The sequence below is a fragment of the Sphingosinicella sp. SM1-17 genome, from assembly GCF_056821765.1.
In genome coordinates, this window is the sequence record NZ_JBPDIO010000001.1 from 1 (window position 1) to 55,245 (window position 55,245).

57 protein-coding genes and 2 riboswitches (1 of these 59 only partly in view) are annotated in these 55,245 nt (G+C 64.0%); of the genes, 26 read left to right on the forward strand and 31 right to left on the reverse strand.

From position 1 onward, the window contains the following. A partial coding sequence (locus ACRYLT_RS00005; protein ID WP_482662060.1) for a methyl-accepting chemotaxis protein occupies nucleotides 1-733 on the forward strand: 733 nt, incomplete at its 5' end. A gap of 69 nt (nucleotides 734-802) precedes the next feature. Here the strand turns inward: ACRYLT_RS00005 and ACRYLT_RS00010 are convergent. Beyond that, nucleotides 803-2,437, reverse strand: a complete 1,635-nt coding sequence (locus tag ACRYLT_RS00010; protein ID WP_482662061.1) for an alkaline phosphatase D family protein — start codon at nucleotides 2,435-2,437, stop codon at nucleotides 803-805. A gap of 13 nt (nucleotides 2,438-2,450) precedes the next feature. Continuing rightward, on the reverse strand, nucleotides 2,451-4,967 hold the full coding sequence (locus tag ACRYLT_RS00015) for a TonB-dependent receptor (protein ID WP_482662062.1): 2,517 nt from the start codon (nucleotides 4,965-4,967) through the stop codon (nucleotides 2,451-2,453). A gap of 279 nt (nucleotides 4,968-5,246) precedes the next feature. On the opposite strand from ACRYLT_RS00015, the gene rplK reads away from it, so the two are divergent. The 3 genes from rplK (at nucleotide 5,247) to ACRYLT_RS00030 (ending at nucleotide 7,365) form a co-directional block, all read left to right on the forward strand. Continuing rightward, nucleotides 5,247-5,678: a 50S ribosomal protein L11 gene (rplK, locus tag ACRYLT_RS00020; RefSeq protein ID WP_482662063.1), complete on the forward strand. Its 432-nt coding sequence runs from the start codon at nucleotides 5,247-5,249 to the stop codon at nucleotides 5,676-5,678. A 3-nt stretch (nucleotides 5,679-5,681) separates the two neighbouring features. Next, nucleotides 5,682-6,380 carry a 50S ribosomal protein L1 gene (rplA, locus tag ACRYLT_RS00025; protein ID WP_482662064.1) on the forward strand — a complete coding sequence of 233 codons (699 nt, stop codon included), beginning with the start codon at nucleotides 5,682-5,684 and terminating at the stop codon, nucleotides 6,378-6,380. 271 nt (nucleotides 6,381-6,651) lie between these two features. Beyond that, nucleotides 6,652-7,365: a PspA/IM30 family protein gene (locus ACRYLT_RS00030; protein WP_482662065.1), complete on the forward strand. Its 714-nt coding sequence runs from the start codon at nucleotides 6,652-6,654 to the stop codon at nucleotides 7,363-7,365. Nucleotides 7,366-7,528: 163 nt separating this feature from the next. Here the strand turns inward: ACRYLT_RS00030 and queA are convergent, their stop codons facing one another. The 7 genes from queA to ACRYLT_RS00065 all read right to left on the reverse strand — a co-directional run bounded on the left by queA (nucleotide 7,529) and on the right by ACRYLT_RS00065 (nucleotide 12,848). Then, complete coding sequence (gene queA, locus ACRYLT_RS00035) at nucleotides 7,529-8,560, reverse strand: tRNA preQ1(34) S-adenosylmethionine ribosyltransferase-isomerase QueA (RefSeq protein WP_482662066.1); 1,032 nt, start codon at nucleotides 8,558-8,560, stop codon at nucleotides 7,529-7,531. 1 nt (nucleotide 8,561) lies between these two features. After that, nucleotides 8,562-9,269 (reverse strand): peptidylprolyl isomerase, encoded by a 708-nt coding sequence (locus tag ACRYLT_RS00040; RefSeq protein WP_482665361.1) that lies wholly within the window; start codon nucleotides 9,267-9,269, stop codon nucleotides 8,562-8,564. A gap of 109 nt (nucleotides 9,270-9,378) precedes the next feature. Next, nucleotides 9,379-9,879: a pantetheine-phosphate adenylyltransferase gene (gene coaD, locus ACRYLT_RS00045; protein WP_482662067.1), complete on the reverse strand. Its 501-nt coding sequence runs from the start codon at nucleotides 9,877-9,879 to the stop codon at nucleotides 9,379-9,381. Nucleotides 9,880-9,892: 13 nt separating this feature from the next. Continuing rightward, nucleotides 9,893-10,738 carry a polyprenyl synthetase family protein gene (locus ACRYLT_RS00050; RefSeq protein WP_482665362.1) on the reverse strand — a complete coding sequence of 282 codons (846 nt, stop codon included), beginning with the start codon at nucleotides 10,736-10,738 and terminating at the stop codon, nucleotides 9,893-9,895. A 61-nt stretch (nucleotides 10,739-10,799) separates the two neighbouring features. Continuing rightward, nucleotides 10,800-11,048 carry an exodeoxyribonuclease VII small subunit gene (locus tag ACRYLT_RS00055; protein ID WP_482662068.1) on the reverse strand — a complete coding sequence of 83 codons (249 nt, stop codon included), beginning with the start codon at nucleotides 11,046-11,048 and terminating at the stop codon, nucleotides 10,800-10,802. A gap of 32 nt (nucleotides 11,049-11,080) precedes the next feature. Continuing rightward, nucleotides 11,081-12,028, reverse strand: a complete 948-nt coding sequence (locus ACRYLT_RS00060) for an MBL fold metallo-hydrolase (RefSeq protein ID WP_482662069.1) — start codon at nucleotides 12,026-12,028, stop codon at nucleotides 11,081-11,083. A 127-nt stretch (nucleotides 12,029-12,155) separates the two neighbouring features. Next, nucleotides 12,156-12,848: a DUF1013 domain-containing protein gene (locus ACRYLT_RS00065; RefSeq protein WP_482662070.1), complete on the reverse strand. Its 693-nt coding sequence runs from the start codon at nucleotides 12,846-12,848 to the stop codon at nucleotides 12,156-12,158. Nucleotides 12,849-12,992: 144 nt separating this feature from the next. On the opposite strand from ACRYLT_RS00065, the gene ACRYLT_RS00070 reads away from it, so the two are divergent. The 6 genes from ACRYLT_RS00070 (at nucleotide 12,993) to ACRYLT_RS00095 (ending at nucleotide 20,327) form a co-directional block, all read left to right on the forward strand. Next, nucleotides 12,993-13,472, forward strand: coding sequence for a hypothetical protein (locus tag ACRYLT_RS00070; RefSeq protein WP_482662071.1), 480 nt, complete (start codon nucleotides 12,993-12,995; stop codon nucleotides 13,470-13,472). After that, complete coding sequence (cysD, locus tag ACRYLT_RS00075; RefSeq protein WP_482662072.1) at nucleotides 13,472-14,365, forward strand: sulfate adenylyltransferase subunit CysD; 894 nt, start codon at nucleotides 13,472-13,474, stop codon at nucleotides 14,363-14,365. Before ACRYLT_RS00070 ends, cysD begins: the two co-directional genes overlap by 1 nt. Continuing rightward, on the forward strand, nucleotides 14,365-16,167 hold the full coding sequence (cysC, locus tag ACRYLT_RS00080) for an adenylyl-sulfate kinase (RefSeq protein ID WP_482662073.1): 1,803 nt from the start codon (nucleotides 14,365-14,367) through the stop codon (nucleotides 16,165-16,167). Before cysD ends, cysC begins: the two co-directional genes overlap by 1 nt. 195 nt (nucleotides 16,168-16,362) lie before the next feature. Beyond that, nucleotides 16,363-16,818 carry a hypothetical protein gene (locus ACRYLT_RS00085; RefSeq protein WP_482662074.1) on the forward strand — a complete coding sequence of 152 codons (456 nt, stop codon included), beginning with the start codon at nucleotides 16,363-16,365 and terminating at the stop codon, nucleotides 16,816-16,818. Nucleotides 16,819-16,849: 31 nt separating this feature from the next. Beyond that, a complete protein-coding gene (locus ACRYLT_RS00090; protein WP_482662075.1) occupies nucleotides 16,850-18,922 on the forward strand; it encodes a M10 family metallopeptidase C-terminal domain-containing protein in 2,073 nt (690 codons plus the stop codon). A 169-nt stretch (nucleotides 18,923-19,091) separates the two neighbouring features. Then, nucleotides 19,092-20,327, forward strand: coding sequence for a LysR family transcriptional regulator (locus tag ACRYLT_RS00095; protein ID WP_482662076.1), 1,236 nt, complete (start codon nucleotides 19,092-19,094; stop codon nucleotides 20,325-20,327). Nucleotides 20,328-20,396: 69 nt separating this feature from the next. Here ACRYLT_RS00095 and ACRYLT_RS00100 read toward each other — a convergent pair whose 3' ends face one another. Continuing rightward, the gene (locus ACRYLT_RS00100) at nucleotides 20,397-20,591 is read right to left on the reverse strand and encodes a hypothetical protein (protein WP_482662077.1); all 195 of its coding nucleotides are present in this window, start codon (nucleotides 20,589-20,591) and stop codon (nucleotides 20,397-20,399) included. A 142-nt stretch (nucleotides 20,592-20,733) separates the two neighbouring features. On the opposite strand from ACRYLT_RS00100, the gene ACRYLT_RS00105 reads away from it, so the two are divergent. From ACRYLT_RS00105 to ACRYLT_RS00115, 3 genes are all read left to right on the forward strand, one after another. Further along, on the forward strand, nucleotides 20,734-22,194 hold the full coding sequence (locus ACRYLT_RS00105; RefSeq protein WP_482662078.1) for an AMP nucleosidase: 1,461 nt from the start codon (nucleotides 20,734-20,736) through the stop codon (nucleotides 22,192-22,194). A 212-nt stretch (nucleotides 22,195-22,406) separates the two neighbouring features. After that, nucleotides 22,407-25,658, forward strand: a complete 3,252-nt coding sequence (locus ACRYLT_RS00110) for a TonB-dependent receptor (RefSeq protein ID WP_482662079.1) — start codon at nucleotides 22,407-22,409, stop codon at nucleotides 25,656-25,658. Nucleotides 25,659-25,740: 82 nt separating this feature from the next. Continuing rightward, nucleotides 25,741-26,184: a cytidine deaminase gene (locus ACRYLT_RS00115; RefSeq protein ID WP_482662080.1), complete on the forward strand. Its 444-nt coding sequence runs from the start codon at nucleotides 25,741-25,743 to the stop codon at nucleotides 26,182-26,184. Between the two features lie 11 nt (nucleotides 26,185-26,195). Here the strand turns inward: ACRYLT_RS00115 and ACRYLT_RS00120 are convergent, their stop codons facing one another. Genes ACRYLT_RS00120 through ACRYLT_RS00140 form a run of 5 tightly spaced genes read right to left on the reverse strand, consistent with a single transcriptional unit; the run spans nucleotide 26,196 to nucleotide 30,293 of the window. Beyond that, the gene (locus ACRYLT_RS00120) at nucleotides 26,196-26,402 is read right to left on the reverse strand and encodes a hypothetical protein (protein WP_482662081.1); all 207 of its coding nucleotides are present in this window, start codon (nucleotides 26,400-26,402) and stop codon (nucleotides 26,196-26,198) included. 59 nt (nucleotides 26,403-26,461) lie between these two features. Further along, a complete protein-coding gene (locus tag ACRYLT_RS00125) occupies nucleotides 26,462-27,409 on the reverse strand; it encodes an isopenicillin N synthase family dioxygenase (protein ID WP_482662082.1) in 948 nt (315 codons plus the stop codon). 32 nt (nucleotides 27,410-27,441) lie between these two features. Further along, nucleotides 27,442-28,710: a NupC/NupG family nucleoside CNT transporter gene (locus ACRYLT_RS00130; protein WP_482662083.1), complete on the reverse strand. Its 1,269-nt coding sequence runs from the start codon at nucleotides 28,708-28,710 to the stop codon at nucleotides 27,442-27,444. A gap of 21 nt (nucleotides 28,711-28,731) precedes the next feature. Next, the gene (locus ACRYLT_RS00135; RefSeq protein WP_482662084.1) at nucleotides 28,732-29,301 is read right to left on the reverse strand and encodes an LOG family protein; all 570 of its coding nucleotides are present in this window, start codon (nucleotides 29,299-29,301) and stop codon (nucleotides 28,732-28,734) included. Next, complete coding sequence (locus ACRYLT_RS00140; protein WP_482662085.1) at nucleotides 29,298-30,293, reverse strand: adenosine kinase; 996 nt, start codon at nucleotides 30,291-30,293, stop codon at nucleotides 29,298-29,300. The genes ACRYLT_RS00135 and ACRYLT_RS00140 overlap by 4 nt, the downstream gene beginning before the upstream one ends. A 76-nt stretch (nucleotides 30,294-30,369) precedes the next feature. On the opposite strand from ACRYLT_RS00140, the gene ACRYLT_RS00145 reads away from it, so the two are divergent. Continuing rightward, nucleotides 30,370-31,014 carry a queuosine precursor transporter gene (locus ACRYLT_RS00145; RefSeq protein ID WP_482662086.1) on the forward strand — a complete coding sequence of 215 codons (645 nt, stop codon included), beginning with the start codon at nucleotides 30,370-30,372 and terminating at the stop codon, nucleotides 31,012-31,014. A 26-nt stretch (nucleotides 31,015-31,040) separates the two neighbouring features. Here ACRYLT_RS00145 and ACRYLT_RS00150 read toward each other — a convergent pair whose 3' ends face one another. The 7 genes from ACRYLT_RS00150 to ACRYLT_RS00180 are packed head-to-tail and all read right to left on the reverse strand — an operon-like array spanning nucleotide 31,041 to nucleotide 36,229. Beyond that, nucleotides 31,041-31,850, reverse strand: a complete 810-nt coding sequence (locus tag ACRYLT_RS00150; protein WP_482662087.1) for a universal stress protein — start codon at nucleotides 31,848-31,850, stop codon at nucleotides 31,041-31,043. 23 nt (nucleotides 31,851-31,873) lie between these two features. Next, nucleotides 31,874-32,851 (reverse strand): type II secretion system minor pseudopilin GspK, encoded by a 978-nt coding sequence (gspK, locus tag ACRYLT_RS00155; protein ID WP_482662088.1) that lies wholly within the window; start codon nucleotides 32,849-32,851, stop codon nucleotides 31,874-31,876. Beyond that, the gene (gspJ, locus tag ACRYLT_RS00160; RefSeq protein ID WP_482662089.1) at nucleotides 32,848-33,441 is read right to left on the reverse strand and encodes a type II secretion system minor pseudopilin GspJ; all 594 of its coding nucleotides are present in this window, start codon (nucleotides 33,439-33,441) and stop codon (nucleotides 32,848-32,850) included. The genes gspK and gspJ overlap by 4 nt, the downstream gene beginning before the upstream one ends. Then, a complete protein-coding gene (gene gspI / locus ACRYLT_RS00165) occupies nucleotides 33,438-33,830 on the reverse strand; it encodes a type II secretion system minor pseudopilin GspI (RefSeq protein ID WP_482662090.1) in 393 nt (130 codons plus the stop codon). Before gspI ends, gspJ begins: the two co-directional genes overlap by 4 nt. Then, nucleotides 33,802-34,212: a GspH/FimT family pseudopilin gene (locus ACRYLT_RS00170; RefSeq protein WP_482662091.1), complete on the reverse strand. Its 411-nt coding sequence runs from the start codon at nucleotides 34,210-34,212 to the stop codon at nucleotides 33,802-33,804. Before ACRYLT_RS00170 ends, gspI begins: the two co-directional genes overlap by 29 nt. Before the next feature lie 2 nt (nucleotides 34,213-34,214). Then, nucleotides 34,215-35,717, reverse strand: a complete 1,503-nt coding sequence (locus ACRYLT_RS00175) for a PH domain-containing protein (protein WP_482662092.1) — start codon at nucleotides 35,715-35,717, stop codon at nucleotides 34,215-34,217. After that, entirely contained in the window at nucleotides 35,714-36,229 is a 516-nt protein-coding gene (locus ACRYLT_RS00180; protein ID WP_482662093.1) for a PH domain-containing protein, read from the reverse strand. The genes ACRYLT_RS00175 and ACRYLT_RS00180 overlap by 4 nt, the downstream gene beginning before the upstream one ends. Nucleotides 36,230-36,318: 89 nt before the next feature. On the opposite strand from ACRYLT_RS00180, the gene ACRYLT_RS00185 reads away from it, so the two are divergent. From ACRYLT_RS00185 to ACRYLT_RS00195, 3 genes are read left to right on the forward strand one after another with little or no spacing between them, the layout of a single operon-like run. Further along, entirely contained in the window at nucleotides 36,319-37,179 is an 861-nt protein-coding gene (locus ACRYLT_RS00185; protein ID WP_482662094.1) for an SAM-dependent methyltransferase, read from the forward strand. Then, nucleotides 37,179-37,856, forward strand: coding sequence for a phosphatase PAP2 family protein (locus ACRYLT_RS00190; protein WP_482662095.1), 678 nt, complete (start codon nucleotides 37,179-37,181; stop codon nucleotides 37,854-37,856). Before ACRYLT_RS00185 ends, ACRYLT_RS00190 begins: the two co-directional genes overlap by 1 nt. Further along, on the forward strand, nucleotides 37,807-38,040 hold the full coding sequence (locus ACRYLT_RS00195; protein WP_482662096.1) for a hypothetical protein: 234 nt from the start codon (nucleotides 37,807-37,809) through the stop codon (nucleotides 38,038-38,040). Before ACRYLT_RS00190 ends, ACRYLT_RS00195 begins: the two co-directional genes overlap by 50 nt. 3 nt (nucleotides 38,041-38,043) lie before the next feature. Here ACRYLT_RS00195 and ACRYLT_RS00200 read toward each other — a convergent pair whose 3' ends face one another. The 6 genes from ACRYLT_RS00200 to gcvT form a co-directional block, all read right to left on the reverse strand. Then, nucleotides 38,044-38,676, reverse strand: a complete 633-nt coding sequence (locus ACRYLT_RS00200) for a DUF938 domain-containing protein (protein WP_482662097.1) — start codon at nucleotides 38,674-38,676, stop codon at nucleotides 38,044-38,046. Between the two features lie 120 nt (nucleotides 38,677-38,796). Next, complete coding sequence (gene gcvPB, locus ACRYLT_RS00205; protein WP_482662098.1) at nucleotides 38,797-40,362, reverse strand: aminomethyl-transferring glycine dehydrogenase subunit GcvPB; 1,566 nt, start codon at nucleotides 40,360-40,362, stop codon at nucleotides 38,797-38,799. After that, a complete protein-coding gene (gene gcvPA, locus ACRYLT_RS00210) occupies nucleotides 40,359-41,717 on the reverse strand; it encodes an aminomethyl-transferring glycine dehydrogenase subunit GcvPA (protein ID WP_482662099.1) in 1,359 nt (452 codons plus the stop codon). The genes gcvPB and gcvPA overlap by 4 nt, the downstream gene beginning before the upstream one ends. Before the next feature lie 26 nt (nucleotides 41,718-41,743). After that, on the reverse strand, nucleotides 41,744-42,526 hold the full coding sequence (locus tag ACRYLT_RS00215) for a class I SAM-dependent methyltransferase (RefSeq protein WP_482662100.1): 783 nt from the start codon (nucleotides 42,524-42,526) through the stop codon (nucleotides 41,744-41,746). Between the two features lie 102 nt (nucleotides 42,527-42,628). Further along, on the reverse strand, nucleotides 42,629-43,000 hold the full coding sequence (gene gcvH / locus ACRYLT_RS00220; protein WP_482662101.1) for a glycine cleavage system protein GcvH: 372 nt from the start codon (nucleotides 42,998-43,000) through the stop codon (nucleotides 42,629-42,631). Next, nucleotides 42,997-44,109, reverse strand: a complete 1,113-nt coding sequence (gcvT, locus tag ACRYLT_RS00225; RefSeq protein WP_482662102.1) for a glycine cleavage system aminomethyltransferase GcvT — start codon at nucleotides 44,107-44,109, stop codon at nucleotides 42,997-42,999. Before gcvT ends, gcvH begins: the two co-directional genes overlap by 4 nt. Before the next feature lie 58 nt (nucleotides 44,110-44,167). Further along, nucleotides 44,168-44,287, reverse strand: a riboswitch (glycine riboswitch). Nucleotide 44,288: 1 nt separating this feature from the next. Continuing rightward, nucleotides 44,289-44,384: riboswitch (glycine riboswitch) on the reverse strand. Nucleotides 44,385-44,616: 232 nt separating this feature from the next. Between gcvT and ACRYLT_RS00230 the strand changes: the two genes are divergently transcribed. Beyond that, on the forward strand, nucleotides 44,617-45,066 hold the full coding sequence (locus ACRYLT_RS00230; protein WP_482662103.1) for a DMT family transporter: 450 nt from the start codon (nucleotides 44,617-44,619) through the stop codon (nucleotides 45,064-45,066). A gap of 9 nt (nucleotides 45,067-45,075) precedes the next feature. Here the strand turns inward: ACRYLT_RS00230 and ACRYLT_RS00235 are convergent, their stop codons facing one another. Continuing rightward, on the reverse strand, nucleotides 45,076-45,714 hold the full coding sequence (locus tag ACRYLT_RS00235; protein WP_482662104.1) for a hypothetical protein: 639 nt from the start codon (nucleotides 45,712-45,714) through the stop codon (nucleotides 45,076-45,078). Nucleotides 45,715-45,861: 147 nt separating this feature from the next. Here ACRYLT_RS00235 and ispH point away from each other — a divergent pair, with 147 nt between their 5' ends. After that, nucleotides 45,862-46,809, forward strand: a complete 948-nt coding sequence (gene ispH, locus ACRYLT_RS00240; RefSeq protein ID WP_482662105.1) for a 4-hydroxy-3-methylbut-2-enyl diphosphate reductase — start codon at nucleotides 45,862-45,864, stop codon at nucleotides 46,807-46,809. Then, nucleotides 46,806-47,264, forward strand: coding sequence for a ribonuclease HI (rnhA, locus tag ACRYLT_RS00245; RefSeq protein ID WP_482665363.1), 459 nt, complete (start codon nucleotides 46,806-46,808; stop codon nucleotides 47,262-47,264). Before ispH ends, rnhA begins: the two co-directional genes overlap by 4 nt. On the opposite strand, the gene ACRYLT_RS00250 is transcribed toward rnhA, so the two are convergent. Next, complete coding sequence (locus ACRYLT_RS00250) at nucleotides 47,237-48,346, reverse strand: NAD(P)/FAD-dependent oxidoreductase (protein ID WP_482662106.1); 1,110 nt, start codon at nucleotides 48,344-48,346, stop codon at nucleotides 47,237-47,239. The genes rnhA and ACRYLT_RS00250 overlap by 28 nt on opposite strands. After that, on the reverse strand, nucleotides 48,343-49,188 hold the full coding sequence (locus ACRYLT_RS00255; protein WP_482662107.1) for an alpha/beta hydrolase: 846 nt from the start codon (nucleotides 49,186-49,188) through the stop codon (nucleotides 48,343-48,345). Before ACRYLT_RS00255 ends, ACRYLT_RS00250 begins: the two co-directional genes overlap by 4 nt. Nucleotides 49,189-49,328: 140 nt before the next feature. Between ACRYLT_RS00255 and ACRYLT_RS00260 the strand changes: the two genes are divergently transcribed. The 6 genes in view from ACRYLT_RS00260 to ACRYLT_RS00285 are tightly spaced (at most 53 nt apart) and all read left to right on the forward strand, a layout consistent with a single transcriptional unit that may run on beyond the window. Beyond that, complete coding sequence (locus ACRYLT_RS00260) at nucleotides 49,329-49,799, forward strand: A24 family peptidase (RefSeq protein ID WP_482662108.1); 471 nt, start codon at nucleotides 49,329-49,331, stop codon at nucleotides 49,797-49,799. Between the two features lie 53 nt (nucleotides 49,800-49,852). Beyond that, nucleotides 49,853-50,869: a Flp pilus assembly protein CpaB gene (gene cpaB / locus ACRYLT_RS00265; protein ID WP_482662109.1), complete on the forward strand. Its 1,017-nt coding sequence runs from the start codon at nucleotides 49,853-49,855 to the stop codon at nucleotides 50,867-50,869. Nucleotide 50,870: 1 nt separating this feature from the next. After that, nucleotides 50,871-52,415 (forward strand): type II and III secretion system protein family protein, encoded by a 1,545-nt coding sequence (locus ACRYLT_RS00270; protein WP_482662110.1) that lies wholly within the window; start codon nucleotides 50,871-50,873, stop codon nucleotides 52,413-52,415. A gap of 29 nt (nucleotides 52,416-52,444) precedes the next feature. Further along, nucleotides 52,445-53,101, forward strand: coding sequence for a CpaD family pilus assembly protein (locus ACRYLT_RS00275; RefSeq protein ID WP_482662111.1), 657 nt, complete (start codon nucleotides 52,445-52,447; stop codon nucleotides 53,099-53,101). Beyond that, nucleotides 53,101-54,390, forward strand: coding sequence for a pilus assembly protein CpaE (locus ACRYLT_RS00280; protein ID WP_482662112.1), 1,290 nt, complete (start codon nucleotides 53,101-53,103; stop codon nucleotides 54,388-54,390). The genes ACRYLT_RS00275 and ACRYLT_RS00280 overlap by 1 nt, the downstream gene beginning before the upstream one ends. Before the next feature lie 36 nt (nucleotides 54,391-54,426). Continuing rightward, nucleotides 54,427-55,245, forward strand: the 5' portion of a protein-coding gene (locus ACRYLT_RS00285; RefSeq protein WP_482662113.1) for a type II secretion system F family protein. It continues 159 nt past the right edge of the window; 819 of the gene's 978 nt are visible here — the first part of the coding sequence; it begins with the start codon at nucleotides 54,427-54,429; the stop codon falls past the right edge of the window.

Below are 55,245 nucleotides of genomic sequence, written 5' to 3' on the forward strand. Positions count from 1 at the left end.
CACCGTCAATGGCGGCCGCTCGATGGCGGACGAGGCGGTCCAGGCGATGGGCCGGGTGAGCGAAAGTGCCAAGGGCATCGACAGCGTCATCGAAGGCGTCGACAAGATCGCCTTCCAGACCCGGGTACTGGCCATGAACGCGGCGGTCGAGGCCGGCCGCGCCGGCGATGCCGGCCGTGGCTTTGCGGTGGTCGCCGACCTCGTCTCCGCGCTGGCCATGCGCGCCGAGGAAGAGGCCAAGCGCGCTCGCGACCAGCTCACCGTCACCCAAACCGACATCGTCACGGCGGTCCAGGCCGTGCAGAAGGTGGACGGCGCCCTGGCCGACATCTCCGAAGGCGTGGGCGAGGTTCACCAGCTGCTCGGAACCATGGCGTCGGACAACCAGGCCCAGGCCTCGGCCATCACCCAGATCAGCGCCGCCGTCACCAGCATGGACCAGTCGACCCAGCAGAATGCGGCCATGGTCGAGCAGACATCGGCGGCCGCGCGCAACCTGTCGAGCGAGGTCGAGGCGCTGGCCGAGCAGGCCGGGCAGTTCCAGATCGGCGACGATGGGCACAGCCGCGCCGCTCCGGCCAAGGCGAGGAAGTCGGGACCCGTCTCCTTCTCGCCCCAAACCCCGCGAAGCGAGGCCTATGTCTCCCCGGTCAAGGCCCTGGTCACCACCAAGACCAACGGCAACGGCGTCCTCCACCACGTCGCCCCAGCCGACGACTGGAAGGACTTCTGACCTCGTCCCTGACCAACGCCTCGCCCGCGTTTCGGACGAGGATCTGCAAGAGCCGGGGAGAAGCGGCGATCAGCCCATTGCGAGACGGTTCGTGCCCCGAACGACATCGAGTCTGTGGCGTCCGCTCAAGGCAAGCGACCGCTGCCGGATCGAGCTCATGAAAACATATTCACCGGTCGCTCGCTGCGGGGTCAGATCGACCGTGACATAGCCGCGGCGGCTGGTGTCGGCCCACTTCAGTTCGGGGTTGGCGTCGACGAGCATGTTGGACACGATCTGCGGTGAAATTGCCTCGAGATAGGATTCGAGGCCCGGCGAGGTGACGCTGGGACCCGCAAACTCCACGGCCGCCGGTCGTCCGTCATGGGCAATATCGAACGCCCAGGCATTATGGCTGTCGCCGGACAGCACGATCATGTCGGCGCTGGCGGCCTGAGCCGCGGCGAGAAGGCGTGCGCGGGCGGCGGGATAGCCGTCCCACATGTCCATGCTCATCGGCAGCCCGGCCGCGGCTGCAGCCGCGCCGACCTCGATTCGCCGCCGTAACTCCGGCGGCAGCCTCTCAGCGGCCGCCCCGATCTGCCGGGGCTGCTTGCGATTGCCCATGATGACCTGCTGGGCGAGCACCTGCCACTTCTTGCCTTGAGAGGCAGAGCGGGCAATGCCTTCATAGAGCCAGGCTTCCTGCTCGGTTCCCATCAACGTCCTGGCCGGGTCCTGCCAGGGGCCGTCACGGAAGGCGACGAGCCTCCCGGGCAGGTCAGCGCTCGTCGCCCCCGCCAGCGCAGCTTCCAGGTCCAATTGGCGACTGCGGCCGACCAGTCGGGTTTCCGGCCGGAAGATCGTTGCCAATGCACCAATTTCGTAACTGGTCCAGTCCGCTTCGGACACGGGGAGCCACTCGCGACAAGCCTGGATTGCGGCGCGCTTGCGTGCTCCCCAATCCCCTTCGCCCTCCTGGTGGTTCTCGGCGCCGCCAGCCCAGGCGTCGTTGGCGCTTTCATGATCGTCCCACATCATCACCATCGGAAAGCGGCGGTGAAGCTCCTGGAGGTCCGGGTCCGAGCGATAGGCGGCGTAGCGAAGCCGATAATCCGCGAGTTGAAGGATTTCCCCCGCCGGTTCGATCACTCGGCCCGCCAGGGCCTGCGCGTCCGTGGGGTAATATCCGCGCTGATATTCGTACAGATAATCGCCAAGGTGGAGGATGAGATCCAGATCGTCGCGACCCGCGGCGTGACCGTAGGCATTGAAATAGCCGAACGGCAGGTTGGAGCAGGAGAAAACGGCCATTCTGAATCGGTCGACGTCCCCGTCCGGCAAGGTGCGTGTGCGCCCCACCGGCGAGAGCTCGCCTCCGGGACCTTCGAAGCGATAATATAGCCACCGGTCCTCGGGCAGGCCCGTCACCGTCGGCTTCACCGTGAAATCTCGTCCCGCCTCTGCCGTGACTTGGCCCTCGCCCAGGATCTGCCGGAACTCGGCGTCGGCCGCGACTCGATAGGTGAGCGCCGCATTGTCGCGGCCGCTAGGAACGTAGCGGGTCCACAGCATCACTCGGTCGGGGCCCGGCTCGCCGCTCGCCACATTGTGGGTAAAGCCCCGCGCCACCAGCAGCGGCTGGGCCGCGCCGGGCACGGCGATGGCGCCGAGTCCGAGCGTGGCGACCTTGAGGAGCGAGCGACGGTCGATCGCGTAAGTCATGTCCGGACCCTCCCTAGAAGCGGACCTGGAGCTCGACTCCGAACATCTGCGGCTCACCCGGGATGAAGGTCGGAAGTCCGAGCGTGTCGCCGGTATTGCCGGCGTCCTTGTAATATTCTTCGTCGAACAGGTTGGTCGCGAACGCCTCGATCCGGAACCGCTGGTTGAAGCTGTAGCCCAGTCGGGCATTGACCAGCGCGTAACCGCCCTGACGCTCGTCCTGGATCAGATCCGGGATGATCCCGCGCGAAAGCGCCGGTAGGTCGTTATCGTCATCGAAGAAGACGCTCGACTGATAGGTGACGTTCGGCGTGAAATCGATCGTGCCGGCACCGACCGGCACTTCGAAACGGGCCCCCAGTGAGAATGTGTGGTCGGGCGAGAGGCGGAAGCGATTACCCTCGCGGATCCCTGCCTTGAAGCGATTGTGATTGTAGGCGTAGGTGCCGAACAACTGAATCCAGTCCAGCGGTCTCCAGCGAGCTTGGAACTCGGCGCCATAGCCTTCGGCCTCGCCGGCATTGGTGGTGATGAACTGCGTACCCTCCTGAACCACCGTCTGGAAGTTGTCGTAGCGCTGGTAGAAGAAGGCGGCATCCAGAAAGAGCGTGCGGCCCATCTGGTGTCTTGCACCCAGCTCGAAACTGTCGACCGTTTCCGCATCGACGATGTTGAAGACAGGGGCAGCGCCTGGAGCACCGGGTGCTCCGGCTGTCAGGACTTCGGGGCGGCGTCCGCGCGCATAGGTCGCGTAGACGCTCGTCCCAGGCGCGGGGGCCCAGCGCGCGAAGGCTCGGAAGGTGATTCCGTCATCGTCCAGTTCCTGGCTGATCCTGTCGCCATTGTTGGCGGTAGGCTGAACGCCGAGGCCGAATTGCGGCACCGGAAAGGCCGGCGAGGACGGGATCGTCGCCGCACCGGGAACCGCAAGGGCGCCGAGAAGAGCCGTGCGCTGAGCCGATGGAAGCCCCAGCGCGGCGATGAAGCCACCCAGGACCGACCGTCCGTTCGCGACCGTTGCGCTGACCGAACTGTCCTTGGAATCGCGCGTATAGCGAATGCCGCCTCCGACCTCGACAGTCGGAGAAACCCGGAACGTGACATCGGCAAAGATGTCGATCGCCTCGGTGCTGGCGAAGTTGGTGTAGCTTTCGCGATAGTCGCCGCGAAGGTTGGCGGCGATGGCCTGCGCCTGCGCTGCCGGAAGCGCCACGCCCCGAGCGGCGGCGACTCCCTGCAGCAGCGCTCCGGTGAACGCCGTGTTTCCGAACAGCGCGATCGGCGCCGGATCAGTGGCTGGCCGGCCGGGAATTGGCCCCTGCAATTGCCCGGCAATCCGAGCCAGCAGCGCGCGTTCATCAAACTGGGTCGGCACACGCTGGAAGCCGTCCTCCTTGAAATATGACGCCCCGACGAACGCCGTTACCGGTCCGCCATTGTCGAAGGTCAGGCGCAGCTCCTGGCTGAACTGCTCCCCCTCGGCATTTTCGCCCGCAGTCAGGATCGGCAGGGAGATGCCGTCGGCGTCGAATATCTCGGTCGAGTCGAACTCACGCCAGGCGCTGATCGAATTCAGAGCAAGGCTGTCGCTCAGCTCGGCGCGGAGGATAGCGGTGATTCCGTAGACCTTTCGGTCCAGTCCCAGCGGAGCGCCGCCTTCGAAGCCCTGCCCCGGGGCGAGAGCGGCCCCATTGAAGGGGTCGATCGGCCCCAGAACGGCGCCGCTGACCGGATCCGTCGGCCGGTAGGCGATGGAAGTGAAGGCGGTTCCGGCCGGGTGGTCTTCCTGATAATTTCCGAACAGGTCCAGGCTGATTCCTGCACTCGGCTCGGCCCGGAACGCCACTCGACCCGCCCGGGTGTCTGCCGACTGGAAATCCTCCCCGCCGAGCAGGTTTTCGACGAAGCCGTCGCGCTGGCGAACCCGTCCGGAGAAGCGGATGGCGGCCTGGTCGCTGATCGGCAGGTTGAGCATGCCCTCGTAGAGCTGGAAATCATCGGTGCCGTAGCCGCCGCGGAGAAGAGCGTCCAAGCCGCTGGGGTCCGCGCGGTTCTGGACGATGTTGACGGCGCCGATCAGCGCTCCTCGGCCATATAGGGTCGACTGCGGCCCGCGGACGATTTCCACTCGGGCAAGATCGAACAGTTCCAGATAGGCGCCGCGCGATCGCGAGATCGAGACTCCGTCCTGGTAAACGGAAACCCGCGCCTCCTGAAACGCCTCGCCCGAATCGGAGGTGATTCCGCGCATCACGAAGCCGGGATTGTTCGGCGACTGGTTCTGAACCTCGAAGCCAGGGACGAAGCGCGCAACGTCCTCGAACTCCCGAAGACCGAGATCGTCGAGGAACTGGCCATCATAGGCCGTGACCGCGGCCGGAACTTCGATCAGGCTCTGCTCGCGCCGTTGGGCGGTGACGGTGATCACCTCTTCCTGCTCGGCTACAGCCTCGTTCGTCTGGGCCGCCGCCGGGACGGCAGCGAACAAGGCAAAAAGGCTGCTCGCGGCAAGCAAAGTCGGATGTCTCATGTCGAAATGTTCCCCCAGGAAGATTGATCGGGAGGCGCCTTCTCGCAGCTCTATTACCGGCTGATGACGTGCGGCCCGGGCACCGGGCGTCCCGTGTCCTCTGCGAAGCGGCTTCCGAATGGCGGACGTTGCGGCGGGCCCCCGCTTGCTGTATGGGGCGCGCCTTCCAACACTTCGTTGTCGGAAACCGTGCGGGAGGCGGGCCTGAGGCCGGCCGCTTGAACCGCTAAACTTGAACTTGGGCGAGGATTAGCCTCGGCCGAACTAAAGAGTGAGAAAATGGCGAAAAAGATTACGGGCTATATCAAGCTCCAGGTGCCTGCGGGCGCCGCCAATCCGTCGCCGCCGATCGGCCCTGCCCTGGGTCAACGCGGCGTCAACATCATGGAGTTCTGCAAGGCGTTCAACGCCGCCACGCAGGAGCTCGAAAAGGGGATGCCGATCCCCACCATCATCACGGTCTATGCCGACCGCAGCTTCTCCTTCGAGACGAAGACTCCGCCGGCCACCTTCCTTCTGAAGAAGGCCGCGAAGATCCAGTCCGGTTCGAAGGAGCCGGGCAAGTCGACGATCGGCCGCGTTACTCGCGCCCAGCTGCGCGAAATCGCCGAGGTCAAGATGAAGGATCTCAATGCGAACGATATCGACGCTGCGGCGAAGATCATCGAAGGCTCGGCCCGTGCCATGGGCCTCGAAGTGGTGGAGGGCTGAACCATGGCGAAGCTGACCAAGAAGCAGAAGAAGCTGGTCGAGAGCGTCGACACCCAGAAGCTCTACGCGGTCGACGAAGCCATCGCGACGTTGAAGGCCAATTCCACGGCCAAGTTCGACGAGACGATTGAAGTCGCGCTGAACCTTGGAGTCGATCCTCGCCACGCGGACCAGATGGTTCGCGGCGTCGTTACCTTGCCGGCAGGGACGGGCAAGACGGTGCGGGTTGCCGTCTTCGCACGAGGCGCCAAGGCCGACGAGGCCCGTGAAGCCGGTGCCGACGTCATTGGCGCCGAAGATCTGATGGAGACGATCCAGGGCGGCCAGATCGACTTCGACCGAGTGATCGCCACGCCCGACATGATGGGTGTCGTCGGTCGGCTCGGAAAGGTGCTGGGTCCCAAGGGGCTGATGCCGAACCCGAAGCTCGGCACGGTGACGATGGACGTGGCCAAGGCGGTCAAGGACGCCAAGGGCGGTCAGGTCGAATTCCGGGTCGAAAAGGCCGGGATCATCCATTCCGGGATCGGCAAGGCGAGCTTCTCGAACGAGGATCTCCGTCGCAATTTCGACGCCTTCGTCGATGCCATCGTTCGCGCCAAGCCGTCCGGTGCCAAGGGGAAATATGTGAAGAGGGTGGCGCTCAGCTCGACCATGGGCCCGGGCCTCAAGGTCGATGTGGCGGAAGTCGCCTCTGTCTGAAGACCATCTAGCCTGGTTTGATAGTCGAAGGGCCGGCAGCGCGAGCTTCCGGCCCTTTTTCTTTTCTAGATGATCCCTGAGCAGCCCGACGCGGCGGCTCTCCTCCCCAGTAGACTGTTTCCGAGGCACATAGAGATCCCGCAGGGCCAGATTCGCCCAAGACAAATGACTGGTCCGCAGGTCGAGGAGATCAGCTTTACCCGAGTTAAACCCAACCTCTTACGATCTGTCCCGCCTCGTCCTGCGCGAAGGCCTCCACGGGGGTTGCGAAATGGCAGAATCGATATTCATTCGAGTGCAGCGCGTTCTTTCGGCTGGTGCGGACAGCGCCGTCTCCGCGGCGGAACGGGCGAGCGGCAGCGGCCTGATGCGCGAGGCGGTCCGGCAGGTAGAGCGCGCCGAAGACGATATCCGTATCGAGAGGGAGGCCGCCCTCGCTCGGCGGCTCCAGGCACAAAGCCAAAGGGATTTGCTGCGCGATCGGCTTGCAACGCTCGATGAGCAGGCTCGCTTCGCACTGAGCAAGGCTCGCGAGGACTTGGCCGAGGCAGCTATCGCTCGGCAAATCGAGCATGAGGCCGAACTCGAGCGGTTGAAGAAAGTTGAAGCTCAAGCCGCCGACGAGATCGTTCGCCTCGACCAATGTCTGCGCGACCTCAAGCTGCGCAAGTCGCAGATGGAAAAGGAACTCGCCGCCTTTGAGGATAGGCGCGGCGGCACTACCCGGGCAGCTGCGGCCGATCCCGCCGAGCGCGCTCGACGCAAGATTCAGCAAGCCGAGGTGAGATTTGAGCGCGCCATGTCTGCTGCCGGTGGCGTTTCGATCGGCCTTGGGGATGGCGAAGAGGCTGCCAGACTCGCCGAGGTCGAGGCGCTGCAGAAGCAAGCCGCCGTTGCCGAGCGCCTCGCGGCCATGCGGACGAACCCGACAGGCGCGGTTATCCCGGGGAAGAAGCGCAGCCGCGCAAACGCCAAACTCCGCTAATCAGCGCCCTATCGGAACGCAAACGTATCGAGGCGGGTTGATGGTCTGTCAGAACACGGAGACCATCCTCATGAATCGTACCTTCACCTTCAGCCTAGGCGGCCTGATCCTTCTGATCATCGTGGTCGCCATCATATTCTGACCCGCACCTGTGCGCCCCCCACTAGGGGTTGGGAAGCAACAGGCTCGCATCGCCGTAGGAATAGAAGCGATAGCCCTGAGCGATGGCGTGGGCATAAGCTCGGTGCATCGTCTCCAGACCCATGAGCGCCGACACCAGCATGAACAGGGTGGACCGGGGCAGGTGGAAGTTGGTCAACAGGCCGTCAATGGCGCGAAAGCGGTAGCCGGGCGTGATGAAGATGTCCGTATCGCCCTCGTAGGGGAGCACTTTTCCGGATTCATTGGTCGCGCTCTCCAGCAGCCGAAGCGAGGTCGTTCCGACGGCAAGGATCCGTCCTCCTGCGGCCCGAGCTGAGTTGAGACGCTCGGCGGTGGCCTCTGGGATCCGCCCCCACTCGCTATGCATGACGTGATCGTCCGTATCCTCGGCCTTGACCGGAAGGAAGGTGCCCGCGCCGACATGAAGGGTCAGCGTCTCATGCGCCACGCCCGCATCGGCGAGCTGTTTCATCAGTCTCGGAGTGAAATGAAGCGCTGCGGTCGGGGCCGCCACCGCGCCTTCTTCTCGAGCGAAGATCGTCTGATAATCTTCCCGGTCCCTGGCGTCCGGCTCGCGGCGTCCCGCAATATAAGGCGGAAGAGGCACTCGCCCCGCCCGCTCGAGCAGCAACTCGACCGGCTCCTCGCCCTCGAAGCTCAGTAGCGCCGATCCGTCCGGTCGCTTTTCCACGACAATGGCGGTGACACCGGAGCCAAAATCCACTCGGTCGGCCTCGCGGACTCTTTTGGCGTTGCGCAGGAATGCGTACCAGTCGCGCGGTCCCTCGCGCTTGTGCAAGGTGGCACCGATCCGGGCCTCGCCCCGCCGCCCTTCCAGCTGAGCAGGGATCACTCGTGTGTCGTTGAAGACGAGGACGTCACCGGCGCGCAACAGCGACGGCAGCTCGCTGACGAGGTGATCGGACAAGCCATCGCGCTCGACCTTCAGCAATCGAGCGCTGTCACGCGGACTAGCAGGTCTCAGCGCAATCCGGTCGGCCGGAAGCTCGAAATCGAAAAGCTCGACGCGCACCTTAGCGCGGAGGCGTCCGACCGGGAGCGCGCACCGGCTCCAGCGCCCGCGGGGCAGCGGGTGGCGGCGGCACGGGCGGGCCGGCGGCGCTGCTCTCGACTCGAATCGCGCCAGCGGGTGCTGGGCCAGCCAGCTGCGCGGCGGCCGCGCGAAGCTCCTCGGCAGTCATCGGCGGGACATTGTCGGATCCGAGCGAAGCGCGGACGATCCGGCCGGCGGCCATCGGCGGCTCGCCCCGCTCGAGCGCGTCGACGAAGTTCATCCCGGACACGACCCGGCCGACCACGGTATATTCGCGATCCATGGTCAATCGCGGCGTGAACATGATGTAGAACTGGCTGTTGGCGCTGTTGAGATCCTGGGTTCGCGCCATTCCAACGGCGCCGCGAAGGTGCGGCAAGCCGTTGATCTCGGCGGCGAGGTCGGGGAGCTCGGACTCGCCCGTTCCGGTGCCGGTCGGGTCCCCGCCCTGGGCCATGAAGCCTTCGATCACCCTGTGAAAGGTGAGACCGTTATAGAATCCCTGGCGGGTCAGCGTCTTGATCCGCTCGACATGAGCTGGCGCAACGTCGGGCCGAAGCTGGATAACGACTCGGCCGCCGGTCGACAGATCAAGGTTCCACGCATTCTCGGCTTCGAGCGGCGGCGGTGATGCCGGCGGCGTAGCGGGTTCGGCGGGAGGCGTCTGCGCGGCGAGCGCGCCCGCCATGAACAGGCCGGCAAGGCCGGCGACAAGATAGGACAGACGCATTTTCCAATAACCCCAATTTCCCGATGAGCGCTGATTCTAGAGGCACATCGAGCCAGCCTCAAGTGGATCAGCTCCCCTTGCGCCCGATCTTCTCCACCCGCGCAGCCACTTCGCTCGCCACTGTCGGAGTGACGAATTTGCCGATGTCGCCGCCATAAAGCGCGATTTCCTTCACCAGGCGCGACGCGATCGGCTGCAGCGAAACGTCCGCCATAAGGAAGACCGTCTCGATCTCGGAATTGAGCTGCTGGTTCATGCCGGCCATCTGATACTCATATTCGAAATCCGCTACGGCTCGCAGACCTCTGATGATGAGTAACGCCTTCTCCCGGACGGCGAAATCCATCAGCAGCGAATCGAAGGCCACGATCCGGATATTGCCTCCGAGATGGCTGGTCTCGCGTTCGACCATGGCAAGACGCTCTTCCAGCGTGAACATGGGCGACTTGGACGGATTCGTCGTGACTCCGATCACGAGCCGGTCCACCAGGTGCGAAGCTCGGCGGATGATATCCATATGGCCGAGCGTAATCGGATCGAAGGTTCCCGGATAAACGCCTGTCCTCACCCTTCCCTCCCCCTCAATGATCTCGCTCGATCGCGAATCGGGCCAGCGAGCGAAGCAGGTCGGCTTCCCCCCCAAAGCTCCGAAGATGGTCGATCGCCTGGGAGACGAGCGCCTGCGCCTGATGGCGCGCCCGCTCTGGCCCGAGGAGCGAAACGAAGGTTTCCTTGCCCGCGGCCTGGTCCTTGCCCACCCGTTTTCCCGCTTTCTCCTCGCTTCCTTCATGGTCGAGCAGATCGTCGGCGATCTGGAACGCCAGGCCCAGGTCCCGAGCATAGCCGCGAAGACCGATTCGCCCCTCCGGCGGCACTCGGCCCATGATCGCGGCTGCCTCAAGGCACCAGCCGATGAGGGCACCCGTCTTCAGCTGCTGAAGCCGGGTGACACCGGCCAGGTCGAGCGTCATTCCGGCGGCGGTAAGGTCCATCATCTGCCCGCCCGCCATGCCTGCAGGGCCCGAAGCACGGGCGAGTTCCGCAACCAGCTCGACGCGGACGAACGGATCCTCGTGAGTGGCCTCGTCCGCCAGCAACTCGAACGCCAGAGCATGCAGCGAATCGCCGGCGAGAATGGCGGTGCACTCGTCGAAGGCGCGGTGGAGCGTCGGCTTGCCCCGCCTCAGATCGTCATCGTCCATGCAGGGCAGATCGTCGTGAATCAGCGAATAGACATGGATGCACTCAACCGCGAGGCCGACACGAAAGGCCCGCTGACGCTCGACCTTGAACAGGTCGCAGCCGGCGACCACGAGCAACGGCCGAAGCCTCTTGCCTCCGCCGATCGCCGCATAGCGCATCGCCTCGTAGAGGGGCCGGCGACCGTCAGCCGGAACCGGCAGAAGCGCTTCGAAGGCGCGATCCATCTCGGCGCCGACCTGTGCGAGCGCGGTCTTCAGGTTGGCCGAAGGCCCGCTCACCTGCCCGTCATTCGCCGCCGAACGGCGCGGTACCGGACGGCTGCCCGTCGCGCCCGAACTGGATCTGTTCGATCCTCGACTGCGCCGCCTGCAGCCGCGCCTCACACTGCTGCTTCAGGCGATCGCCTTCGCTGTAGAGCTCGATGGCCTCGTCAAGCGACGCTTCCCCGCTCTCCAGCTTGCGCACGATCTCCTCGAGCCGCTTCAGTGCAGCCTCGAACGAGAGTTCGGATATTTCAGTCCCCGCTTCCGCCATGAAGTCAGCATTGGCCCCGCTCCGGCGGAGGGTCAAGCCGTGCGCACGTACCAGTGAACGCCGTCGCGGACTTCGCGAACGGCTCGCCCCTCGATCTCCAGGCGGCGCAGGTGCGCCATCGCCTCTCCGGTGGCGAGCCCATAGGATCCGTCGCCGATCGCCCGGGCGAACAGGACTCCGAAGCAGTCCACTGCCCGCCGCGGCTCGCCGAGGTGCCGATGCAGCGCATCGAGCCGGCCGAGGTGACCCTCGGCCAAAGCGTCGAGGCGAGCGTGGAGGCCGGTGAAAGGCTCACCGTGCGACGGCAGCACCAGCAGGTCATCCGGCAGCTCGCGCAACTTAGCAATCGAGTCGAGCCAATCTCCCAGCGGATCGCCCTCGGGCTCGCTCAAGCTCAGCGACACATTCGAGGTGATCCGAGGCAGCACCTGATCGCCCGCAATCATCAGCTTGCCGGTTTCGTCGACCAGACAGGCATGTTCGGGCGAGTGGCCGCTGCCGACGACGATCCGCCAGCGCCGAGCGCCGATCTCGATCGACTCGCCTGCCTGAAGCCGGACAAGGCTCACCGGAACGGAGCTGACGAGCGATGCGAACCGGCCCCATCCCTTTTCGGCTTCGGTGGCGATCCTGTCTTCGTCCCAGCCGGCGGCACGCCAGTAGGCGAGCGCCTCGCGCGGCGGAGAGTCGCGAACATCGGCGGTGAGCATCCGAGCGAACAACCACTCGTCTCGAGTCATCCAGAGCTTCGCGGCGAAGCGCTCGACCAGCCAGCCGGCTAGGCCGATATGGTCCGGATGGAAATGGGTGACGATGATCCGGGTGATTTCGCGGCCGGCGAGCGGCCCTGACAGCAAGCGTTCCCACTCCTCCCGGGTGGGAGGAATGTCGAGCCCGGTATCGACGACGGTGATCCCGCCCTCGTCCTCGAGTAGCCAGACGTTGATGTGGTTGAGCGATCCCGGAACGGGGAACCTCACCCAACCGACCCCTTGGGCAAGCTCGATCAGGGTTCCAGACGCTGGAACCCGATGGCCCAACGGGTAGGTCAGGCCCCGATGCGCGTATGCAACTTCCGCCAGTGACGCGTCAGGCGCTGGCGAAGGCTCAGCTGCGGAAGAGACTGTCAACGCTTGGCTCGGCCGAGGCATCGCCTTCCCGAGCTTCTGCTGCATGAGCGGCGTCCGCCTCACGAGAGGCGGCTTCGCGTTCCGCACGCAACTCCTCGATCAAGGCCTCGCGATCGCGTTCGATCCGTCCGTCGGAAGGCGAAGCCTCGGTTCCGGCGGCCTTGGCCGCCTTGGCCACGGCGGCGTCAAGCTCGCGCTGAGTCGTAAGCCCCAGAGTGACGGGATCCTTGGGCTGAATGTTCGCGATGTTCCAGTGCGAGCGTTCGCGGATCGCCTGGATCGTCGATCGCGTGGTGCCGATCAGCTTGCCGATCTGCGCGTCGGAAAGCTCCGGGTGATTGCGAATCAGCCAGGCAACCCCGTCCGGCTTGTCCTGCCGCTTGGACACGGGCGTGTAGCGCGGTCCTTTCGTGCGGATGGCCTTGTCAGGCTCGCGATGCATCTTGAGCCGGTATTCCGGATCATTCTGCCCGCGTTCGATCTCCTCCATGGTGAGTTCGCCCGAGCGCAGCGGATCGCGGCCCGTCAGTTTCGTCGCGGCCGTATCGTCGGCGATCGCCTGCACCTCCAGGATATGCAAACCGCAGAATTCGGCGATCTGCTGAAAGGTGAGCGACGTATTGTCGACGAGCCAACTCGCCGTCGCATGAGGCATGAGCGGCTGGGCCACTTCGCGTTCCTCCACAAATGATAAGGGCCGCCCCATCACGGAGCGGCCAGTTCCGCGGGGATGTAGGCCTGCCGGCCTGCCTGTGCAAGCCAGATTGGTTGCCACCGCGGGGCCGGCGACCTATTCGCCGTGGAGGAGAGTTCCATGATCTTCCTTGCCGCTTTCGCCTTTGCCGCCATCGACCTGCCACCTCAGCCAATGACGCTCGAGTTCAAGCGCGACCCCATCTCCGACGAAATCAGCGTCAAGGCGGTGCTTCGCGACGGACCGAACCGGATCGAGCTGGCGTGCGCACCAGCGGAATATGATGGCATCAGGGTGGATCTCCATACGGCCCGCTGGCTTGCACGAGGCAATCTGTTCACCGGGAAACGGCCGCTCACTTACCGATTCGACGATTCACCGCCCCGTCGAACGATGTGGGACATCAGCGATCGTCGGGCGCGGCTGGAGGGGCGGCAGCGCGTTCTCGGCTTTGCGCGCGCCCTTGCCCACGCCCAGCGACTGGTCTTTCGCACTCGTGACGTCGAAGGTCGCCGCTACGATCTCGCGTTCCGAGTGACGGAATCGACGCCTGTCGTTGAGCGCGCGCTCGAAGCTTGCGGCGAGACCTTGGAGCGCTGATGCTCGACCTCCTCGGGCGCCTGGAAGCCGAGGCGATCCACATCTTCCGGGAAGCCGTTGCGGAACGGGAGCGGCCTGTCCTGCTCTTTTCGGCCGGCAAGGACAGCTGTGTCCTGCTCCACCTTGCCCGAAAGGCCTTTTGGCCGGCCTCGCCTCCTTTCCCACTGCTCCACGTCGATACCGGCTGGAAGTTCAGGGAGATGTACCGGTTGCGCGACGAGCTCGCTGCCGAGGCCGGAATGGAGCTGATCGTCCACCGCAATCCCGAAGCCGAAAAGCTCGAGATCAATCCTTTCGACCATGGACCACTTCACACCGAACTGTGGAAGACCGAGGGCCTCAAGCAAGCGCTCGAACGCCATCGCTTCGATGTCGCCTTCGGGGGAGCGCGCCGCGACGAAGAAGCCAGTCGTGCCAAGGAGCGCATATTTTCGCCAAGGTCCGCCGGACACGGCTGGGAACCGAGGCGACAAAGACCGGAGCTTTGGCGGCTCTACAATGCCAGCCTCTCACCGGGTGAAAGCCTCCGGGTCTTCCCTTTGTCGAACTGGACCGAGCCTGACGTGTGGGAATATATCGAGCGCGAGCGGCTGAAGGTCGCATCCCTCTATTTCGCGTTCGAGCGGCCCACCATCGAGCGCGACGGTACGATCCTGATCGTCGACGATGAACGGTTCAGGTTGCGTGATGGGGAGGTGCCGGTCCGGCGCAACGTCCGCTGCCGAACGCTCGGCTGCTATCCGCTGACCGGTGCGATCGAGAGCCGGGCGACCAGCGTCGCTGAAATACTGGTCGAGAATGGAACGCGCAGACGGTCCGAACGCGAAGGACGGCTGATCGATCATGATCAGCCGTCCTCGATGGAGCGAAAGAAGCGGCAAGGCTATTTCTGATGAGCTCATTGCTGCGCCTGATTACCTGCGGATCCGTGGACGATGGCAAATCGACGCTGATCGGGCGACTGCTCGTCGAGACGGGCTCGATTTCTCAGGATCGGCTCGGCTCCGGCGAGGACCTGGCCCTGATCGCGGATGGACTCGAAGCGGAGCGGGAGCAGGGGATCACGATCGACGTCGCCCACCTCTCATTCTCGACCGCTCGGCGCCGATACCAGCTCGCCGATGCCCCGGGGCACGAGCAGTATACGCGCAACATGGCGAGCGCAGCTTCAAACGCCGACGCGGCAATCATTCTGGTCGACGCCGCCAAGGGCCTGCTCGATCAAACCCGACGGCATGCCCATATCGCTCGACTTCTCGGCGTCCGGCACTTCATCCTAGCCGTCAACAAGATGGACCTGGTCGGCTTCGACGAGAGTCGCTTCACAACAATCTGCGATGATTTCCGCCGCTACGCCGATCGCATCGGCATCGAGTCGTGCCGGCCGATACCGACCAGCGCGCTTCATGGTGACAATATCTGCACTCATTCACCCCGAACGCCCTGGTACGAGGGCTCCTCTCTGCTCGAGCATCTCGACGAACTCGACTCCATTGGCGACCATGGAAGCGAGCCGTTTCGGATGCCTGTCCAGCAGGTGATCCGAGTCGATGGCGCACGCTTCTATGCCGGCCTGGTCGTCGGTGGATCCGTCCGGATCGGGGAAACGGTGCTGATATCCCCTGGCGGAGCCATGACCCGGATTGGCCGGATCACGGCGATGGACGGAGATCTGACCTCTGCTCAGGAGGGGCAGTCGGTGGCGCTCGCCTTTACCGATCAGGTCGATTGCTCGCGCGGGGCTGTGATCTGTTCGGCGCACAAGCCGCTCGATGTGGCGGACCAGTTCGAGGCCACCCTGATCTGGATGGACGAGACGCCCCTGCTGCCCGGAAGGCAGTACTGGCTCAAAACGGGCTCGCGTACCGTCCGGGCTACGGTTCATCCGCCAAAATACCGGATCGCTACTCATTCCCTGGAGCATCTCGCCGCTCAAACCTTGGCAATGAACGATATCGGCGTTGTGCAGCTCTGGACTTCCAGTCCGATAGCGTTCGAACCTTATGAAAGCAGCCGCGATCTGGGCGGCTTCATCCTGATCGACCGCATCACCGGAATGACGGCGGCAGCAGGGCTGATCCGGTTCGCTCTTCGTCGCTCCGAAAACCTTCACGCGCAATCGATCACGGTCACGACGGAGCGTCGCGCGGCACTTATGGGCCAGAAGCCGAAGCTGCTCTGGTTCACCGGCCTGAGCGGTGCCGGCAAGTCGACGATCGCCAATCTCGTCGAGCAAAAGCTGCACGCGCTGGGGCGCCACACCTACCTGCTCGACGGTGACAATCTCCGCCTGGGCCTCAATCGGGATCTCGGCTTCACCCCGGCTGATCGCGTGGAGAATATCCGTCGGGCAGGCGAATCGGCGAAGCTGATGATGGATGCCGGATTGATCGTGCTGGCAGCGTTCATCAGCCCGTTCCGGGCCGAACGCCAGATGGTGCGAGAGTTGGTGCCGGACGGCAGCTTCATCGAGATCTTCATTGACACGCCTCTCGATGAGGCCGAGCGGCGAGACCCGAAAGGCCTCTACCGCAAGGCGCGGGCGGGCCAACTCGCGAACTTCACTGGGATTGATTCGCCCTATGAGGCACCGGACTGCCCGGAGATCAGGATCGATACCTTGGAAACCAGCGCGGAATCAGCCGCCGACTTGATCGTTCGATACCTTGAAGGTGACGACCATCAAAGGTTGTAGAAAAGATCGACTTGGTTGTTTTGATGCATTGACGTCCTGATAATAGCCAGATAGCCAAACAACTTACGCGGTGGCGCGTGCTCTGGCGAGTCACCGAATTGTTCCCTGACAAGGTGAGTCATGGGTGTTCATAATGGCGCTGTCCGAGTCTTCGCTACCGTTGTCTTACTTGCCGCCTGCAGCGGCGAGCCGCGGATGAATCGGGCAGCCGAAGCCGCCACCCCGACTTTGATCTGGCAGAGCGTTCAGAACGTCAGGGTACTTTGCCTCGCAACTTCTGAGTCCGGAGTCGATCGTGATCTTCAGGATCGACTCTGCAACCGCGTGAGGGAACTCGCTTCGACGGGAGCGCCGGTTCCGGTCAGCACAATCGAGCAGGGAGACCCAGCGCTGCTCGATCCGCAGAGCCTGACTCTGCTGGTTCACGCGTCGGCGGCTCCGGCGCCCGGTGGCCGGATGGTTGCGATTGCCATTCGACCCTTCCGCAACTCGACCGATCAGGCACAGATGCTGTTCGCGGCTGCGCCACGCGCTGTCGTCATGCGCGGAGCGAATGACGATCACCTGATCGACGAGGCGCTGAATGGCGCCCTCGCCGAAATCTTGCCCTGGCTCGCCTCTCCGGCGCGGCCGAGGAGGATCCAGCCTTAAACCATAACGTCCAGCAGACAGGGGGATGCCAATGCCAAGCGAAGTTGCCCATACAGCAGAAGCAGGCTGCCAGTGCAGCGCATGTTCCGCGAACTACAATCCGGACCTCTACACCACCGTGATGGATGCATCGGTCGACCATCTCGGCGGCACAACCGCTCCCAATGGCAAGCCGATCTGGACCCCGGAGCAGATCGCCACGTATCTCAATCGCACCGGAGCCGGATTTGCAGGCGGGCCGGGACAAGCGCCGCAGAGCGATGCTGATAATTCAGTGATCACTTTCGGTTTCCACACCAGCCAACAAAGCCTGTGGGACAATGGCTACGTCTATGAGTTGAACGGTGGTCTTTTCGGATTCTCGGAATATTTCAACTTCGCTCCCTTCACAGAAGCGCAGCGCGCGGCAGCCCGCGAGGCGATGCAGAACTGGGACGATCTGATCAGCGTCACGATCGCGGAAACCGACATCAACTCCGCCGACATCGCTTTCGGGAACCTTGCCAGCGCGCCCACGACCCAAGCCTACGCCTATCTGCCGCGGAGTCCGCTGACCTCGAACCCGATCGTCGCTCCGCAGATCCAGGATCTGGCCGGTGATATTTGGATTTCGCTCAGCCAGGCGAGCAACCTCCAGTTGGATGAAGGTCTTTACGGCATCCATACCCTGGTTCACGAGATCGGCCACGCGCTTGGCCTGTCCCATCCGGGTGCCTATAATGCCGCGCCGGGCGTATCGATCACCTATGGAGCGAACGCCGAATATTATCAGGACACGCGGGTTTATTCCGTCATGTCCTATTTCAACGCGAGCTCGATCGGCGCTCGCCATTTCGACTTCCATCTTTCGACGACCGTCTACGCCGCAACCCCGCTGATCCACGACATTCTCGCGATCCAGCGCATCTATGGCGCCGACATGACCACTCGGACCGGCGATACGGTCTACGGGTTCAACAGCAATGCCGGCCGCGATTCCTTTGACTTCACCCTCACTCCCGCGCCGATCATGGCGATCTGGGATGCCGGCGGGATCGATACGCTCGACGCGTCCGGCTATGCCACGGATCAGATCATCGACCTGCGCCAGGGTGCGTTGTCGAGCATCGGCGGGGTCACCTATGACACTGCTCCTTCCTTCGAGCAGGTCAACGCGAATCGAGCCGCAGCCGGATATGCCGCCATCACCCGGGCGACTTACGATGCCAACATGGCGCTGCTGGCGGCCAATCCCGTCGTCGGCCGCCTTACCGACAATGTCGGGATTGCCTATGGAGCGGTCATTGAAAATGCGGTCGGAGGCTCGGGCAACGATCTGTTGATCGGCAACGAAGCCGACAATCTGTTGCTGGGCAATGCCGGGAGCGACGGCCTTTCGGGCGGCGACGGCAACGACGTGCTCGACGGCGGAATGGGCGCAGACACGATGATCGGCGGCGGGGGCAACGATCTCTATTACGTCGAGGACGAAGGCGACCTGGTCGTGGAACTGGTAGGCGAAGGCACCGACACCGTCTCGAGCGCAATCAGTTATGCCCTCGGGGCCAATGTCGAGAACCTGATCCTGACCGGCTCCGCCGTTGAAGGCATCGGCAACGAACTGGACAATGTGCTGCAGGGCAACGGGCTCGGCAACCGGCTTCACGGAGGGGCCGGAAACGATCGGATCATCGGCGGCGACGGGGTCGATCTCATGTCCGGAGGAGCGGGCGCTGACATCTTCGTCGCGGAGATCAACGGCGCAAAGGTCGCCAGCAAGGACGGTCCGATCTCCCTGGATCTGATCCTCGACTTCAAGAAGGGCGAGGACAAGATCGATCTCAGTGGGATCGATGCCAAGGCGGGCGAAGCCGGGCATCAGGCATTCAAGTTCGTCAACAATTCGAGCGGCAAGAATGCCGGCGACCTGTTCGTGAAGACCTTCGGCAATATGGAAGCAGCCGAAAAGAGCCTCGGGATCGATATCGACGGTGTAGACGGCAAGAGCCCCTTCGCCGGCAAGGTAACCGTCGTTTTCGGTAACACCGACGGGGGTGATCCGGAGTTCGCCCTGGTTCTCGTTGGCGTTGACTCCATCAACACAACCGACTTCATCTTCGGCTAGGATGTCACCGATGTGCGGCGCCCAGGCCTCACCTGGGCGCCGTTCTTTTTGGCTATGGCGAAGAGTGGATCGGGCCACACAGCTGGGCCGCCGCGGACACTCCGAAGAAATCCACACTTAGCCTCGGCGAATGACTGACAGACGATAAGTTTCTGCTATAGGTACGCAGATGGAGCCGTTCGACCTGAACCTGCGTCATCTTCGCGCTCTCGCTTCCGTGCGCGAGCTGGGAGGGATCAGCGCCGCTGCCGAGGCAATCGGACTGTCGCAGCCGGCAATCACCCAGGGAATCGCCAAGATCGAGCACCGGACCGGCGTCGCCATGTTCGAGCGGCGCCCGGACGGGATGATCGCCACCGACGGAGGTCTCCTGCTGGCAGCGCGGGTGGATTCCGCAACAGCGGCGATCGCCGACGGCTGGCGAAAGATCAACGGAGCGCCGGCCGCCGACCGTCTCCTTACCATGGCTCAGATTCGGGCCTTGCTCGCGCTCGCCACATCTCGAAGCTATGTTGGGGCTGCGCAAGCGGCCGGACTGTCTCAGCCGGCGATCCACCGCTCTGTCGCTGACCTGGAGCGACTCTCGGGACGCAATCTCACCGACCGCCGCGGCCGGGGCGTCGTGCTCACCGCTGCGGGAGAACAGCTTGCTCGTGCCTTCCGTGTCGCCTTGGGCGAAGTGGAAGCCGCGCTCCACGAGCTTGCCGTCCTCAGTGGCCACGATTGCGGCAAAATCAGGCTCGGCGCCGCCGCGCCTGCGGCCGCTCGAATCGTCCCGCTTGCCGCGGCGCGCTTCCACGTCCAACACCCACCCGTCGCGATCGAGATTTGTGAAGATTCACCGGCGGAGCTGTTCGAAAAGCTGAATGATGGATCGCTCGACTGCGCGATCGTCCCTCTGGAAGAGGATGAGATACCCGATAATTTGGCGCAGGAGGGGCTATTCGATGAGTGCATAGCGCTCGTCGCGAAGCACGGCCATCCTCTGGCCGGCGAGACCCAGCCCAGCCTTGCGCGTTTGGCCGCTTTCCCTTGGGCGGTCGCACCCGAGGGCACGCCGCTTCGGGAGCAATGGCGGCGGATGTTCCTGGATGGCGGACTCTATCCTCCCGAGACACCCGTCTGCTGCGGTTCGAGCGCGGCGACCCGTGCCATGATCGCCGAGAGCGAAATGCTCGCGCTTCTTCCGCTAGAGGAGGTTCGGCGGGAACTGGATGCCGGTCTCCTCGCCACCGTCGGCGAGCCGCTTCAGGCGGGCCGGCGAACGATCAGCCTCGTCACCCGAAAGGAATGGTATCCGACGCCGGCCCAGTCCACCTTCCTAGACGCAATCCGGAGCATGGTTCCGGAGTCGTCAGTTCAGGAAACTGAATATCTTCACCCGCAATTCGATTTGCGGGCTTGAGCTTCCCAACCGAGCTTGCCGAACCTGCCCCGATCGGGATGAAGGCAGGCCGCGGGCATCTCAAATCCGTCATCGCCCGGTGCTGCGTCGCCGCCCGAGCTGCTTTTCCTCTTCGATCCGACCCGGCACCACCCATCGATAGCTGGTGGGCTCGCCCTCCTCATGAAGAACCTGACGCGCCCGGATCGCGTCCAGCAAGGCCGCTTCCGGCGAATCGCGCCAGGGGCCGGCGAGCACCGAGGTTCGGTAACGGTAGCGGGTCAATGGCGTCCCTCCCGCTCCGTTAGTCTTTCGTTTACCCTGTTTCTGTCGCTGGCCGCCGAGAAAATCCGGATCAGGCCGCCGCGCATTTGACATAGACGTACGGCAGGCGAAGTGAGGGGCAGCGCAGACAAGGAGCAGGGCTTTGGCGAGAACGACCGTCGACGACATTCCGGCTATCCTCGAGCAACTCTGCTCGATCTATGACGGATCGGTCGCGGCCCTGCGTTCCGCCCTGGCGCGCTATCTCAGCTGTGGCGAGCGTCCCAACCAGGCGCAGCGGCTGGACGGGCTCTTTGCCTATCCCGAGCTTCGGATCGACTATGGCAGCGGGACCCAGCTCGGCCTTCCAGCTCGGGCGTTCGGGCGGCTCAACATTCCGGGCCGCTATGCGACGAGCGTCACCCGTCCGCATCTCTACCGCAAATATCTGACCGAACAGCTGACCTATCTCACGAGCGACTATGATGTGCAGGTCTCGGTAGGCCGATCCAGGAGCGAGATTCCCTACCCTTATGTTCTCGACGGCAGCGACGACCTTCGGCTCGACGGCGCCCAGGCGGCTGACCTCGCGCTCTGGTTCCCGACGACCGAGCTCGCCCATATCGGCGACGAGATCGCGGACGGGGAATGGCAGTATCTTCCCGAAGCGGCGCGCCCGTTGTCGCTGTTCGACGCGCCGCGAACCGACTTCAGCCTGGCAAGGCTGAAACATTATACCGGCACCCCCCCTGAACATACGCAGCGCTATCTCCTGTTCACCAACTATGTCCGCTACGTGGACGAGTTCGTGCGCTGGGCCGTCGAGGAATTGAAGAAGCCGGACAGTCCCTATGAAGCTTTGTCGGCGGCGGGCGGAGTGCTGGTGACGAAGGACACTCCGGACGCGGTGATGCAGGTGGCGCAGGGCGGCTGGAGGCGTCACCAGATGCCGGCTTACCATCTGATCGCTCCCCGCGGGGAAGGGATCACGCTCGTCAATATTGGCGTTGGCCCCTCCAACGCGAAGACGATCTGCGACCATCTCGCCGTGATGCGGCCGGAAGTCTGGCTGATGATCGGCCATTGCGGGGGCCTGCGCCCGAGCCAGACGATCGGCGACTATGTCCTTGCCCACGCTTATTTGCGTGACGACCATGTGCTGGACGACGTCCTTCCGGTGGAAGTCCCCCTGCCCGCCATAGCGGAGGTCCAGCAGGCGCTGTTCGACGCCGCGGTCGAAGTGACCGGCGAAGACCCCAAGGCCCTGAAGCGCCGGCTGCGGACCGGCACCGTCGTCACCACCGACGATCGCAACTGGGAGCTTCGCTTCACCCTTTCGGCGCGTCGGTTCAACCAGTCGCGCGCCGTGGCCATCGACATGGAATCGGCCACCGTGGCCGCTCAGGGCTATCGCTTCCGAGTGCCCTACGGCACCTTGCTATGCGTGTCGGACAAACCGCTCCACGGCGAAATAAAGCTGCCGGGTCAGGCCAATGCCTTCTACGAGCGCGCGATCAGCCAGCATCTGAGGATCGGGATCGAGACTCTCCGAATCCTGAAGCGCGAGGGCGCCAAGCTCCACTCGCGAAAGCTCCGTTCTTTCGACGAGCCGCCCTTCCGTTGATCGCGAATCGGCTTCCGCTTCATCGCGGATTCAGGTAACCCGCGCGGGACTCACTTGGGAGAGTGATGCTGGGGCAACAGGGGCGTGCGAATCGAGCCCGGCCGGGCTCGTCGAACATTCCTGAGAAGCATTGTCACACAAGTTTCGCACAATCGTTGCACGGGGCAGCCCGCGGCCGCGAGCCGGCGAATTTACCTGTCGGGGGATATTTCATGAACAAGTTCAGACTGTTTTGCGCAACGGCGGCGATCGTTGCGTCCGCTCCGGCGCTTGCGCAGGAGACGACTTCGAGCATCCAGGGAACAGTGACCTCGGGCGGGGCACCGGTCGCTAATGCGGATGTCCTGGTCACACACGTGCCTTCGGGCTCCGTCGCCAGAACCACCACCGACGGCCAGGGGAATTTCCGTGCGGGCGGCCTGCGCATTGGCGGTCCGTTCACCGTAACCGTAACCGCGCCCGGCCAGGCGCCGGTCGAGGTGACCGACATTTTCCTCGTTGCCGGCGACCCCTTCATCCTGCCACTGGACGTCGGTGCCGAAGCTACGGCCGAAGCCGGCGGTCAGTCGATCGTGGTTACGGCGGTACGCGGCGCCGGTACGCGTTCGCTTTCGCCGACGACGCGTCTTCGACGCGACGACATTGAAGGCATTGCGAGCATCAACCGCGACGTTCGCGATCTCGTTCGACGGAGCCCGTTCGCGACGATCGATCCGACGAACTCCCGCGCCTTTTCGATCGCGGGGCAGAACCCGCGCTTCAATCGGTTCTCGGTCAATGGCGTTCAGTTCTCCGACGATTTCGGCCTGAACAATGGCGGACTTCCGACTTCCCGTGGTCCGGTGCCACTGGACGCCATCTGCGAATTTACGGTGGAAGTCGCTCCGGTCGACATCCGCGAAGGGGATTTCCAGGGCGGCGCCGTCAACACGCAGCTCTGCTCGGGTACGAACAGCTTCACCGGCGGCGTCTTCTATACCTACAACGATGACAACCTGATCGGCGACGAGGTGCGCGGCAATCCCGTGGAGCTCGACGTCACGAACGAGACCTATGGCGCCTATCTGAGGGGCCCCATCATCCGCGACAACCTGTTCTTTGCATTCGCCTGGGAACGCACTCGTGAGACTGAGCCGGCGCTGTTCGGCCCCGCCGACGAGCCGTTCGCCAACCCGGTGCCGACGATCACGCGCGCTGTAGTCCAGAACATCCAGAACATCGCCAGCAACGTCTACGGCTATGACACGGGGGACATCCCCAGCTCGGTGCCCGAAGATGACGACCGGGTGACGGCGCGTATCGATTGGAACATCAATCCCGACCACAATCTTTCGCTGATCTACATCTACAACAATGGTAGTCAGGCGGTTGCTGCCTCCAGCTCGTCTTCGACCAACTCTCCGCGGCTTGCTCTTTTCTCGAACAGCTACACGTTGACCGAGCGAGTCCACTCGGGTGTGGTTCAGCTGAACTCCCGCTGGTCCGACATTTTCTCGACTGAGGCACGCGTCAGCTATCGCGACTATGATCGCGGCCAGACGCCACCCCTCGGCCGTGACCTGGGCCAATTCTCGGTGTGCCTCGCGCCCACTGGGCAGGCGAGCGGAAGCGACGCTACCCGCTGCCCCAGCGGAACCGGATCCGTCGTGTTCGGTCCCGACATCAGCCGCCAGGCGAATGATCTCGAGACGCAGAATCTCGACGTACAGCTGGTCGCCAACGTCAATCTCGGCGCGCACAACCTGCGCTTCCTGGCTCAATATACTGAGATCGACATCTACAACCTGTTCCTGCAGCGGGCGAGCGGCGCCTTCTATTTCGACTCGATCGCCGACTTTCAGAACGGCATCGCCAATCAGCTGGATCTTGCTCAGAGCACGACCGGCGACATCAACGGTGCGGCCGCAATCTTCGGCTATAGCAACTATACAGTCGGCGTGCAGGACAGCTGGGAAATCACTGACAACCTGCTGCTCGTCGCCGGGCTTCGCTACGAATGGTACGCGCAGAGCGACCGCCCCTTCCGCAACGAGTTCTTCACGGCCCGCTACGGCTTCTCCAACCAGGAAACCCTGGCCGGTCAGGACGTCTTCCTCCCGCGACTGGGTATCAGCTGGAGGCCAGCGGATCGGCTGCAGCTCCGGGCCACGATCGGCCGCTATGCCGCCGGCACCCCGGACGTCTGGATCTCGAACAGCTATTCGAACACCGGCGTCAACCAGAACCGCGTCACGTTCAATCGCGCCGGAACTGGTCCGACCACCTGCACTAGCGGAGTACCGCAGCCGATCTGCTCGGCAGCGCTTGACAATGTGACGGGGGGCGCCGGCATCCCGGATTCGGTCCTGAATTATGTCCAGACCAATGTCGGGGCACTGTCGCAGGCCGGTGTCAATGCGATCGACCCGAACTTCGATCTGCCGGCGCAGTGGCGGATTGCCGGAACGGCCTCCTACAATGCCGATCTCGGCTTCCTGGGTGATGACTGGTACTTCGCGGTGGACGCGCTCTACGGGTGGGTCGACTCGGCGATCGACTATGTCGACTTGCGCTCCGTGCAGGTCGCAACTGCGCCTGACGGACGCCCACGCTACGGCGCCCTCCCAGGCACGACTGGCAACAACTCCGATCTGCTGCTCACCAATTCGGATGACGGCGAGAGCCTGATCCTGGTGGCCCGCTTCGACAAGCAGTGGGACATGGGGCTCAATATCGGCGCATCCTACACCTGGATGGACATTGAGGAGCGCAGTCCGCTGACCTCGTCCGTGGCCTTCTCCAATTACCAGAACCAGGCCACCGCCGACCCGAACGGCTCTTCGCTCGGAACCGGCAGCGAACAGATCCGCAACCAGATCAAGTTCAACATTGGCTATCGGCGGGAATTCTTCCGCGATGCCGAAACGCGGATCGACATCTTCGGGGAATGGCGCAGCGGACGCCCGTTCAGCTACACCTTCGACACCCTCGCCTCGTCCGGACGGGATCCCGTGTTCGGTGTGTTCGGATCGGACAGCCGCCACCTGCTCTACGTACCCACAGGACCGAACGATCCGCTGATCGCGGGCAGCGACCCGGCGACGATCGCCGCGCTCGAACAGCTGATCGAGAGCACCGCCCTACGCGACTTCCGGGGTCAGATTGCCGGCAAGAATATCGGGCGCAGCCCGAACTTCTTCAAGATCGACATGCGGATCAGCCAGACCATTCCGACGTTCGGTTTCGGCCGGATCCGCTTGTTCGCGGACATGGAGAATGTGCTCAACTTCATCGACAGCGACTGGGGTGCGCTGCGGCAGGTTTCGTTCCCATTCAACCAGGCCGTAGTGGACGTTGCGTGCCAGGCAGCCGGGGGCAATTCTTGCGCTAGCTACCGTTACACCAACTTCCGCAGTCCGACGGTGGAGACCTTCACCAATCCGTCGCTCTGGGCGGTCCGGTTCGGAGCACGCTTCGAATTCTGATCGACCGAAGCCAAGAACAAGGGCGGCGGCAGCTTCGGCTGCCGCCGTTTCTTTTTGGGCCCGCTTCTTCTACCGCTCCGGCATGACATCCGATGACCTGGTCGAGCGCGCCCGGGAAGCCGCGCTCAAGGCTTATGCGCCCTATTCACGTTTCAGAGTCGGCTGCGCTATCGAGTCGGTCGATGGCGAGGTCGCCGTCGGCGCCAATATGGAGAATGCCTGCTATCGGCTCGGCGTTTGCGCCGAGATCAGTGCCCTGACCGCGGCCCAGCAGGTATTCGGTCTCGAGAAGGTGGTTCGGATTGCCGTGGCCGGAGGCCACGTGGAGTCGGATTCGCTCACAGGAGAGATCGTGGTCACCCCTTGCGGCGGGTGCCGTCAGGCCATCTTCGAGGCCGCCTGTCTTTCCGGTCGGGACATCGAGGTCATCTCGGCAAACGGAAGCGGCAGCGCAGTCGAAGTCCGCCAGATCGGCGCTCTGCTCCCCTGCGGCTTCGGCCCCGCCAATCTGTCGGACGCGGGTTAGCCCGCGACTGGTCAGGCTCCGCAGCGACCCTCGGGATCGGCACGAACCTCCTGTCGGGCGAAGGCGACAGTGCGCTGACCAAGCCGAACCAGCACGCCACCATTCGCCCATTCCCACCGCCCGCGGCCATGTTGCGGTGACCAGCCACCGCATGACCTTCCAAGATAGATGGTCGGATTGCGCGAACGGAGCACGGCGCCGTCAGCGTTGAGCTCCACTCGATACTGCTGCCTTCCGTCGAGCAGGACCTGATGGGCCGCGGCGATCGCGAGGCGAATCAGACCAGCTTGATCTCCCGAAGGCGTTCCTGGAGGTATTCGTGAGCCGTGATCGGAGGCCATTTCGGCTGTTCCCCAGGCGGCACCGTGCCAGGTAGCGCCTCGATCAGGAAATCCGATCGGAAGTGGAGAAAGAAGGGCATCGAGTAGCGCGAATGCCCACGCCGCTCCGCCGGCGGATTGACCACTCGGTGGGAGGTCGAGCGCAGCCGTCCATTGGTCAGCCGCTGAAGCATGTCGCCGATATTGACGACGAGCTCGCCAGGCTTCGGAGCCACCGGAATCCAGCGTCCGTCCCTGGTCAGGAGCTCGAGGCCCGCTTCCTCGGCGCCAAGCAGCAGGGTGATCGTGTTGATGTCTTCGTGCGCGCCGGCTCGGACGTGACTGCCCGGCTCGCCCTCGATCGGCGGATAATGGAGCAGCCGCATCACCGAATTGCCGTCCCGGACCGTGTCGACAAAATAATTCTCACCGACCTCCAGAAAACGGGCGATGGCTTTCAGGATCTTGAGCCCGGTCCGGTCGAAACTGTCGTAGAGCTCACGAAAGGTATCGCGAAAGCTCTCGACCTCCTTCGGCCAGACATTGTCCGGCATGTGGCTGCGAAAGGGATGATCCTTCGGAAGTTCGCGGCCGACGTGCCAGAACTCCTTGAGGTCATGCGCCTTATGGCCCTTCGCCGTCTCGATCCCGAACGGCGTGTAGCCGCGCGCGCCGCCGCCTCCGGGGACATGATACTTGCGTTTCACCGCCTCCGGGAGGGCGAAGAAGGCCCTGGCCTTGTCCTCGGCGCGGCGGATCAGCTCATCGGGAATGGCGTGGTCGGCAATCACCGCAAACCCGAACTCCTCGAAGCTTCGGCCCAGCGCCTGCGAGAAACGCGCCGGATCGCGATCGGCGTCCTCGAGCGAAACGGAGGCAATATGGTCGGTGGTCAAGGTGGCCATTGTCGGATTCTACCTGTCCAAAACGGGATCTTCTAGGGCAGCAGAAGCCCTGCCAAAGCGGCACTCATCAGATTGGCCAGGCTCCCAGCGATTAACGCTTTGACGCCAAGCCTCGCGATCACCGGCCTCTGGTTCGGGGCCAATCCCCCGGTCACGGCCATCTGGATGGCGATCGAGCTGAAATTGGCGAAGCCGCAAAGCGCGAAGATGACGATCGCCCGGCTTCGCTCGCTCAGTCCGCCCTGCAGCTGCCCCAGATCGATGAAGGCGACGAATTCGTTCAGAACCATCTTGGTTCCGAACAGCCCGCCGGCAATCCCCGCCTCACTCCACGGCACGCCGATCAGGAACATGACCGGCTGGAAGATGTAGCCGACCAGCCGCTGGAAACTCAGATCCTCTATCCCGAACCAGTTTCCGACACCCCCCAGAAGACCGTTGGCAAGAGCCACCAAAGCGACGAAGGCGAGCACCATCGCGCCGACGGCGACGGCCAGCCGAACGCCGGTCTGGGCGCCCTGCGCTGCGGCCATGATGATGTTTGCCGGCCGCTCGCCTTCTTCGAAGGTCTCGGCAACCTCCACCTTTTCCTCGGCAGTGTCGCCTTGTCCCTCAAGCGGCAGCGACTCCTGGCGCTGCGGCTCGTCAGGCATGATGATTTTGGCCATCAGAATGCCGCCTGGAGCCGACATGAAGGCAGCAGCCAGCAGATAGGGAAGATAGGCGGCTCCGAGGAGCGCGGCATAGGCCGCAAGGATGGTGCCCGCCACCCCGGCCATTCCGACGCTCATGATCGTGAAGAGCTGAGGCGGCGTAAGGGCGGCGAGATAGGGCCTCACCACCAACGGCGACTCGCTCTGGCCCACGAAGATGTTGGCGGCCGCGGCAAGCGATTCGACCCGGCTGATCCCCGTCACCCAGCCGATGGCTCCGCCGACCCATCGAACCACCCGCTGCATGATTCCCAGATAATAGAGTATCGCCACAAGCGAGGCGAAGAAGACGATGACGGGGAGCGCCGCGATCGCGAAAGTGTTGGCGAGCGGATTGGTCTCGGACGGACCGAACAGGAATTCGGTTCCGCGATTGGCATAGCTCAGCAGGTTGGCGACGCCGCTCGCCATCCCCTGTATCATCCTGATCCCCCAGGGGGTGTAGAGGACGAGCACGGCAATGCCGGCCTGAAGGGCAAAGGCGGCGGCGACCACGCGAAGCCGAATCGCGCGCCGATTGGACGAGAGCAGAACGGCTATCGCCAGAATGACGGCAATGCCCGCCACCCCCATCAGATATCTTTGCATCACCCCTCCCCCGGTCCGGTTCTACCAGACCATCTTTCTTTCGGCGGTTCCGAGCGCTGCGTCCAGCTTTTCAATGACTTCGCCGATTTCCTCGCCAACGAGCAACTGGGCACGGCGTGCCGGCGACATGAACCCGCTTTCGGCAACATGGTCGAGGAAACCGATCATGCCGTCCCAGAAGCCATTGACGTTGAGCAGAGCGAACGGCTTGGCATGATAGCCGAGCGCGTTCCAGCTCCAGGCTTCGAACAGCTCGTCCAGAGTGCCGATGCCGCCCGGAATAGCGACGAATGCGTCGGTCAGATCGGTCATCCGTGCCTTGCGCTCATGCATCGTCTGGACGACGTGCAACTCGGTCAGTCCGGTGTGCGCGACCTCGAGATCGATCAGGGCCTGCGGGATGACTCCATAGACCTCGCCTCCCGCCTGGAGAACCGCGTCGGCCACCACGCCCATCAAACCAAGCCGACCGCCGCCATAGACGAGACCGATCCCCCGCGCCGCCATCTCGCGTCCGAGCGCTTCGGCCGTGGCACGGAATTGGGGGTCGCGGCCGATGCTCGACCCGCAATAGACAGCGAGCCGGTTCATGAGCCGGCCGCGACGAGTTGCTTGAGGTCAACTTCGGGACGAGCGCCGAAATGAGAAATTACTTCGGCGGCCGCGATCGAGCCGATCCGCAGGCTTTGCTCGAATGACAGGTTGCGGGTCTGGCCGACCAGAAAGCCGGCGGCGAACAGGTCGCCGGCGCCGGTCGTGTCGATCACGCCCTTGCCGATCCGGGCGATCGGGACCTTGACCTCCCCACCCTCGCCAACCGCCAAGGCCCCCTGGTCCCCGCAGGTGACCACGAGCAACGGCACTTTCGACCTGATCGCCGCCACCGCGGCCTCCGAGCTATCCTCGTTCGCAAGCGAGCGAATCTCGGCCTCGTTGGCAAAAAGCAGATCGATCGATCCGGATTCGAGCATGGCCATGATCTCCGCGCGGTGAGCGCCGATACAGGCGATGTCGGACAAGGTGAAGGCGACCTTGCGCCTCGCTTCATGAGCGATCCGCATCGCTTCGTTCATCGCGGCGCGCGGTCCCTGGGAGCGCCAGAGATAGGCCTCGAGGTAGAGGATCGCGGCACTTCGGATCTGATCGGGATCGAGGGCATCCACCGACAGTTCGTGCGCGGCTCCGCGGAAAGTGTTCATCGTCCGCTGTGCGTCGGGCGTCACCAGAATGAGACAGCGGCCGGTCGGAAGACCGCCCTTCTTCGGCGGAGTCAGGAACTCGACGCCAAGCGCGCGGATGTCATGAGTGAAAATCTCACCGAGCTGATCGTCCGCTACCTGGCCGACGAAGCCGGCGCGACCGCCAAGCGCCGCGACTCCCGCCATCGTGTTCGCCGCCGATCCGCCGCTCGTCTCGCGCGCCTGACGCATCTTGGCGTAGAGGCGAGTCGCCCCGTCGGCGTCGAGCACCTGCATCGACCCTTTCACCAGTCCTTGTTCTTCGAGAAAGGCGTCGTCCGCAGTCGCGATCACGTCCACCACCGCGTCGCCGATCGCGAGCACATCCAGTCGAGTTTCCGTCACGGGTCGGTTGATGGCGGGAATGCGCCCGAACGGAAAGCCTCTTTTTGGTTTGGGCCAAACCGGTTACGCCAGCGGCATGACCAGTCCGCCCGCCCCCGCCATTCCCCCTTCGCTGTTCACCTTCGCCATTTTCTACGGCGGAATGGTCTGCATCGCTGGAGTGCTCGGCAACAAGCAGGTCGATCTCGGCCCGCTTGCCGTGGAAGCGGGGATCTTCGCCTTTCTCTTTCTTGTGATCACCTCGAGCGCGGTGGCGGAACTCTTCGATCGCGCAACGGCGAACCGGCTCGTCCTGATCGGCTTCGTGCCACTGGTCTTTTCGATGCTCCTGACCATGGTCGTGCTCGCCGCACCTGCAGCCGAGGAGATGGAATCGGAGCGCCTTTCGGCCTTCGAGACGATCATGGGCGCTACGCCGCGGATCTGGATCGCCGGGATCATCGCCTACGGCATCTCCCAGATACTGAACGTGACCATATTCAGCCGGCTGAAGCGCGAAGGCGGCCGCATGCTCTGGCTGCGCGCCGGCATCGCCAGCATCACCTCTCAGATCGTCGACACTCTGCTGTTCATTACCATCGCCTTCTACAATGTCTTTCCGATCGGACAGCTTCTGCTCGGCCAGATGCTTGCGAAAGTCGTCCTGTCGGCCGTCATGGTGCCGCCGCTGATCTACCTCTTCGTCGCTCTCGGGAGAAAACTGGACGCACGCCCCCGCTGAGCTTGATCCGACCCGCTCGACGGGCGCTAATGGGCGAGCAGAAGCGGAACGGCGCTGGCCTGGAGCATATCGCGGGTCGCACCGCCAAGCACGGCTTCGCGCAGACGGGTATGCCCGTAGGCACCCATGACGACATAAGCGGCCGATAGCTCCGTTGCAGCCTCCAGCAGGGCGGCAGCGGTGCTTCTCCCTTTCCTCGGCCACTCGCGCAGTTCGGCCCGAATGCCATGAAGTGCCAGATAGTCACGAGCCTCGGCCGCGGGACTTTCGATATGCCCCTCGGCCACGGAAACCAGGTGGACCGAGGACGCCTTTGCCAGCATCGGTAAGGTGAGCCGGACCGCGTTCGAGCTTTCCAGCGAACCGTCCCAGGCCACCAGCGCCGGGCCGTTGCCTTGCAGCCTCCCCTCCTGTGGAACAGCGAGCACCGGCGCCCGCGCATGAACGAGGATATCGGCCAGCAGGGCGCGCGATCCTTCCGGAGCGCCGCTTTCAGACGCAGGAAGGCTCATCACGATGATATCGGCAAGCTTGGCTCGATCCACGAGCAGCGGCGCTGGCGCGCCATCCAGCCGTAGCCAGCTCCACGCAACCGATTCGCCGCTCAGCCGCTGCTGAACTTTCGCCTGATGCTCGTCGGCGGTCCTCTGGACCTGCTCGACGATGTTCGGCAGCGCGTAGACACCGCCGAACGGATCACCCATCACGAAGGCATCGTAAGCCGCCACCTGGAGACAGGCGAGATGCCCGTCGAACAATCTGGTGAGCTCCAGAGCAGCCTCCAGCCGGCTGTCCAGGCCCGGATCCGGATTGGCATAAAGCAGAATGGATTTCATGGCCGGTCTCCTGTCCGGTGAGCCTATTCCCCCCAATGCCGAGCTACCAATCGGGATGGCCGCAGGCGCGCGTCCACCAACGCGCTCTCGCGAAACTCGTATCCCATTCTTTCGACCTTGACGTCGAGGGCAAACCATTCCGTGCGTACTTGTGGCTGAACCAGAGCGTCGGCCGGCGGATCGAGATCGCGCAAGGCGTCGACCCGCCAGAAGTCGATAATGTCGTTCCAGCCCGAGTTCGGGCGTGCCGCGATCACCCGGCGGGCGCGCTCAAGCTCGATCTGTCCCGGCGCCAGCATCGCAAGCAGCGGGGCCTGGTCGGGCAACAGCGTATTGACGTTGATCGGCGAGAGCTCGGCGACCGGTAGCGCGCACAGCCAGGGTCGAATCCGGCGGAGGATCTCAGGGGTCATGCCGGCAAGCTTGCGGAGCTCGCCCACGTCGGCGAACAACGTATTTGCGGTCCGGTAAGGGACTTCGAAGCTTGCATAAAGAGGGTCCTCGGCAACCCCGTTCGAATCGCTGTCGACCCAGTCGCCCGTGGCTTCCGCGATCCGGCGGGCCTCGGGCTCCGGCACCTCGAGCAGGGTCATCAGGCCGATGAACTGAGCGATTCCGGTCGATCGGCGGGCGAGACCGGTTTGAGGGTTCCCGCTGGCGACACTGTTGATGTTGAAACAGTTGCCGCCGTCGCGGACTCGCACTTCGGCCAGACCGCCACCAGGAAGCGGAACTCGCCTCACCGCGCCGTTCCAGCCGCCGACAAGAGTCGTCTTTTCGCCGCCCCTTTCCCTCATGTCATCGATGGTGACCAAGGCCAGCTGCTCGATCCCCCCAGCGAAGCCGCGTGCCTGATCGATCGCCGCGGCGTTGAAGGCTACGGCGCGCGAAAGCCGCAATTTCTCCATTGCCGCCGCTGCGATGGCGCCGGTTACCGCCACCAGGAGCAGGACCGCGAGCAGTGCCGCACCCTTTTCCGACTGTCCGATGCGCCGCCTCATCGTGCGCCGGTCCCAACCAGAAAGAGCTGACGCATGGTCCCCTGACCCGCGCTGGTCGTGACCAGCTCGACAGCGGTCGGCAAGCGCGCGGAATCCGTTGGATCCCAACGATCCCGCCACGTGCCTTCTCCGTCACGATAGCGGACCCGAAGCGCCTGCACCTCGTCGAGGAGCGGCATGATGGCGGGATCGCTCGCGCCATCGACGTGGGGATAGCTCAACCGCTCCAGCCGCCCTTCGCGCAATCTGTATCCGATCCGTTGCAGCCCCGCGCCTTCGTCGTCCGCCCAGCCACGGCGAACAAAGATCATGAACGCCTCCGCTTCGGCCGGACCGGCGCTGAAAGCCGGTTGCGGCCTTCCATCTCGATCCCGGTAGATCCGAGGCGCCGCTTGAGCGAGATCTGCCGTCAGCAGAGCCCCCATCCGCCGCGTTTCCCCGAGTTCGTTCAGCAGGCGGTCCGCACTTTCCTGAGTACGCGCCGTAACGGTGAGCAAGGCTACCCCAGCCGCGGTCAACATGGCGAAGATGGTGAGTGCGATAAGCATCTCGACCAAGGTAAAGCCCCGGGGCTGTTCCGTCTCCTTCACTGGGCGGCTCTCCGGAAAATGGTCAGGCTTGCCCGCCCCGGTCCGCCGGCCGAATTGACCACCTGGATTTCTATCTGCTGGATCCGGGCCTCGGGGGACCGGGCGGTGGTTCTGGTCCAGGTCCAGCGCTGATCTGCGTTGACGGCTTCACCCGTCAGGACGCCGAAAGGTGGCGGCTCAGGATCAGTGAGCGTCTCAACCGCGAGATTGCGGGCAACGAGCTGAGCGATCGCCTGGTCCTGCAGCCGAGCGCTGTTCCCCGCCGTCGCGCCGCCCAGCCGGAGCAAGGCCAGCGCGGCCAGGCTGAAGATGGCGAGCGCGACCAGCATTTCGATTAGGGTGAACCCCTTCTCGGCTGCTCTAGCGAGGGATTTGGATGCTGCCGTCATGGCCGATCTCGATGGCAATGCGCCGTTCGCCCCGGCGGAGCGTTAAATAGAGCGGCTGGGCCAAGCCGGTGGAATCGAAGCGCGTGGCGCCGCTCGCCTCTGGCGCCGTACCCTCGTTCCAGGAATATTGGGCGGCAGCGCGCCCGCGGGGTTGGACGGCATATCCTGCCCCGCTCACCTCGAGGGAAACCGGTCGCGATTCCAGGATCGCCATGTCACGTGCCGCTTTTGCCCGGGCAGCGAAGCGCTCGGCCTCGCTCTGCAGCCCACCACCCGTATCCGGTACCGCCAGCACCACCGCAGTGGCGGCGATGCCGATGATGACCAGCACGACCATTAGCTCCACGAGAGTGAAGCCGCGCTCATCTGAACTGAAACTCACGGTCACGACCTTATTTCAATCCTGTTGCATCCGCGTTGCAACCGCAGCGATTCGCGCCCGTGATAGAATCGCCGAAGCAGGCTGTCCGCCAGAGACTCGGCATCGGTTCGATCGAGGTCGACGATTTCCGGAGAACGGAGAAGCGAGGCGCCCGCCGTGTCGACGAGCAAGGTGGCGAGGCCGAGCGCGCGCTGCAGCGGCGAACGATAAAGGCTGATCGTCTGCGCCCGTTCGAAAGGAATGACCCAAAGCCGGCGGGTGAACAAGCCGCCGGACACGAACAGCGCGCGCTCGCCAAGTGCGTAGCAACGCCGTCGCCAAGCGAGAAACGAAAGCAGCGCCAGCAGCAGAATCACCGCACCGCCGGCCGCGGCACGCGGATCGTATATCCAGGCCGCCAAAGCGACGCCGGCGCCGACGATCATATATCGCCCCAACAGTCGAATCAGCGCCCTCCCCGGGATATGGCGGAACTGCTCGCGCGGCGGGGGTGGCGGGAAGCCGGCCTCGGCGAGGATCGGCAGCAGTTCCTCCATCCTGGCAAAGGGCGCCGCCACCTGAACGCCCCCTTCCCCCTGGTCGGCGCCCAGCGTCTGAAACGACAGACTGTACCAGCCGAGCTGCCGGGAAACCGGGCCGCTGGCGATCACCGCCACCTGAGCTCGGCGCAGCGGGATCACCACTTCGGAAAGGGTGAAAAGGCCACGGCGTCGGCGGAGACCGGTTTCAGTGCGACTCAGCCGGTAACCAAAATCCCTCGCGACCGTCCGCCCCACGCCCGAAATCACGCCGAGCATCAACAGCAGGGCGACGAGTGTCAGGGCCGCGCCAATATCGACATATTCCGCATATCCGGCCGCTTCGTTCGCCCGCTCGGCCGAGAACCAGTCCTCCATGACGATCAGGCCGAAATCGTCGAGATATTGGAACGCCGCAAAGATCACGGCAAGGAAGAGCAGCGAAAAGTTGAACAGTCCGGAACCGAACAACCGCTGCAGCGACATCTCGAAAAGCACGGGCTCACCCTTCAGGGCGTCCGTCTCCTCGACCTCGGCCGTTGAATGGCGCCGACGAATGTGATCCCGCAGCGCATGGGCGTCGGCGAGACTGATCATGTCCAGGCTGCCTTCGTCCGACGCGGCGCCCCCCGTCTCGATCTTTACTTTGGCCGTGCCGAACAGCCGCGCCAGAAGCCGCCGCTCGATCGCAATGTCCTGCACCCTGTCGAACGGAATGACCCGGCGCTGGCGGTGGAGCAGACCGCTTTCGATGACGAGTTCGTTTGCCCCGACGGTGTAGCGAAAGCGCCACCAGACAACCAAGGCGCCGATGATTCCGACTCCAAGCGCAAGGCCGGCGAAGAACAGCACCTGGCTCCAGCCTTCGCGAGCGATGACCGCCGCATAGCCGGCACCGCCGGCAAGCATCTGCGGCGCAACCTGCAGCGAGCGAGTCACCAGCGTCGCTGGATGGAGCCGCCGTGGCTGCGGTGCTTCTTCACTCACAGCAGATCCTGCCGGATCTGCGCGCGAATCCGGTCGCGCATCCGCTCCGCCTCACTCTGAAGCAGACCCGGAAGAGGCACCGAAGCGCCGCGCGTTCCGGCCGTATTGAGGATCAGCGTCGCAAGGCCGTAGGCGCGCTCGATCGGCCCCTGCGAAATGTCGATATGCTGGACACGCCCGAATGGAACCACGGTGCGCACCCTCGTCCAAAGCCCGGAGCGGATGTGAAGTTCATCCTTTCCTTCCGCATAGCCCCAGGCGCGATAACGCCGCCGCGGAAGCCAGATAGTCGCCACCGAAGCCAGCAAGGCTGCGGCAAGCGTCACCGAGCCGAACGGGACCGGCGCCTGGCCCGAAAACCAGATCTCAGCTCCTGCCAGGTTGGCAAGCAGGAACAGCATCATCATTCCGAAGCGTATCCGGAGCACCTTGATCTGGTTAGGGTGGAGGGGACTGAAGTTCGGTTCGACGCTCTTCACGCACTTCTCGTCCGACGAATCGTCCGGCTGCACCCTTCTGCCCTCCTCATTGCACGGTTGCCGTCGTGACATTCATTGCCGGACAGGGGAAGAGCGCCTAGTCGAAGCGCCGGGAGTAGCCCATGAATTCACGTCCGTTCGTCCGTGCCGTTCTGATCGGCGCGGGCGTAATGCTCGCGATCATCATAGTGGTGATCGGCTTTCGCCAGCTGACCGGCAAGCCGGTGGCTCCGACCGGGTTCGATCCAGCTCAATTCGTCCGCAGCCGTCCAAAGCTCGACGCGCCCTACGTGGCGACCGATTACGAGGTTGTGGATGCCATGCTCGCACTGGCCGAGGTGCGTCCCGGTGATTATGTGATCGACCTGGGGTCAGGAGACGGCCGGATCCTGATCGCCGCCGCCCGAAGCCATGGAGCCCGCGGGCTCGGGATCGAGATCGATCCGCGCCGCATTCGTCAGGCTCAGGACAATGCTCGAGCGGCCGGAGTCGCTCACCGAGTGAGCTTCCGGCAGCAGGATCTTTTCGATACGCCGCTCAACGAAGCGGACGTTCTTACGCTTTACCTTACTGAAGAGGTGAACCAGCGCCTGCGCCCGCGCATTCTTTCCCAGATGCGGCCCGGCACCCGGGTCGTGAGCCACGATTTCGACATGGGCGACTGGCGCTGGGACGCGCGTCAGCGGGTCGGATCGGCCTCCATCTACCTCTGGATCGTTCCGGCGAACGTCGCCGGCCGCTGGAACGTCACGATCGACGGCCGGTCTGGCACGCTCGACCTCAATCAGCGCTACCAGGAGCTGGAAGGGACGCTCACGCTCGACGGGGAAGCGGTTAGAGTGACCCAAGGGAGGGTCACCGGCACCCGAGTCTTTCTCCTCGCCCATCCGGACGGCGAGCGCCGGGCCCTCGAAGGCCGGATTTCCGGGGATCGAATCGAACCCGTTTCGGGCGACTCCTGGCGGGCAGTTCGCGCCGGCTGATGCCGCTGGCGCTGATCGCCCTCGCTCTGGCTTTCGCGGTCATGCTGCTCTTCGGCGGCATGGAACTGGATCGTGGTTTGCTCCTGATCACCTATGCGGGAAGCGACTCGCAACTGGCGCTGATTGCCCGAATCGTCACCGAGCTAGGTGGCGCCGCTGTGCTCCTACCGGTTACCGCCGCCGCGTCGGTCTTCCTGATCGTCCGGAGTCGTTGGCGCGACGCGGTCCTCCTGGTCGCCAGCACCCTTTCCGGCCGCCTTGTGGTCGAGCTGATGAAGGGCTGGACGGGCCGGGTCCGCCCGGACGCTCAGAACCATCTCGTCCCGGTCGAGACTCTCGCCTTTCCGAGCGGTCACGCCGCCAACGCCACACTCGTCTGGCTCTGCCTGGCCCTGCTCCTGCCGACGAGCGACCGGAGCCGAGCCCGAGCGGTCTGGGCGGCGGTATGGCTCGCGCTTGCCGTGGGAGTTTCACGGGTGGTGCTCGGAGTCCACTGGCCCAGCGACGTGATCGGAGGCTGGGCTTTCGGCCTTTTCTGGCTCCTGCTTCTCCTCCCGCTGGCAGGCGAGCGGCGCGACGAGGGAACGCGCACCGCGCTCGCTCATTCTTCCGGTGAGGAGATGGACGATGACTCAGGAGAACAGGCGAGCGGAGACCGCTCGCGCCAACGACGATAGCGAGCTGATCGAGGAGATGGAGGGAGCGCCAGATTTCGGCGGCTCGTCGGGTGGCAACCTGCAACGCGATGTCGGCGCCCGCGCCGAAGCTGAACATGAAGTCGGCGACGGCGATGGTGTCACCCGGGTCCGAGACAGCGACAAACCCGAAGAAGCAAACTTGCCGAGGTTCAACCAGAAATAGGGCTTAAGTCCCTTCCGCCGCGGCGGAAGGGTGAGGGCCTTTTCGGAACAGGACAGACAGGTTGTTGGCTGGCATCGGCGCCACTGTCTGCAGGATCAATCCGTTCCGCTCGGCTTCGGCGATGACCTGCTCCAGATCGCGCAGGCCCCAATCCGGATTGCGGGACTTGAGGCTTTCGTCAAAGGCCTGGTTGCTCGGCGCCGTTTCTACGCCTTCGCGGCGATAAGGCCCGTACAGGTAGAGCGGCGCTCCATGGCCGAGCAGCCTGCCGGCACCGCGCATCAGCCCCTCAGTTGCGGACCAGGGGCTGATATGGATCATGTTGATGCAAAGGATGGCATCGGCATGGGCGATCGGCCAATCTCGCGAACGCGCGTCGATCGAAATGGGTGGCAGCAGATTGAACAGCCCCGCTTCCTCCCGCCAGCCCTCGATCGATCGCAGAGCCGCTGGTTCGGGATCGCTGGGCTGCCAAAGAAGCTTAACAAACTCGCGCGCGAAATGGACGACATGCTCGCCGGTTCCGCTGGCTATTTCGAGCACCAGGCCCCGCTCGGGAAGCAGTGGGCGCAGGACCTCCGTAATCGGCTGAGCGTTGCGGGCGACATGCGGCGCGGATCGGCGATGGTCACTCATTCCCGACTCCGCCTCGCCCACTCTCAACCGCCCGTATCACCGCGCCGCTCGAACGAAGAGCGAAGGTAAGGGACTCGCGTTGAGAGCCGGGACTCATGTTTCGGCCTCCCCCGAGTCGTCCTACTCGGCCGCCTCGCCGAGCTCCGGTGATCGGTAGACGAGGACCGGCTTGCGAGCCGCCAGAGTCTCATCCAGGCGCCGCCGAGGCGCGTGAACAGGTGCCGACTTCAGGCTCTGGTCTCCCGCCTTCGCGCGCTCCGCAACGCTGCGCATGGCACCGATGAACTGATCGAGCGCCGCCTTGCTTTCGGTTTCCGTCGGCTCGACCAGCATGGCGCCGTGAACGACCAGCGGGAAGTACATCGTCATCGGGTGAAACCCTTCGTCGATCAGCGCCTTCGCAAGATCGAGTGTGGTCACCCCTTCGGAAAAGCCGCGGTCGCTGAACAGCGCCTCATGCATGCACGGGCCACTCGAACCGAACGGCGCGTCGAGCAGGTCGTCGAGGCTGCGCAGCACGTAATTCGCGTTCAACACCGCATCTTCGGCAACCTGCCGGAGGCCGTCGGCACCGTGACTCATCATGTAGCTCAGCGCCCGGGTGAACATGCCCATCTGCCCGTGGAAGGCCACCATTCGGCCGAAGCTGCTGCCATGATGCTCGCCCGCGGTCTCCTCCTCGACGAGCACATAATGATCGCCCTGCTTCTCGACGAAGGGAAGCGGCGCGAAGGGCGTCAGGGCCTCGGAGAACACGACCGGCCCGGAACCGGGACCGCCGCCGCCATGCGGAGTCGAGAAGGTCTTGTGCAGGTTGATGTGCATCGCGTCGATGCCGAGATCGCCGGGGCGGACCTTGCCGACGATCGCATTGAAATTGGCGCCATCACAATAGACGAGACCGCCCGCTTCGTGCACCGCCCTTGAAATCTCGATCATGTCCGGCTCGAACAGGCCGCACGTATTGGGATTGGTGATCATTACGCCGGCAACGTCGGGACCCAGACGCGACTTGAGCGCCTCGAGGTCGACCCGCCCGGCTTCCGTCGCGGGAATGTTCTCGACCCGATAACCGGCAAAAGCGGCGGTGGCGGGATTCGTCCCGTGGGCGCTTTCGGGAACGAGAATGACCTCTCGCTTGTCTCCCCGGGCTTCGAGCGCCGAGCGGATCGCGAGCAGCCCGCACAATTCACCATGAGCGCCCGCCTTCGGGCTCATGGCAACGCTGTGCATCCCGGTCAGCTTGACGAGCCACTCGCCGAGTTCGGCGATCAGTTGAAGAGCGCCCTGCACCGTGTCCACCGGCTGGAGCGGGTGGATGTCGGCAAAGCCGGGAAAGCGCGCCACCTTCTCGTTGAGGCGCGGATTATGCTTCATCGTGCAGCTGCCAAGCGGAAAAAGGCCGAGGTCGATCGCATAATTCTGCCGGCTCAGGCGCGTATAGTGACGTACCGCCTCGGGCTCCGACAGGCCCGGAAGGCCGATCGGTGCCTCACGTTCAAGTCCCCCCAGGCACCGCTTGGCCGATGGTGCCTCCGAAAGGTCCACTCCGGTGGAATCGGCGCCGCCAATTTCGAACAGCAGCGGCTCCTCGAGCATGAGCGCCCGATTACCGGTGAAGGTAGAAGCGGGGGCCGTTCCGGCTTGCGGCGCGGTCGGGCGCCAGCCACTCTGATTTATGGTCACGCCAATGCCTCCTCGAGCGCCTTTGCCAGCGCCTCGATATCCTCTGCGGTGGCAGTTTCGGTAACCGCCACGACCAGTCCATTTTCCAGTTCGGTTGCGCCCGGGTAGAGCCTTCCCAGCGACACCCCGCCGAGTATGCCCTGATCCGCCATCGTCCGGACTATCGGCCGCGCTTCCCGGGGAAGACGAAGCGTGAATTCGTTGAAGAAACTTTCGTTCACCAGAGAAACGCCGGGGAGTCGCGACAGCCGGTCGGCCGCCTGGACCGCCTGGGCATGGTTCAACTCGGCCAGCCTTCTGAGCCCTCTTTCGCCCAGCAGAGTCAGGTGAATGGTGAAGGCGAGTGCACAGAGCACAGAGCTGGTGCAGATGTTGGAGGTCGCCTTCTCGCGGCGAATATGCTGTTCGCGGGTCGACAGGGTGAGGACGAAGCCGCGTTTGCCCTCGGCATCGACGGTCATTCCAGTGAGGCGACCCGGCATCTGCCGGACGAACTTCTCCTGGCAGGCGAACAGGCCCACATAGGGTCCACCGAATTGCAGGCCGACACCGATCGACTGACCCTCGCCGACGACGATGTCGGCACCCATCTCGCCGGGACTCCTCAGGAGGCCCAGAGCCACCGGCTCGGTGACGACGGCGATCAGCAAGGCTCCCTTTTCATGGGCTCGCGCCGCGAGCTCGGAGAGATCCGAAATCCGACCCGCAATATCAGGATACTGAACCACCACACAGCTCGTTTCCGAATCGATCGATTCGAGCAGCCGGCCAGTATCCGGGACGGACTCGAGTTCAGGCAGGCCGACATCAAGAACGTCGCCGGTGAACCGCGCCATCGTCTTGGCGACGGAAACGTAATGAGGGTGCAGCCCGGAGGAGAGAATGGCCTTGCCGCGGCGGGTGATTCGCCGGGCCATGCTGATCGCCTCCCAGCAGGCCGTCGAGCCATCATACATGGAGGCATTGGCCAGATCGCAGCCGTAGAGTCGGGCGACCTGGGTCTGGAACTCGAACAGCACCTGGAGCGTGCCCTGAGCGATTTCCGGCTGGTAGGGCGTATAGCTGGTGAGGAATTCGCCCCGCTGAATCAGATGATCGACGCTGGCGGGTATGTGATGCCGATAGGCTCCGCAGCCAAGGAAGAAGGGCACTTCGCCCGCAACCAGATTCCTTCGGGAAAGGGCCGAAAGCCGACGTTCGACGGCAAGTTCGCTGGCATGGCCCGGCAGCCCCTCGATCTGTCCCTCGAGTCGTGCCGCCTGGGGAACGTCGACGAAAAGGTCGTCGACTGAAGAAGCGCCGATGACGGACAGCATCTGCCGCCGGTCGGCGTCGGACAAAGGCAAATAACGCATTCTACTCCGCTTTCAGGTCTTCCAAGTCAATCCGGTCTGCACATCGAGAAGCGCAATCGGACATAATCCGCATAGAAGCTGCCGTCGGGACGGCGCAGCTCGGGTGCGAGCCTGTCTTCGATGGCGGCGGCGATGTCGTCCCGCTCCCATTCGGGCACCATGGCGACGTCGAGCCAGCCCGACCGGAAAGTCTTCACCCAACCTCGGATTCCGGACGGCAGGGGCGTCGGGCGTTCGATCCGGTCAGCTTGGACGTGAGCGAAACCGGCAGCATTGTAGAGACGGGTGAATTCCTCGACGGTCGGATACCATTGCGGGTCCTCGGCCGGCAGCTGATAGCCCCTTTCCGTCAGCTCCTCGCGAATGCCCATCCGGAGGACGGCCAGGTTGCCCGCGGCGCCCATCTCGCCGACAAACCGCCCGCCGTCCCGGAGCACCTCGAAGATGCCTGCAGCGACTCCGGCGGCGTCCAGCATCCAATGAAGCGCGGCATTGGAGAAGACGGCATCGAACCTGCCGAACCGCTCCGCCTGAGCGGCGAGGTCGAGCGTCTCCGCGTCGGCAACGAACGCGTCGACCCCGCGACCTCGCGCCGCCTCGACCATTTCCGCAGAGGAATCGAGCCCGATCACCCGCGCACCCGCTTCAGCGATCCGGGCGGTCAACGTGCCGTCGCCGCAGCCGACATCCAGGATCAGCTCGCCCGGCTGCGGATCGAGCAATTGCACGGCAGCGAGTCCGAGTTCCGGGACAAAAGCAGCATTGCAGGCATAGTCGGCGGCCGACCAGCGGGAAGCGACGTTCACCATCTCAAGCAGTTCCTTCGGATGTGCGATCACATTCGCGCAACCCGCAAGGATGCTCCGGGGCTCCTCCACCGGGCGATACTTTGATCTGGATCAGCGTGATTCTCACTGGCTGTCGCAATAGGCCTTGTACTGCTCCGAATTCATCAGCCCGTTGATCTCGTTCGTATCGGAGAGACGCAGCTTGAAGAACCATCCCTCGCCCTCGGGATCGGAATTCACCAGGGCGGGATCGTCGACCAGCGCTTGATTGCCCTCGATCACCTCTCCGCTGACAGGAGCATAGACGTCAGAGGCTGCCTTGACCGACTCGACCACAGCGGCTTCGCCGCCTTTGCTTACCTGCCGGCCTGCTTCCGGCACTTCGACGAACACGACGTCGCCGAGCTGGCTCTGCGCGAAACCGGTAATGCCGACGGTTGCCTCGTCTCCGTCGATCCGGATCCACTCATGTTCCTGGGTGTAATAGACGCTCATTGGGTGGCTCCCTTGCGGTGGTATCGGTGGGGGACGAACGGCATCGGCACGATCCGTGCGGAGAAGATCTTGCCCCTCTGGGCAAGACGGACTTCGGTGCCTTCGGACGACGACGAAGCGGGCACATAGGCCATCGCGATCGGCGCTTCGAGCGTGGGCGAGAAGCCGCCGCTGGTCACCTTGCCAACCTCGCTCCCCTCCTCGTCGACGACGATCGCGCCTTCGCGCACCGGCTGCCGCCCCTCCACGGCGAGTCCGACCCGCCTTCGGACCGGCCCCTCTGCAAGCTCCCTGGCTATGCGGTGCCAGCCGAGAAAGCCGCCTTGCTCGCGCCGCCGCTTGGACAGAGCGAAGGTCAGTCCCGCCTCGACCGGAGTGGTGCCAGTATCGAGATCGTGGCCATAGAGCGGTAATCCCGCCTCCAGCCGAAGCGAATCGCGCGCGCCGAGTCCGATCGGCTTAACTTCAGCTTGTTCGAGAAGAAGGTTGGCAACCACCTCGACCGAGCCGGCGGGAATTGAAATCTCGAATCCGTCTTCGCCAGTATAGCCGGAGCGACTGATCCACGTCCGTATCCCGGCGAGATCGAAGGCGCCGCCGTTCATGAAGCTTAGCTCAGCCGCTTCCGGCACGAGCCGGGCGAGCGCCTCGACGGCCTTTGGCCCCTGAAGCGCCAGAAGCGCCTGCTCCTTAATGTGATCGAGCGATACTCCGGCCGGAAGCCTCGCCCTCAGGAATTCGATGTCACCAGCCTTGGTGGCGCCGTTGACGACCATGTAGAAGTGATCGCCGCGCCGGGTGATCATCAAGTCGTCAATGATCCCGCCATCCTCGGTCAACAGCAGCGAATATTTGGGCTTGCCCTCCTTGAGGATACTCAGGTCGGCCGGAAGCAGCGTCTCCAGCGCCTTTTCGGCTTCCGAGCCGGCGACAATCAGCTGACCCATGTGGCTGACGTCGAACAGCCCGGCCGATTGCCGGGTCCAGCGATGTTCGGCGATGATCCCCTCATACTGGATCGGCATGGAGTAGCCTGCGAAAGGTACCATCCGCGCTCCAAGCGCTCGGTGCCAAGCGTCAAGAGGAAGGGACTTTTCGGATTCACTCATCGGCCAGCTCCGGTGCGCGTCGGGACAGTCCGCATCGCAGACGGTCCAGGATTGCGCCCCCTCTGTCACTGGACCTGAGAGCTTTCCCCTTCCGCAACCCGGCAGATCCGGGATGACTCGGGTTACCCCTTCGGTGGCCCGCCGCTGCCCGAGGCCGCGACAAGCGCTTTCCAGAGTGTCCTGCCCGCGCGGTCCTTTTGCCTGAGAGATTCCGGGGCGGTTGCTCCTTCGGCGGCGCCGGACGCGAATCCAGCGCTCTCTCCCGCGCGTCCTTTCGGACCCGGCGGCCATGACCCAGCCGCGAACAGGTGTCAATCGAAGCCTGACTGACAGGGCTCAGGTCTCAAGCGCAAGCTCTTGGGCTGGTGCTCGACCATCGGGCAAGGTCGAACTATTGGAAAGGGCGATCATTTCTCAGAAGAACATCCCACCGCAGCGATCCCGTCCCGCCGCGTCCAACGATCAGCTTCCGCTGCCGACCTCTGCTTCGTTCGGAAAGGCCCAATCATGAATCCAGCCACGATGCTGCCCGTCCTTCTGGTGCTCTTCGCCGGAGGGATGATCGCGCTCCAAGCTCCGACCAACGTCATGCTCGCCAGGGCCGGCGGATCGCCAGTGCTTGCCGCACTGATTTCGTTCGCCGTGGGAACGGCCACTCTCCTCCTGGTGTGGCTCGCCACTGCCAACCGACCGGCCGTCTCGGCCTTTTCCGCCCTTCCATGGTACGCCTGGATCGGTGGTGTCTACGGAGCCATCTACGTCGCCGTTGCCGCCTACGCAGCGCCGCGCATCGGCCTCGCCTCACTGATAACGGTGGGGATTGCCGGCCAGGTCGCCATGGCCCTCTGGCTCGACCATATCGGCGCCCTCGGACTGCCTCGCGAACCGATCAGCCTTGCCCGGATCGGCGGAGCCCTGCTCGTGGTTATTGGGGTGGTTCTAGTCCGGAAAGGCTGAATCCGACGCTCAGCGGGTCGCGTTATAGCGCAGTTGCTCCTGGTCGAGCTCGAAGCCGATCAGAACCTCGAACCGGGCCCGCTGGACGGCAGCCCGAACGGCAGGATCGGCCATCGGATCGACTGCAGCCTGGGGATCGCCAGGGCGACGTTCCCGGGTAATCTGGCGACGGATGTCCTCAGGCAAGGTGGCGGCCGAGCGGAGCACCCGCGTCGTCGCCGTTCCCGTCGTGCTGGCGCGATACTGACCGTCCTCGAAGCGCAGGCCGACCCGGCTGACCCGCTTCGAAACCACATTTTCTCCCCCCTGAACGACGCTTGCGAAATAGGGCAGAGTGACTTCACGCGTACCGCGATTGTCACGGCGCTGAGCGCGAACCTCGAAGTTCACGGTGGTGACGATATACTCGCCTGTCTCGTCGCAGGTGCTGCGCAGGTTGGTGATATGGGCGACCACGTCGATCGCGCTTGAATCCCGACTCGTGGCGGGATCGAATAGAGTGATGTCGCCGGTCGGCGCCGGGATCGCCACGGGCGGACAGGCGGTGTAGGTGGTGAGGATGCCGGTCTGGAAGATGTCGCCTTCCCGGGCGCAAGCGAGGAGGCCGAGGGAAAGCAGTACGGCGGCGGCCGCTTTTGATCTGAACACGAGCGGGGAATCCTCAAAACATGACGTCCGGGTTCCTATATGCGGGTTTAGCAGCGCCAAGCAATGCGCAGGTGCGACCCTTCCCTCGCAGGCTTGCCCGTCCGGGTGGACGGAAGGGCCGGCGCAACGTAGAGCGGCCACGAAGTGATGGCAAACAAGCCCCCCCTGTCCCTGCTGATCGCGGCACCACGCGGGTTCTGCGCCGGAGTCGACCGTGCGATCCGCATCGTCGAGCTGGCGCTGGAACGATATGGCGCGCCTGTCTATGTCCGCCACGAGATCGTTCACAACAAGTTCGTTGTCGAAAGTCTGAGGCAGAAAGGGGCGGTCTTCGTTCCCGAGCTTGACGATGTTCCCGATGGCGTACCCGTCGTCTTTTCCGCGCATGGCGTGCCCAAGATCGTGCCGGCGAGGGCGAAGGAGCGCGGGCTGGAGTTCCTCGACGCGACCTGTCCGCTGGTGTCCAAGGTTCATCGTCAGGCGGAACGGCTGGTTGCAAACGGCCGGCATATCCTGTTCGTCGGCCATGCCGGCCATCCCGAGGTGATCGGTACCTTCGGCCAAGTTCCCGAAGGGCAGATGACCTTGATCGAGACTCTGCAGGATGCCGAAGCGGTTCGCCCGCCGGATCCGGAGGCGTTGGCCTTCCTTACCCAGACGACCCTTTCGGTGGACGACACAGCCGAGATCATCGCCGTTCTGAAGCGACGATTTCCGTCGATCCAAGGACCGCGCAGCGAAGACATTTGCTACGCCACGTCGAACCGGCAGGCGGCCGTAAAGGCGATTGCAGCCCGCTGTGACGCGATGCTGGTCATCGGCGCTTCAAACAGCTCCAACTCGCTTCGCCTGGTCGAAGTCGCCGAGCGTGAAGGCACGCGGGCTCAGTTGGTCGCCCGGGGCCGGGACATCGACTTCGACTGGCTCGATGGCGTTCGAACCCTCGGGATCACGGCGGGCGCTTCAGCCCCCGAGGTTCTGGTCCGGGAAGTCGTGGACCGGCTTGGCGAGCGCTATGCCGTGCACGAGGAGCCTGTCGAAGGGGTCGAGGAGCGCATGGTCTTCAAGCTGCCGGCTGCACTCGCCGCCGCCTGACCCGCTTGACCGAAGTCGAGATCTTCACCGACGGCGCCTGCAAGGGCAATCCCGGACCGGGAGGCTGGGGAGTGGTGATCCGCGCCGGTGCTCATGAGAAGGAGCTTGCTGGCGGAGAGCCGCTCACGACCAACAATCGAATGGAGCTGCTGGCGGCGATCCGCGGCCTCGAGGCTCTGACTCGGCCGTGCAAAGTGGATCTCTACACCGACAGCATCTACGTGCGAGACGGGATCACCAAATGGATCCACGGCTGGCGCCGGAACGGCTGGCGGACGGCCGACCGGAAGCCGGTGAAGAATGCCGAACTTTGGCAGGAGCTGCTCGACGCCGCGGCGCCCCACCGAATCGAATGGCACTGGGTAAAGGGGCATTCCGGACACCCCGAGAATGAGCGCGCCGATCGTCTCGCCTGCGAGGCCGCCAGTCAGTTCTCGAACCGAGTCGGCAGATAGGGAGCGGGATCGATAGCCGTGACAAGCGGATCCGGTGCCGTTTCGAGAAGGAGCGCCGCCGCAAGCCTGGCCCCGGCCGGAGCGGTCTGAATCCCGAAGCCGCCCTGCCCTGCACACCAGAAGAAGCCAGTTCGCGATGAACTGAAGCCGTAGACCGGCAGCCGGTCCGGGGCGAAGCTTCTCAGTCCCGCCCAGCTCCGCTCCACGCGCCCGACTTTCCAGTCGACGACCCGATCGAGCCGATCGATGGCCAGCGCAACATCATATTCCTCCGCGGCACAGTCGCACGGATCGCACGGCGTCTCGTCATGGGGACTCAACCAGATCCGCCCGCCCGCTTCAGGCTTGAAATAGAATCGGTGGCGCGAATCGATCACCAGCGGCAGGTTGGCGGGAGCCGGCGGATCGACCCGCAACTGCGCAATGGTTCGCCGGTACGGCTTGATCCCGAGAGCCCGCTCTCCTGCCAGCCTGGCGACATCGTCCGCCCACGCTCCGGCAGCGTTGACGAGGATTTCGGCCTCGAAGCGACCGGCACGGGTTTCGATCGACCATCGGCCGAAACGCCGCTCGACGCTTTCGACCTGAGCATCGCACAGCAGCCGGGCACCGCCAGCGCGAGCCCTTCTCAGAAAGGCGGAATGCAGTCTCGCAACATCGATGTCGGCGCAGCTCGGCTCGGCAAGACCGAAGTCCCAGCCCGGCCGCAAACCCGGAATTGCCGCCTCGAGCGCGGTTCGATCGATGGGCTTGAGCAGCATCTCGCCGAACATCCCGGCAAGGGCGTCGAGATCGGCTCGGCCTGCTCGATCCGCGAGATGGATTGCTCCTCTTGGCCCGAGGAAGCTTTCCTCAGCAAAATCTGCTGGGGGATTGGCGAGGAACTTGCCGGACGCGCTGGTCAGTGGCTGGACGAGCGGACCGCCATAGCTCTCCGACCAGAATGCGGCGGACCGACCGGTCGAGTGGTAACCCGGCTGACTTTCCGCTTCCAGGATCAGGACCGACGACTGGCCGACAAGCTCGGCAGCGAGGCTCGCGCCTGCCATTCCGGCGCCGACGACGACAACGTCCACCTTCACCGGACGTGCCGGTCAAGAAAGCCATCGATCCGTGAAAGCGCATCCGAGCGAATCGGATCGGCTTCACGCAGGATCTCATGAGCCGCTTCGGAATAGATGTGCAGCTCGGCATTCGGCAGAATCGCGGCCGCAGAGCGGATCGCGGCCGGACTGACGAGCCGATCGCGGTCGGTTCCGATGACGAGCAGCGGAAGGTCGACCGACTTGAGCTTGTCCGGAGTGAAGGCGCTCGCCGCCGAGCGATACGCCGCCCGCATCCAGCCCCAGCTGGGCACGCCGAGGCTGAAACCCGGCTCGCGCTCCCACCACCATAGCTCGTCCTCGAAGCGTTCCCTCGATCCGGTTAGCACTTCCTGTCGCCGCTTGCTCGCTTTCATTCGAGCATCGGCCCGAAGCACGGGCTCGTCGCGCCAGCCGATCCTGCACATGAGATCGGTGATGAGCGGAGCAAGCGAGGGCGAAAGCGGAGCACTGTTCACGCCGATCATCGGAGCGACCAGCACCGCGGCCTCCAGCGCGGGCCTCTTGTCGACGAGAGTCCTGAGCACCAGGTGTCCACCCATTGAATGGCCGATCGCGACATGAGGTCCCGGGCGGGCTGCTCTCCATTCCGAGAGGAGCCCCGCCAGGTCCTCGATCATCGGGTCGAAACTGAGCAGATTGCCGCCTTTCACCGAGCCGCGAGAATGACCCTGGCCCCGCCAGTCGAAAGCGGCAACGTTCCATCCTTGCTCATGCCAGTAGGCGTAAGCTTCAAGATACTTCTCGATGAAGTCGCCGCGACCGCCGGCAAAGAACAAATTGCCTCTCGCCGTCGTGCCAGAAGGCTGAAGCCATTCCATGCGCCGGATCGGCCACCCGTCAGGAGCCATCCATTGGTCGAACTTGGCCCCTTGCGGGTGGGACCTCCTGGTTGCTGCATCATTCACCATCGGCCTCGGTTACGGTTTGGAAAGCTGCGACGTCTAGAGGCCTGATCCTGATGGGGACAGGGCTCACCTGGATATTGCTCGGGCTGCTGGCGCTGATGCTGCTGATCGCGGCTTATGGCGATCTGAGATCGCGCACCATCGCCAATGAACTCAACTTGGCCGTGGCACTGCTCGCACCCGCTTTCTGGTGGGCGAGTGGATTGGCGCTGTGGCCCGACATCGCACTCCAGCTGGGCGTCGCGGTCCTCGTTTTCACCTTGTTCGCCGGCGCGTTCGCTCTGGGCGCGATGGGCGGGGGCGACGTCAAGCTGATCGGCGCGCTGGCGCTCTGGCTGCCCTGGCAGGCGGTTGTGATGATGCTTCTGATCATGTCGATCGCCGGAGGCCTGCTCACCGCGGCAATGCTCGTTCGTCACAGGCTACGCAAGGATCGGGGCCGGATCGAGGTGCCCTATGGCGTAGCCATAGCTTTCGGCGGCTTGTGGCTGATTGGCCAACGTTTTCTTTACCAATTTGCTTGATGAATACGGTCTGGATTTTCTCTCAGGCCCAGTAGGGGGAGGCGACAGGCGCCATGGACGTCAAGAAACTCGTGCTGCTGTTCGGCGCACTCATCATTGCCGCCGTCACCGCAGTCATGGCCAAAAGCATGTTCACTGGCGCCGCGGCCCCGCAAGCCGTTGCCGCTCCAACGGTTCCGCAAGGACCGCAGGTTCTTGTCGCGACTCGATCCCTTCCGGTCGGAACGATCATTGATGCCGAAGCCTTCCGCTTCCAGCCCTGGCCCGAAGGCCTCGTCCAGGACGCCTATTACATCCAGGGCGCAGAGGGTTCTGATCCGTCATCGCTGATCGGCACCGTGGTTCGCACCGAAATCAGCGCCGGCCAGCCGGCCACCCGCGGGTCCCTGATCCGGCCCGGCGAGCGTGGGTTCCTTGCGGCTGCACTCGGCCCCGGCATGCGGGCCGTGACGGTGCCCGTGTCTGCGACCAGCGGCGTCGCCGGTTTCGTCTTCCCCGGCGACCGTGTCGATATTGTCCTGACCCAGGAAGTCGCGGGCGGCGGAGACGGAGCTCCGCTTCGAGTTTCGGAGACGATCATCCGCAATATCCGGGTGCTTGCCGTCGACCAGCGCATGAATGTTCGCGACGAAGAGGGCAATCAGGTAGCTCAGGCAGTCTCGACCGTGACTTTCGAAGCCACCCCGAAGATCGCCGAGAAAGTGGCGGTCGCCCAGACGATCGGACAACTGTCGCTGGCACTACGCTCCATTGCCGACAATTCGGCCGAGCTCGAGCGGGCCATCGCCGCCGGCGAAGTAAGCGTTCCGCAGAGCGACGATCCCCGCGCCGAGCGGCGGATGCTGCTCGCCATCTCCAATCAGCCGATCGACACCAATACGACCTATACCGTCGGCGCGGACGTATCCCGTTTCCAGCGCAGCACGGTTCCTCCTCGCCCGCGCGAGCAAGGCGGCATGACGCCGTCCGCGGGAGGCGTTCCGACCGATGCAGAAGGCCGTCCCGTCGGCCCGGTCGTCCGGATCGCTCGAGGCAATGATGTCACGCTCGTTCCGGTGGGAGCACGCTAAAATGATCACCCTCAATTCGCTCCGGCATTTGTCGCTGGGCACCGTCCTTGCGGCGGCGCTGGCCGCCGGCATCGCAACCTCCCTGCCGGCGCCGGCCGCCGCACAGAACCCGTCCAGCGCCTATCGTCCGAGCCGCGAAGTCAGGCTTTCGGTGGGGGAAGGCGAACTAATCTCCCTGCCGCGCAATGTCGCGAACGTCTGGACATCGAACCCGCAGGTCGCCGATGTCCAGGTTAACAGCCCGCGCCAGATCGGCCTCTTCGGCCGGTCGAATGGCGAAGCGACGATCATCGCCACGGCTTCCGATGGAAGCATCGTCTATGGTGCCCAAATTATCGTGGCTCAGAATATCAGCTCGATCAGCGAAATGATGCGGGCCGCAATGCCGGGGGCCGACATCACGGTGACCCCGGTCGGGCAGATCGCGGTGATCAATGGGACCGTGGCATCTCCCGAGGACAGCGCACAGGCGGAGCAACTCGTCCGGGCCCTGCTGAATCCCGGAGTGAACCCCGACTCCACCGATGGTCTTCGCATCCTTCCGGTCAATCGTCTGCGAGTGGCCACGCCGCAGCAGGTCATGCTGAAGGTCACGATTGCCGAGGTGAGCCGTTCGCTGCTGCGCGAAGTGTCATCGAACCTTCAGGTGTTCGATCCCACCGGCGGCACCAATTTCTTCTTCGCTCGGGGACGCGACTTCATCACCGACGGCGGCACTCTGACCTATCCGGACCAGGGATCAAGCGCGATCACGCGACTAACCGACATTCTCGGAGTGAACGTCACCAATGCGATGGATCTGAACGAGAATAACGGCCTGGTGACGATCCTTGCCGAGCCGACGCTCACCTCCCTTTCGGGCGAGACGGCGAGCTTCCTTGCAGGCGGCGAGTTCCCGATCCCGATCTCGCAGTCGCTTGGCACCGTGACGGTCGAGTATCGGCAGTTCGGGGTCGGACTCGCCTTCACGCCCTTCGTCCTCGACAATGGCCGGATCTCGATGAGGGTCCGGCCGGAAGTGTCGGAACTCTCCTCGGCCGGCTCGATCGAATTCAACGGCTTCGACGTGCCCTCGCTCACGATCCGCCGGGCCGAAACGACGGTCGAACTCGGCTCCGGTCAGAGCCTGGTCATCGCCGGGCTGCTGCGCAACGTGGCGAACAACAGCATCAATCGCACGCCGTTCCTCGGCAACCTCCCGATCATCGGGGCGCTGTTTCGTTCCAACAATTTCCAGCGGAACGAAACCGAGTTGGTCATCGTCGTGACCCCCTATCTGGTCCGCCCCGTCTCGGCCAACCAGATCTCGCTCCCCACTGACGGCTTCCGAACTGCCGTCGATGGGCAGCGGATCCTGGTCGGACAGGAGGATGACAGCCGAAGCGGAGAAGCTCGACCTCTGCCCAGCGCGGCTCAGCCGCGAACCGTTGGACCGGCCATCGGCGCGATTGGCGGCTCGGCGCAAACCCGCACTGCGGCTCCGACGTCGGCGGCGCGCCCGACCGCCGAAGCTCCCGCTCCACAGCCCGGATTCAGCCTCGAATGACCGCCAGCACTCGAAAGGACAGGATGATCATGTCTCGGATAAGCATTCTTGCCACCGCGGCGGTGCTCGGTCTGGCGGCAGGCGGTTGCGCGCCGATCGCCGGACAGCTTAGCGCGGAGAACAATCCAAGCCTCTACTCCGTGCACCAGCCGGTGGTTGAGCGGACCGATTTCGTCTTCGACGTCGCCGCCGGCGGTCAGGGAGTTCCCGCCTCCGAGAAGGCGCGACTCGACGCCTGGTTCGCTTCGATCGACCTCGGCTACGGAGACCGGGTCGCCGTCGATGAAGCCCAAGGGTACCACAACCCGGCCGTCCGCGCCGACATTGCCGAGGTCGCCGGGCGTTACGGGCTGCTTCTGAGCGAAGGCGCGCCGGTCACCGCCGGGGAAGTGCAGCCCGGGACCGTTCGGATCGTGGCAAGCCGGGCAAGCGCTCACGTTCCCGGCTGCCCCAGTTGGAACAGCGACAATATCGCCCCGGTAAACAACACCTCGCCGAACTATGGCTGCGCAACGAATTCGAACCTCGCTGCGATGGTCGCGGATCCGAACGATCTGGTCCTCGGCCAGGCCGGCAGTGTCGAAGGCAACACGAACACCGCGACTCGAGCCATCGGCACTTATCGCCAACGCCGCCCCACGGGCCAGGGCGATCTTCCGGCAACCAGCACGACGGGTGGTAACTGATGAGCGCACCTCTTTCCGGCCGGGGAGCCGGCCTCCGCGATCCGTTCAGCGCCTTCGTCTGCGACGAGCAGACGGCCGAAATGCTGCGTCCCATTGCGGTCGAGCATGGCTGGTCGCCCGAAAAGGTGAACAAGGGCGGGCTGCGTAACGCGGTCCAGACCCTTTCGGTCTCGGCGAGCCCCAGCATCCTTTTCGTGGATCTTTCCGAGTCCGGCGATCCACTGAACGACATCAACGCTCTTGCGGAGGTTTGCGAACCGGGCACGGTGGTCATCGCCGCCGGTCAGGTGAACGATGTTAGGCTTTACCGCGACCTGGTCGCCAGCGGCATCCAGGATTATCTCCTGAAGCCTTTCAGTGCCGACCAGCTTCGCGACGCCTTCGCCAATGCGCAGATGACGATCTCAGGGCCGCGGCTGACCGAGACGGCAACCGACAAGCCCAACGTCATGACCGCCATCCTCGGTGTTCGCGGCGGAGTCGGTGCATCCACCGTTGCCACCTCGCTCGCCTGGCTGATGGGCGACAAGGGCGGGCGTTCGACCGCCCTGCTCGACCTCGACATTCATTTCGGGACCGGCGCGCTGTCGCTCGACCTGGAGCCTGGGCGTGGGCTCACCGACGCGATCGAGAATCCGAGCCGGATCGACGGCCTCTTCATCGAACGCGCCATGGTGCGGGCAAACGACAAGCTCTGCGTCCTGTCCGCCGAGGCGCCGATCAACCAGGCGATGCTGACCGACGGCTCAGCCTTTTTCCAGCTCCAGGAAGAGATTCGCCACGCCTTCGAAGGAACGGTGATCGATCTGCCACGCAATATGCTGGTCCAGTTCCCGCACCTGGTGAGTGACGTGCATGTCGTCGTGGTCGTCGTCGATTTCACGCTCGCTGCGACCCGCGACGCCATCCGCGTCCTGTCCTGGCTAAAGGCGAATGCGCCCCAGGCGCGGATCGTCGTGGTTGCCAACAAGGTCGTGCCCAACGCCGGCGAGGTCACCCGCAAGGATTTCGAGCACTCCATCGAGCGCAGGGTTGACGTGCTTCTCCCCTACGATCCGAAATCGGCCCAGCAGGCGGCAAAGCTCGGCCAGCCGCTCGCCAAGGCGACGAAGAATTCCAAGCTCGCTCAGCCAATGGGGCAGTTGCTGGCATTGACCCTGGAGCCGGTCGGCGAAGGAACAGCCGTCGATGCGGCGCCGAGCGCCGGAGCATCGCTGCTCGGCAAGCTCGGCAACTTCAAGTCGCTGGTAGCCAAGAAGTCGAAGGAGGGGTCGGCCAAGGCGGCCTGACGGCCGTCCCGAGGTTCGATCGGACGAGGAGGCATGATGCCCGGCTTTCCTATGTATGTGATGATTGCGGGTCTTTTCGGATCCCTCGTCCTCCTGCTCCTGGCCTTCTCGGGACCCTCGGCAGACAAGGTCCAGGCGAAGCGGCTCGAAAGCGTTCGCGAACGGCATAGCCGGTCGACCGAAATTGCTGCGCAGGCCCAGCTGAAGCGTATCCTGGCGCATCGCCAGACCGGCCGGGCCGAAGGGCTGCTTCAGCAGCTGATACCCAATCCAACCCTGCTCCGGCAGCGGCTCGAAAAGACCGGATACAATTGGACGCTCGGCCGATACGCGCTGACGTCGCTCGCGCTTGTGGCCGCAATGGTTCTTTTCCTTACCTTCAAGGGCGCGCCATTGTTGCTCGCTCTGCTTCTCGGCCTCTGCGTCGGGATCGGCGGCCCGCATCTCGTCGTCAGCCAGTTGATCAAGCGTCGAATCGCCAAGTTCACTTCACGGTTCCCGGACGCGATCGACCTGATGGTCCGGGGGCTTAGGTCCGGCTTGCCCATCTCCGAAACCGTTGGAATCGTCGGCAACGAAGTGCCCGATCCGGTGGGAATCGAATTCAGGGCCGTGGCCGACAAGATGAAGATCGGTCGGACCATGGAAGCGGCGCTCCAGGAGACCTCGGATCGACTCGGAACGCCCGAATTCCAGTTCTTCGTCATATCGCTGGCGATCCAGCGCGAAACAGGCGGCAACCTTGCCGAGACCCTGTCCAACCTCAGCGACGTGCTGCGCAAGCGATCGGCGATGAAGCTCAAGATCCGAGCCATGTCCTCGGAGTCGAAGGCGTCCGCCTATATTGTCGGATCA

Coding starts and splice junctions, on each gene's coding strand:
- ACRYLT_RS00230 (WP_482662103.1), top strand. CDS start 44,617: ATGAATCCAGCCACGATGCTGCCCGTCCTTCTGGTGCTCTTCGCCGGA.
- ACRYLT_RS00070 (WP_482662071.1), top strand. CDS start 12,993: ATGATCTTCCTTGCCGCTTTCGCCTTTGCCGCCATCGACCTGCCACCT.
- gcvPA (WP_482662099.1), bottom strand. CDS start 41,717: ATGCGTTATTTGCCTTTGTCCGACGCCGACCGGCGGCAGATGCTGTCC.
- rplA (WP_482662064.1), top strand. CDS start 5,682: ATGGCGAAGCTGACCAAGAAGCAGAAGAAGCTGGTCGAGAGCGTCGAC.
- ACRYLT_RS00200 (WP_482662097.1), bottom strand. CDS start 38,676: ATGAGTGACCATCGCCGATCCGCGCCGCATGTCGCCCGCAACGCTCAG.
- ACRYLT_RS00280 (WP_482662112.1), top strand. CDS start 53,101: ATGAGCGCACCTCTTTCCGGCCGGGGAGCCGGCCTCCGCGATCCGTTC.
- cpaB (WP_482662109.1), top strand. CDS start 49,853: ATGGACGTCAAGAAACTCGTGCTGCTGTTCGGCGCACTCATCATTGCC.
- gspK (WP_482662088.1), bottom strand. CDS start 32,851: ATGAGGCGGCGCATCGGACAGTCGGAAAAGGGTGCGGCACTGCTCGCG.
- ACRYLT_RS00185 (WP_482662094.1), top strand. CDS start 36,319: ATGAATTCACGTCCGTTCGTCCGTGCCGTTCTGATCGGCGCGGGCGTA.
- ACRYLT_RS00050 (WP_482665362.1), bottom strand. CDS start 10,738: ATGGATCGCGCCTTCGAAGCGCTTCTGCCGGTTCCGGCTGACGGTCGC.
- ACRYLT_RS00255 (WP_482662107.1), bottom strand. CDS start 49,188: ATGGAATGGCTTCAGCCTTCTGGCACGACGGCGAGAGGCAATTTGTTC.
- ACRYLT_RS00085 (WP_482662074.1), top strand. CDS start 16,363: ATGAATCGGGCAGCCGAAGCCGCCACCCCGACTTTGATCTGGCAGAGC.
- rplK (WP_482662063.1), top strand. CDS start 5,247: ATGGCGAAAAAGATTACGGGCTATATCAAGCTCCAGGTGCCTGCGGGC.
- ACRYLT_RS00260 (WP_482662108.1), top strand. CDS start 49,329: ATGGGGACAGGGCTCACCTGGATATTGCTCGGGCTGCTGGCGCTGATG.
- cysC (WP_482662073.1), top strand. CDS start 14,365: ATGAGCTCATTGCTGCGCCTGATTACCTGCGGATCCGTGGACGATGGC.
- ACRYLT_RS00125 (WP_482662082.1), bottom strand. CDS start 27,409: ATGGCCACCTTGACCACCGACCATATTGCCTCCGTTTCGCTCGAGGAC.
- gcvH (WP_482662101.1), bottom strand. CDS start 43,000: ATGAGCGTCTATTACACCCAGGAACATGAGTGGATCCGGATCGACGGA.
- ACRYLT_RS00195 (WP_482662096.1), top strand. CDS start 37,807: ATGACTCAGGAGAACAGGCGAGCGGAGACCGCTCGCGCCAACGACGAT.
- ACRYLT_RS00010 (WP_482662061.1), bottom strand. CDS start 2,437: ATGACTTACGCGATCGACCGTCGCTCGCTCCTCAAGGTCGCCACGCTC.
- ACRYLT_RS00135 (WP_482662084.1), bottom strand. CDS start 29,301: ATGAACCGGCTCGCTGTCTATTGCGGGTCGAGCATCGGCCGCGACCCC.
- ACRYLT_RS00095 (WP_482662076.1), top strand. CDS start 19,092: ATGGAGCCGTTCGACCTGAACCTGCGTCATCTTCGCGCTCTCGCTTCC.
- ACRYLT_RS00040 (WP_482665361.1), bottom strand. CDS start 9,269: ATGGCGGGCGCGCTCGCCGCGCAGACGCCTCCCGCCGAACCCGCTACG.
- ACRYLT_RS00090 (WP_482662075.1), top strand. CDS start 16,850: ATGCCAAGCGAAGTTGCCCATACAGCAGAAGCAGGCTGCCAGTGCAGC.
- ACRYLT_RS00110 (WP_482662079.1), top strand. CDS start 22,407: ATGAACAAGTTCAGACTGTTTTGCGCAACGGCGGCGATCGTTGCGTCC.
- ACRYLT_RS00015 (WP_482662062.1), bottom strand. CDS start 4,967: ATGAGACATCCGACTTTGCTTGCCGCGAGCAGCCTTTTTGCCTTGTTC.
- ACRYLT_RS00275 (WP_482662111.1), top strand. CDS start 52,445: ATGTCTCGGATAAGCATTCTTGCCACCGCGGCGGTGCTCGGTCTGGCG.
- ACRYLT_RS00190 (WP_482662095.1), top strand. CDS start 37,179: ATGCCGCTGGCGCTGATCGCCCTCGCTCTGGCTTTCGCGGTCATGCTG.
- ACRYLT_RS00150 (WP_482662087.1), bottom strand. CDS start 31,850: ATGAAATCCATTCTGCTTTATGCCAATCCGGATCCGGGCCTGGACAGC.
- ACRYLT_RS00055 (WP_482662068.1), bottom strand. CDS start 11,048: ATGGCGGAAGCGGGGACTGAAATATCCGAACTCTCGTTCGAGGCTGCA.
- ispH (WP_482662105.1), top strand. CDS start 45,862: ATGGCAAACAAGCCCCCCCTGTCCCTGCTGATCGCGGCACCACGCGGG.
- ACRYLT_RS00130 (WP_482662083.1), bottom strand. CDS start 28,710: ATGCAAAGATATCTGATGGGGGTGGCGGGCATTGCCGTCATTCTGGCG.
- ACRYLT_RS00215 (WP_482662100.1), bottom strand. CDS start 42,526: ATGGTGAACGTCGCTTCCCGCTGGTCGGCCGCCGACTATGCCTGCAAT.
- gspI (WP_482662090.1), bottom strand. CDS start 33,830: ATGACGGCAGCATCCAAATCCCTCGCTAGAGCAGCCGAGAAGGGGTTC.
- ACRYLT_RS00115 (WP_482662080.1), top strand. CDS start 25,741: ATGACATCCGATGACCTGGTCGAGCGCGCCCGGGAAGCCGCGCTCAAG.
- ACRYLT_RS00030 (WP_482662065.1), top strand. CDS start 6,652: ATGGCAGAATCGATATTCATTCGAGTGCAGCGCGTTCTTTCGGCTGGT.
- ACRYLT_RS00145 (WP_482662086.1), top strand. CDS start 30,370: ATGACCAGTCCGCCCGCCCCCGCCATTCCCCCTTCGCTGTTCACCTTC.
- cysD (WP_482662072.1), top strand. CDS start 13,472: ATGCTCGACCTCCTCGGGCGCCTGGAAGCCGAGGCGATCCACATCTTC.
- ACRYLT_RS00270 (WP_482662110.1), top strand. CDS start 50,871: ATGATCACCCTCAATTCGCTCCGGCATTTGTCGCTGGGCACCGTCCTT.
- gcvT (WP_482662102.1), bottom strand. CDS start 44,109: ATGAGTGAATCCGAAAAGTCCCTTCCTCTTGACGCTTGGCACCGAGCG.